This is a genomic window from Rhodococcus marinonascens NBRC 14363, from assembly GCF_001894885.1.
Lineage (GTDB): Bacteria > Actinomycetota > Actinomycetes > Mycobacteriales > Mycobacteriaceae > Rhodococcus_F > Rhodococcus_F marinonascens.
Window position 1 is genome coordinate 1 of sequence record NZ_BCXB01000031.1, and the last position, 44,978, is coordinate 44,978.

The window sequence follows — 44,978 nt, forward strand, 5'->3', positions numbered from 1 at the left end:
CCATCAATCCCACTCCAGCTCCGAGTGGCATGAGGACGGTGGCCAGTCCGGCAAAGAAAAGGGCAGTCCGCATCGCGAGGCGACCGATTCCGTCGAAAGCGTACGCAAAAAATGACGGCAATAACAGCGCCGAGCACGGGCTCACAAGCGAAAGCAGGCCACCGAAGAAGGCGCCGAGCAATCCGATGTTCGTCATTGCTGCGCGAGTCCCGCGGCCTGATCAATTACCTGTTCGAAATGCGCAAGTGGTTGGGCCCCGAGGATGGGGTTGCCGTTGATGATGAATGCCGGAGTGCTCGAGATGCCGATCGTCTGCGCGTTGGACACGTCTCGTGAGATCGACTCGTTGAATTGAGTGCTCGCGGCATCGTGATCGAATCTTGGGAGGTCGGGCACACCAACGTGCGCGGCAAAATCGTGTAGTACTTCCTGGGTCAGGTCAGCACGACCACCGGTCGGTGACTGCGCATACACCGCCTTGTTGAACTCCCAGAACTTCCCCTGGGCCGCGGCGGCGCGACTTGCGCGGGCTGCCGCGATCGATTGTTCACCGAAGATCGGCAGGTCACGCCATTCTATTCGCAACACACCCTTGTTCACGTACTTCTCGATCAACGCCGGTTCGGTGTCGCGGCTGAACACCGCGCAGAACTGGCAGCGGTGGTCCGCATACTCGACCAGCACCACGGGGGCGTCCGTGGACCCCATCGACAGGGGGTCACCGCTGATGCGGCGTGACTGATCGCCAACCGGTCCCATGCTGGCTACATCCTGCTGCGCCGCCGCCTCAGATGTTCCTTCTCGAATCTTGCCGATCACAAGGAAGGCGCCGAGTACGACGGCCACCAGTATCAGGATGCCGACCAGCCAAAATTGTCTGCGGATTCCAGGGTCGTAGCGTGTTGATCCCAATGATGACCTCTCGAGCTGATTGGTGTGTACACGCCTCTGGCAGCTGACAGGGACAGTAGTGCCACTGCTAAGGGGTGAGTCCCTTGGGTGAGGACTGCCCCCAATCTCGGACCGCGCCGTCCACGGCAGACCCGCCATCCTCACCAGCAACCGCGCACCCAAAGACTGGTACATGTCAGTGACGGTCCAAGAGTAGGCCGATAGCGGCGGTCGAAAACTCGGCCACTGTTGCGTGGTCATTGTGCCTCGTTCTCGGCCGCGACCGTCATGGTCGCGTGACCACTGTCCACTTTTCGGGGGGAACCTCACTCGAGCAGCCGCAGCACCATCAGCGCGCCACTCACCGGCGTCGAAAGCGTCCGCACCCTCCCTACCAACAATGCCCTCCGCGTTGCCGCAGACAATTCGCCGGGTCTGCGGCAAATCCTTGGTACTGAGTCTGACGCGACTGCTACCCGACCCCCGTCACTTGGGGTCTGTACGCGGTTGTGCAACGAGAACCTCCTTCCCGCGCATCGCCTGATAAGGCTCACCTCAACGCGTTTCCGGATCGCTGTTGATTGAGCGAGCGCGGGCCTCGGCGAGATCGGCGCGGAGCTCTTCGACTCGCTCCCTGGTGGCGTCGGCTTGTGTGCGCGAGGCGGCGAGATCCGCCCTTGTGGTGGCTAGTTCGTCGCGGGTCTGGTCGGCGCGACTCCGCTCGGCCTGAATTGCGGCTCTGGCCTCGTCGAGGTCTGATGCAAGCCGTTCGATCGAGGCCGTGGAGGCTGCGGTGGCTCGGTCCGCTTCAGCGCGGACCCGGCCGACATCATCACCGAGTTCGGTGACGCGTTTCCGGAGGGATTCGACGAGTTCGTGCTGTTGCGCCAGCTTCTCGAGGTGCTCGGCCTCGGCCGTGCCTATCTGCTGCCGCCACCGGTCGAGCGTTTCGGCATGTTCCGCAGCGAGCGCGGTCGTCTCCCGCTGGTGCGCCACCTCCATTTCGTGCATCTGTACCTCCAGCGCCTGCATCTGCTCGGAATGGTCGCGGCGGGCCTCTGCGAGCTCCACCGCGGAGTCGTCCGCCGCCGCCTCGGCAGCCCGGGCGGCGGCATCGGCGTTGGCACGGTCGTCGATCGCGGTGTCGAGCTCGTCGCGGAGTTGTTCGATCTCGGCCGCGGCGTCGGCACGCACCTTGTCTGCGGCCACCTGGGCGCGGCGAAGATGAGCATCCAGAGCCGCCGGGTCGCCGAGCAGTTCGACCGAACCGGTGATCCGGTCGGCGACGGCAGACAGCCGCGCGATCGCACCTTCGGCTTCCTGTCTCAATAGGGGGAGGACCTGAGTCAGAGTCGCCGCCGCGGCGGCCGGATCGGCCGGCGCTTCGAGATCCGCCGTGGCCTCGCCCGACTCCTTCTTCTTCCGTTCCCGCCAGGCGCGGACACGGTCGGCATCGGACGCGTACTCCCGCGGGCGTCCAGGCTTGCTCTCGGTCATCTCAGCCCTCTCAAACTCAGTTTTGGTCGCAAAATCGTAACACAGAGTCGTTGCGTACAAGGACGTTACGAAACGAACTGTTATGGTTCGAAACGTAACGTAAGTGCGGCTGACCTGCGGGTTTGTTGATTCGGAGTACTGGCGTTCGCTCCAGGACCGCCAATTGACCGTCCTGTTTGACGATCGTTGAACAGGACACCGGGGGAGGGGCCGCAGCCGTATCGAAGGCGACGTGAGACCCGCGAAAGTCGTCCGGTTTAGGGTCCTGCATGATGATCTTGAATAGGCGGCCTATCCCGGACTATCGTCCTCTGGTGGCCGAAATCGTGATTGGGTATGCCAGGTGTAGCACCAGGGGTCAAGACCTGCGAGCGCAGCGCTCAGCGCTCGAACGTCTCGGAGTCCAACCTGACCGGATCTACATGGACAGGGGGTTCACCGGGCGCAACCGGGAACGCCCAGGCCTGCGCGAGGCCCTCGCCGCCTGCCGTGCGGGCGACATCCTGCTGGTCAGCAAGCTCGATCGGCTCGGGCGGTCGGCGGTGGACCTCCACACCATCGCGGCGGAGCTCGAAAAGAAGGGCACCCGCCTGAGCATCAATGGGGCGATCCATGACCCGGCGGATCCCACGGGGAAGCTGTTCTTCGGGATGCTTGCCCTGATGGCGGAATTCGAATCGGACCTGATCCGCGCTCGGACGAAGGAGTCGATGGCGATCGCCAAGGCCGCCGGCCGACTGAAGGGCAAGCAGCCGAAGCTCTCACCGGCCGCGAGCCGCAAACTGCTCGAGGATTACGAGTCCGGGCGCTGGACGACCAAGGAACTGATGGAGTTCAGCAATCTGTCCCGCTCGGCGATGTATGCCACCCTGGCACGGGCACGCAACGAGCGCTCCAGCTGACCGTTCGCAGCCGCCGGGTGTGCACGCGCTCCACGCGATGTCGGTGGGCGCGCAGCGGGAACTCCTGCGAGTGCGCTACCCGGGAAGATCGGGTTTCTAGGTGATGAGCGCTCGCCCGACCCCACACACCGCGACAGCCCAGAGCACACTTGTGAACGTTCCGATGATGAACTGTTCGGACGCGTGGGGTTCGCGGAGTTCGGGGTAGCGGGCCAGTCCCTTCACCGCCAGGACGACGGCGATGCCCTCCGGCCAACCGGCGAGTATCGCGGCTGCGACGGCGGCGCGCTCGAGCAGTCCGATGACCCGCCCCCCACGAAGGGGTCCGGCAGCGGGCGGGGTGTCGGATTCGGTGCCCGCATCGGGTTGTCGGCGGGCGATGCGGAACGCGGCAAGGACAAGGGGTCCCGCGCCGGTGGCGGCTGCCGAGACGGACAGGACGAGCGTGGCACCGAGGGCGAATCCGGTGACCGGCGTCGTTGGGGCCGCGGCGACCCCCGCGATTGCCAGGGCCAGCACGGCCGCTATCGGTGCCGCCCACAGCGACACCCACTGGGGACTTCGCGTCACACCGAGGGTCGGGGGTGTGAGTGCGGCGACGCCGAGTGCGATGAGCGCGAGTGTCGTCATATGTCAGCCCTGTTCAGGAGTCGTGCGGCCAGTCGTCGTCCCGCGATCTCGACGTGCCAGCCGGCGGTGGAGAGGCGTTGAGAGATGGCCTGTTTGCTGATGCCGAGTGCGCGAGCAGCCTCGGTCTGGGTGGAACCGCGCCGCATCTGCTCGATCGCTTCGTGTCCCTCGTCGGTGCGTCGTGCGACGAGGACCGCGACGAGGGTCAGCGCGGTGTCGGCGTCCGCTGCACTGTCGGGGTCGGCACCTTCCACCGCGACGCGCCCGGGTGCGCTCTTGGCGCGTTCGACGGCAGCCCGTGCGGATTCGAACGCTGGGCCCCGCCCGGCTCGGGTCTCGGTGGGGAGAGGTTCTTCGACGGGGCCGACTCCGATGCCGATGCTCCAATGCTCGCGTGCGACGAGTTCGAGGGCGAGATCGACGACGGTGGCCGGATCGGCGACGACGGCCTGCACTTCGTCGCCGGCCGTGCGTTGGAACGGGCGGACGAGGTCGTGGTCGTGAAGTTCGCCGATAAGTTTGTCGACTCGGTCGACGTCACGACGACTCCCGCGCTGATCGACCGTCAGTACGAACATATGTCAAGGCTAGAAACTGGATATCTAAATGTCAAGACTCAATGCTTGACAATTCGGATTCAAGGTTGCCGGGTTGCCAACTCCTCGACGGGGCGGAGTGACGGCCGCCGCGAGTCAACGATCAGCCCGACGATTCCGGCAACGATGCACACGCCGGACAGGACGAGAAACGCCGGCTTCGTCTCCCCGGTGAGGGCGTCGCCGAGGACGACGACGCCGATCGTCCCCGGCAGGATGCCCACTGCGGTGGCGAGAACGTACGGGACCAACCGGATGGACGAGACGCCGCAGCAGTAGTTCACCACGGAGAACGGGGCGAACGCGATCAAACGCAGAGAGCCGACGGCAAGCCAACCGCGACGGGCGATCCGCTCGTCCACCCGGCGGACGGTGGGATTGGAGATGCGCCGCCACACCACGTCCCGGCCGATGACGCGCACCAGGAGGAGTGCGAGAACCGCGCTGACCATCGACGCCACCACGGCGATCGTGATGCCCAGCCACGCACCGAACAACAATCCGGCACTCAAAGTGAACACCGTGCGGGGGATCGGGAAGACCGTGACGAGGGCATACACCGCGAAGAAGACCAGAGGAAAGGCCGAGCCGATCGACTGTGCCCAATCCCTGACCTGCAGAACGGAGGGGAGGGGCGTCAACAGCGCGACGACAACCAGTGCGACAGCCAGAATCGCCACGCCGATCGCCTTGCGGTCTTCGAGGCGTCTCTTCACAGAGCATGAGGCTACCCCCAACGACCTGTGAGGGTTCTTCGAGCGAGCGTCAGATCAGACGGCGTCCGGTTACCGTCGCCTCGGTACAGATTTGTCCACCGCTGGTGCCGGTCACCCGGATCACGGACACCGCGCGGCCGGATTTGATCACCGCCGCGGTGAAGGTGACGTCGGAATCCAGGCTGACGGGCCGGAAGTAGTTGATCCGCACCGACGCCGTGTCCATGTCCGGGCCGGCACCGCTCAGGGCAGCGTTCGCCGCAAGGCTCATCGCGCACGCCTGGACGCCGCCGTGCATATACCCGCGTTTGTTCGAGACCAGGGGATTGGGTGGAATCACGACCCGCACCTCCGGCCCGTTCTCGATCTGGCCACCGATCCACTCGAGCGGTGGGACTCCCAGTTCGGGAAAGTCGGGGAGCTGCGGTGCATTCGGTGAGGCAGCCCCGGAGTCATGACCGGGATCATCCACGAAGTTGCCCCACAGCGTGCCTGTGCCGATCAGTGTGCCCGTCGAGTCGTACACGTGTGCGGTGGAGGTGCCGCCGTCGGCGGTGAGTGCGAGCAGCCTGCCCTCCGCCCACAGGGCGGGCCCCTGCCATCGCCGGGGAGTAAAGATGTCGATCGACAACTCGGCGGTGACGATTCCGGCGCGGGTGCCGCGCCTGTCCCACAACGTGAATCCCAGCAGGTCGTCGAGGAGTACGCCGAGCACACCGCTGTAGGAGGTGTCGGCGGTGTGTGCGGCAATCGCGCCGATGTCCATGCTCATACGATTGACTGGTTTGCCACAGTCGTTGACACCCCTGGTTGGTACGCCGAGCCCGAACAACCGCTGTGTGACACTGTGATCGGTGACGGCCGGTTCCCGCGCGATACTCATGACCAGAGGTTATGCATCAAGTGGTGATCCTCACGATAAGAGGCACCGAAGTGCGGCTAGCATCACAGTCAAACAACATATTGATCGATCGCTGATCAGGGGTCATCCACAGGGAGAGGGAGCCGACACCGTGTCACTAGCTTCAGAGACTGAGGAAGCTGCGCGGGCGTACGCAGACTGGCAGCGTGCCGTGGCCTTCGTCCTCGCGAAGTCGCGTCGGATCGACGCCGCGGAACTGGGTCCGGACCCCCAGAAGCTCCTCGACACCGTTACGTACGACGGCGTCACCGTCGCGCCGCTCTACAGCCCGCGCGACGAGCATCCGGAGCAGCCGCTGCCGGGCACCTTCCCCTACGTCCGCGGCGCGGACGCCACTCGCGACGTCAACGCGGGCTGGCTGGTCAGCGGCCGATTCGGTGACAGCGACGGTGCCGATGCCGCGGACGTCAACCGGTCGGTCCTCGACTCGTTGGAAAACGGTGTCAGCGCGCTGTGGCTCGCTGTCGGCGGCGGTAATCTACCCGTCCGCTCGCTCCAATCGGCACTCGACGGTGTGCTCCTCGACCTCGCACCACTCACTCTCGACGCCGGAACCGATGTCGCACTGGCGGCTCGGGAACTGTTCGCATTGCTCGACGCGCGGGCGGGCGCGGGAGACAAGGGAACCGATCGCACCACGATCCGGGTTCAGTTGGGCGCGGCGCCCCTGACGAGCGCCTTCTCCGGCGCGGCCGATGTCGGGCTGGACGACGCGGTGTCGCTCGCAACCGCGTCGGCGTCACGGGACGAGAGCGTGCGCGCGATCACAGTGGACGGGACAGCGTTTCACAATTCCGGAGCATCCGACTCGGAGGAACTCGGTGCGTCGATCGCGGCCGGCCTCGAATACCTGCGTGCGCTGACCGAGAGTGGGCTGACCATCGGGCGGGCGCTCGAGCAGGTCGGCTTCCGGTTCTCCGCCACGGATGACCAGTTCCAGACCATAGCCAAGTTCCGTGCGGCGCGGCAGATCTGGGCACGTATCGCCCAGGTGTGCGGCGCTCCCGAGTTCGGTGGTGCTCCACAGCACGCCGTCACGTCGGCCGCAATGATGGCGCAACGTGATCCGTGGGTGAACATGCTGCGCACCACGCTCGCCGCATTCGGAGCCGGTGTGGGCGGCGCGGATGCCGTCACGGTTCTGCCGTTCGATGCTGCGTTGCCGGCCGGGACCCTTGGCCTGTCGAAGACCTTCGCCGCCCGTATCGCCCGCAACACCCAGCTGCTACTGCTCGAAGAATCGCATCTCGGTCGCGTGCTCGACCCGGCGGCAGGCTCCTGGTACGTCGAGGACCTCACCCGACAGGTGGCGGCAAAGGCGTGGAAGTTCTTTCAGGGGATCGAGGCGGCGGGCGGCTACCGGGCCGCGCTCGGGTCCGGCCTGATCGTCGAGCGTATCGCTTCCACACGAGCGCAACGTGATTCGGATATTGCCCATCGCCGGACCGCGGTCACTGGTGTCAACGAGTTCCCGAACCTCGGAGAGGCGCCGCTGCCGGTGGGCGCCGCCGAGGCTGACCGGGTGGCCCGGTACGCGGCGGCCTTCGAGGCGCTCCGCGATCGCTCGGACGCCTACCTGGCGGTGAACGGGGCTCGCCCCACCGTGATCCTGGCTCCGCTCGGACCGGTTGCGGAGCACAACGTCCGAACCACATTCAGCGCGAACCTCTTGGCGTCGGGTGGCATCGAAGCAGTCAATCCAGGCCCCCTGACTATCGGTGACGGCAGCATCGCCTCCGCAGCGACCGAATCCGGGGCGGGAGTCGCGGTGATCTGCGGTACCGACAAGCGATACGTCGACGAGGCCTTGACCGCAGTGGGGGAACTGCGCGCCGCGGGGATCGGCACGGTTCTGCTCGCCGGTCCCGAAACGGTCGTCGACGGCGCGGACGGCGCCGCCCGGCCCGACGGATTCGTTACAGCCCGTATCGACGCAGTCTCGATCCTGTCCGGTCTGCTCGACACCATCGAGCGCTCGAGTGACTCCTCGAGCGACGCAGGGAGCAAGAAGTGATTACTCGCGAGATCAAGCACGCGATCGGCAGCTTCGCCGAAGTGCCGCTGGAGGATCCGCAGTGTCCGCTACCGGCAGGTCCGTCCGCAGAAGAGACGGATGCGCTGATCGCGAACGCTGCGGCGGCGAATCACTACACACCCGAAGACGTGGTGTGGTCGACCCCCGAGGGCATCGACGTCAAACCGGTCTACACCAAGGCCGATCGGGATGCCGTCGAGGCCGAGGGCTACCCGGCCGGCAGTTTCCCTGGAGCAGCCCCCTTCCTCCGCGGCCCGTACCCCACCATGTACGTGAACCAGCCGTGGACGATCCGTCAGTACGCGGGTTTCTCGACGGCCGCCGAGTCCAACGCCTTCTACCGACGCAATCTCGCGGCCGGTCAGAAGGGGCTGTCAGTGGCGTTCGATCTCGCCACACACCGCGGCTACGACTCCGATCATCCGCGAGTGCAGGGTGATGTCGGCATGGCCGGGGTGGCGATCGACTCGATCCTCGACATGCGTCAGCTGTTCGATCACATTCCGCTCGACAGCGTCAGCGTCTCGATGACGATGAACGGTGCGGTGCTGCCGATCCTCGCGTTGTATGTGGTGGCGGCAGAGGAACAGGGTGTTGCACCCGAACAGTTGGCCGGAACCATTCAGAACGACATTCTGAAGGAGTTCATGGTCCGCAACACCTACATCTATCCACCGAAGCCGTCGATGCGGATCATTTCGGACATCTTCGCCTATACCAGCTCGAAGATGCCGAAGTTCAACTCCATCTCGATCTCCGGCTACCACATCCAGGAGGCTGGTGCGACCGCCGACCTCGAACTCGCGTACACCCTCGCGGACGGCGTGGAGTACATCCGCGCCGGACTCGACGCCGGAATGGAGATCGACAAGTTCGCACCGCGTTTGTCGTTTTTCTGGGCCGTCGGTATGAACTTCTTCATGGAGGTTGCGAAGCTGCGGGCGGGTCGCCTGCTGTGGAGCGAGTTGGTCGCGAAGTTCGAACCGAAGTCGGCGAAGTCGTTGTCGCTGCGTACCCACTCGCAGACGTCGGGGTGGTCGCTGACCGCTCAGGATGTCTACAACAATGTGGCGCGCACCTGCGTCGAGGCGATGGCGGCGACGCAGGGACACACCCAGTCGCTGCACACCAATGCCCTCGACGAAGCACTCGCCCTGCCGACGGATTTCTCCGCCCGCATTGCCCGCAACACCCAACTGCTGCTGCAGCAGGAATCGGGAACGGTGCGGCCGATCGACCCGTGGGGCGGCTCGCACTACGTCGAATGGCTCACCCACCAGTTGGCGAACCGGGCGCGCGCCCACATCGCCGAGGTCGAAGAGGCCGGCGGTATGGCGCAGGCGATCGGCGAGGGAATCCCGAAACTTCGTATCGAAGAGGCTGCCGCACGCACCCAGGCGCGCATCGACTCCGGCCGTCAGCCTCTGATCGGCGTCAACAAGTACGTGCCCGACGAAGCGGACCAGATCGAGGTCCTCAAGGTTGAGAACTCCAGGGTCCGTCAGGAGCAGCTGGACAAGCTCGAGCGGCTGCGCGCCGATCGGGACTCGCGCGCGGTCGACGAGGCGCTCGCCGAACTGAGCCGCGCCGCGGCTGCCACCGCGGGCGGGATGGAGAACAATCTGCTGGCCCTCGCCATCGAGGCAGCGCGCGCGAAGGCCACGGTCGGTGAGATCTCCGAGGCGCTCGAGAATGTGTACGGACGTCATCAGGCCGAAATTCGGACCATCAGTGGTGTGTACCGAGACGAAGCCGGAAAGGTCGCCAACATCAGTAGGGCAACGGAACTCGTCGAGAAGTTTGCGGAGGAGGAGGGCCGCCGCCCGCGTGTTCTCGTCGCCAAGATGGGGCAGGACGGCCACGATCGCGGGCAGAAGGTGATCGCCACGGCCTTCGCAGACATCGGATTCGACGTGGACGTCGGACCGCTGTTCCAGACCCCGGAAGAGGTCGCCACCCAGGCGGCCGACAACGACGTCCACGTGGTCGGGGTGTCGTCGTTGGCCGCGGGCCATCTCACCCTGGTGCCTGCACTCAGGGAAGCTCTCGCGGCAGTCGGACGTCCCGACATCATGGTCGTGGTCGGTGGTGTCATCCCGCCCGGCGACTTCGCCGAGCTGTACGAGGCGGGTGCGGCCGCGATCTTCCCGCCCGGAACGGTCATCGCCGATGCGGCGAGCGGTCTGCTCGAGAAGCTGGCTGCGCAACTCGGCCACGACCTCGACGCTTCAGACCTCGACGCTTCAGAGCACAGCGGTCAACCGGAATAGCATGGGGCGACAGCCGGTCGACATCGACGCCCTCGCCGAGGCAGTGCGTACCAACCAGCGCGCAGGGTTAGCGAAGGCCATCACCCTGATCGAGTCCACCCGGACCGATCACCGGGCAGCGGCGCAGCAGTTACTGCTCGAGTTGCTGCCGGAATCAGGGAAGGCGCACCGGGTCGGCATCACCGGTGTTCCCGGAGTCGGGAAGTCGACGTTCATCGATGCGCTGGGGATGTATCTGATCGGCCAGGGCCACCGGGTGGCGGTGCTCGCCGTCGATCCGTCGTCAACCCGCACCGGTGGGTCGATTCTGGGCGACAAGACGCGGATGGCACGTCTAGCTCTCGAGAAGGACGCCTACATTCGGCCGTCACCGACGTCGGGGACCCTCGGTGGTGTCGCGAAGGCCACACGCGAGACGATCGTGCTGCTCGAGGCCGCCGGGTTCGACGTCATACTCGTCGAGACGGTGGGCGTCGGGCAGTCCGAGGTGACGGTCGCGAACATGGTGGACTGCTTCTGCTTCCTCACACTCGCGCGAACCGGCGACCAGTTGCAGGGCATCAAGAAGGGTGTCCTCGAACTCGCCGACCTCGTCGCCGTCAACAAGGCGGACGGCAAGCACGAGCGGGAAGCGAGGGGCGCCGCCCGTGAACTGGCGGGGGCACTGCGACTGATCCATCCGCACGACGCACTCTGGAAACCGCCCGTCATCACGATGAGTGGTCTGGAAGGAATCGGTCTCGAGGAATTCTGGAGCATCGTATGCAAGCATCGTGAAGTACTCGGTGCCGCAGGGCAGTTCGAGGAGACCCGTCGACGCCAGCAAGTCGACTGGACCTGGACCATGGTCAACGACCAACTGCTGCGGCGGCTCGCGTCCAACGACCGCGTCAACGCCATTCGGGACGAGGTCGAGCAGCAGGTGCGGGAGGGCTCGCTGACGGCGGCGCTTGCCGCAGCCGCGATCCTCGAGGCCTTCGACGGCACGGACGATGTCACCGGCTGAGCTGGAAAATGGTCAACGGGTGATAGATGCCGCCCCCCGAATGCGAAACTGGCACCGTGACGTACGCGGAATGGGAATATCTCGCGACCTGGCGGTTCCCGGCTGAATACGACCGGTCCGAGACATCGTCCGATCCGATCGCCAATGCGCCCCAGGGTGTGGTCGAAGGGTGTCGTGCGGTGGGCCTTGATCTTCGGTGTCGCCGACACGGCCGCGATCTCGACATCGCGTCACTCTGGTGGACGGTGTCACTGCTCGAGTCCGGGGCTTGCCATATCGGCCTGGAACAGGTGCTTCGACCGCGCCGAAGGGCTCGTGGTGTCTCCGCGGCGCCGGAGTTCAGCGGCGTGGGCTTCAGCGGTCTACACACGGGTTATACGGCAGCGATGAATGCCGTCCTGATCGCAGAGCACGTCCAGGACGATCTGGCGGGATACGAATTCATTCAGTGGCCGGTCGAGGGGAGCCGTCTGCTGATGCCGGAAGTGCGGGATGGGCAAGCTCTCTGGTTCGACCCCGGGTCCGGACTCGTAGTTTCTCGAATCGGAGAGCTCTGCTCGCCGTCGCTTCCGGTCAGGTGACTGCGTCCCTCCGGGACACACACGGCGGTGCCAAGTTCAGCCGACCGATTTCGCGAAGCGCCCGACCCTGTCGATGAGATCGTCGAAGAAGACGACCGGGTCGGTGCTCACCGCGATGTCGACGTTGGGGTCGCGGTTCCAGTGACCCACCCAGTCCGCGACGGTGGTGCCCCGAGTGAGTCGGCCGTGCAGTTCGACGTCGACGGTGGCCGGGCGGGTCCGGGCCAAACCCGGGTTCAGCGCCACTGCCGCGGCGAACGGGTCGTGCATGTGCGCGAGGAAACCTTGATCGTGGGTGCGGTGGAAGTCCATGTAGAAGCGGATCGCATCGGACATGTGCCGGATCACCTGGTTGCTCGCGGTCGAACGGACCTCCGGCCCGTCGTCTGGGGAGATGATCTCGGCGGGAGTACTTCCCGCCTCCCGCGCCAGTCGCCGGACGTGGTGCGGCTTCATCTCGATCGTCTCGGTGACGTCCAGTCCGCACAGGACGGGTCGCCGGCCTTCCGGAAGTCCGGAGAACGCGTCGAATACCTCCTTGGCCGCCTCCGGATCCACCGACACGTTCCATTCCGCGGTGGGGGTGGTGTTGCCCGGGTGGTTGAACGCCCCGCCCATCACGACCAGTCGTCGCAAAAGTCTAGGCAGTTCGGGCTCTTCGCGGATCGCGAGTGCCAGGTTCGTCAGCGGACCGGTCACCAGTCCGGTGATTTCACCGGGGCGGGCACGGACGAGTTCGGCCCACATCGTGGCGGCGTTCCGACCCGACAGCACCCGCCCGGCATCGGGGAGGACGGCGTATCCGACGCCCTGCGGGCCGTGAGTGTCCTCGGTGGTGCGTAGCGGTGCGACGAGTGGGGCGTGTGCGCCGAGCGCCACCTCAATGTCGGGTGCGTCGCACACGCCCAGCCAGTTCAGGTTGTTCGCCGCAACCTGTGCGGAGGGCACGTTCCCCGAGGTACTCGCGATCCCGACGATCTCCGCCTCGGGACTGGCCAGCAAGTACAGCAGCGCGAGGGAATCGTCGATGCCGGTATCGACGTCGACGATCAGTCGCCGCGTACTCATCCGATCCTCACGGAGAAGCGCTGGCGGATGGGGAAGCCGTATATCGTCACAGGGCCATTGTCCACGGGCCATTGCCTGCCAGGGGACCGCGCCGCTCGGTCGCGGAAATGAGGGCTCGGCGCAGTACCGGTCCGCCGCTGGTACAGCAGCAATTCCTGAACGTATGGACGCCGGCAGCACCCCTCCTTCCGTAGGCTGTGAACATGACCAAATGGGCGGCGGGGGACATCATCGATCAGCAGGGCCGGACTTTTGTCGTGACGGGCGCGAACAGTGGCCTCGGAGCGGAAGCGACCAAGGCTTTGGTGAGAGCTGGCGCGAACGTGATCCTGGCGTGCCGGAATGTCGAGAAGGGGCGCGCGGTCGCGGAGCCGCTCGGAGAGCGCGCCGAGGTACGGCGCCTCGATCTCGCGGATCTGGCGTCGATCCGTGAGTTCTCCGAGTCGATCGATTCGATCGACGTGCTGGTGAACAACGCAGGAGTCATGGCAGTGCCGCTGCGCCGCACCGTCGACGGGTTCGAGATGCAGATCGGCACAAATCATCTGGGCCACTTCGCGCTGACGGCTCTACTCCTCGGCAAGGTCCGAGACAGGGTCGTAACGATGTCGAGCATTATGCACAGGATCGGCACGATCGATCTCGACGATCTCAATTGGAAACATCGCCGGTACAGGCGTTGGTCCGCGTACGGGCAGTCGAAACTGGCCAACCTGTTGTTCACATTCGAGTTGCAGCGGCGGCTCGCGGCCTCGGGTTCGAAGGTGAAGGCACTCGCATCGCACCCGGGATACGCGGCGACCAACCTGCAGTCCAACACAGGGACGATCCAGGGTCGGATCCTGTCCCTGGCCAACCCGGTCATAGCGCAGTCCGCAAGAATGGGTGCGCTGCCGATGCTGTACGCGGCTACAGTTCCGGATGCGATCGGCGGCAGCTACCTCGGCCCGTCGTGGATGTTCCAGACCCGCGGATACCCGAAAGTGGTGGGATCGAAACGGAAGGCCCACGACGAAACGGTTGCGCGACAACTGTGGTCGTTGTCGGAGCAGCTCACTGGTGTCAACTACAACTTCGGAGGATGACCTCGATGGCGATTGAGCGACTCAACCATGCCGTCCTGTACGTGTCCGACCTGCAGCGCAGCCTGGCGTTCTACCGGGATGTGCTCAGGTTCGCGGAGCTACCGGGCGGATTTCCCGGTGGGGTGTTCCTGCAGGCGCCGGACTCGGCGAACGACCACGATCTGGGTTTGTTCCAGAGCCCGAATCCGACCAGCCAGCTGACGACGGGCAACGTCGGTCTCTACCATCTGGCGTGGGAGATCGACACGCTCGCGGGCCTGGCCGAGATGCAGGACCGCCTGCTAACCGCAGGTGCGCTGACCGGGGCGAGCAACCACTCCTCCACCAAGGCGGTGTACGGGCGCGACCCGGACGCGATCGAGTTCGAGGTGTGCTGGCTGGTGCCCGACGAACTCGTGATCGACGAACTGGTTCCCGCGCAATCGCCCACGCGTCCGCTGGACATCGACGCGGAGATCGCCCGGTACGGTGCCGACACTCGAGGGGGACCGCGCAGCGACCGTCATCTGTGGGAGCGGGTACGCGCGGCGCACGCTCGCAGTTGACCTACGCTACGACGCCGGACCAGTGTCCTGGAAGGACTGACATACCAGTTGCGCCGTCACCGAGCCACACGCTCACTCCCAGGCGGGTCGGTTTTCGCCCCACCGCCGGGCAGGGAACGGGTAGTCGGCGTACTCACCGAGGGCGGGACGGGCGCTGAGCAGGTCGCCGTGCTCGACGAGGCAGGAAGCGCCGGGCACCGCCGCGGCAGCGGGCGTGTCGATGCGGTCCTCGGCACCGAGCAGACAGGCGCCGGTTCGAGCGAGAGACGCCTCGACGGTGCGGGCCCGGCCGTCGCGCCGTGCGGCGGTGAGTGCGTCGATGATTCCGGCGGCGAGCAGGTACCCGGTGGCGTGGTCGAGGGCCCGGCCGCGAGAGCGAACACCGGCAGACGCGCCCGCGAGGTAGTCCCCGGGATCCCCGCAGCCGATCCGGTCAGGGTCGGATGTGAAACCCGTCCCACGGTCGTAGTCGCGCAGCACCCGCCCGAACACACTCATCGGAACCCCGCTTCGTCTCGGTCCATCGTCGACCCGAGATTACCGGTGAGACAAAAGACTCCGGCACCGTTCCATCAGGGCGGTGCGCAGCGGCGCGGCCCGCTCGGCGAGCTGTATCTGCCGGCGTACGTACTCGGCACGGCCAGTCGGCGTCTCGATCGGTACCGGCGAGTACCCGGACTCGGACAGGTCGTACGGGCTGGCCTGCATTGCGCCGAGCGCCACCTCGATGTCAGGGGCCCGGCACACGCCCAGCCAGTTCAGATTGTTCGCCGCCACTTGTTCGGCGGGCACATTCCCCGCGGTGCCCGGCGATTCCCGCGATCTCGGCGTCGGGGCTGGCCAGCAGGTACAGCAGTGCCAGCGAGTCGTCGATGCCGGTGTCGACGTCCACGATCAGCCGGTGCGTACTCATCCGATCACCACCGATGGGCGGTGGTGGACGGGGAAGTTGACGGACCGGGCGACGAGCAGGTCCTCCGGATTTCAGCGGGTGGCGTCGCCGAGGAACGACGGGTCCGAACTGCCCGGCAGGCCCGGTTTCCCGGCCGCGGAGATCACATGGCCCCGGGCGCAACCGTACGTGCCGTTCGTCCCCGGACCGCGGTTGCCGGTCCAGGTGACCGTCAGGGTGTAGTCGTGAGTCGTCACACGACCATATTGTCCGAGGGAGGACAGTCGCCGCCGAACAGCAGGTACAGCGACGGTAGGTCCGTGCCTCCGCCCCGGGGCGGAGGAACAACGACAGGACCCGTCCTGCATCGCCCCGCCCCGGTACCTGCAGTTGTCAGCCCATCCGATCACTGACCGCGCCAATGCGGAGGAACCAAAATCCTCTGAGGCACACGCGTATCGGCACTGCCACGGGCAGCGTTGATCTGAGACTGAGTTACGTACAACGCCTCCGAAAGGTCTGCACCGTCCACCCTGGCATCACGAAGATCCGCTCCGAGCAGATCCACCGCGGTCAGATCGCTCCTCCGCAGATCCGCGGCTATCAGGTAGGCCCCCCGTAGGTCAGCCCCGCAGAGACTGCGCGAGCGCAAATTCTGTCCGATGAGGTCCGCGCCGGGTTTCAGGTTCCGGTCCAGATGGCCGCCGCTGGCACCGTAGGACGCCCTCAGTTCCTCGCTGATATCCATCAGGGTTCGTCGTACGGCGGAGTGTAGGGCGCCCGTATCCGCGGAGAGCAGTGCGTCCAAGTTGCCGCCGGTCAGTGCGTAAATGGCGGATGTGAGCTTCCGCGCTTCGTCCGCGGCGTCCGGGTCGAAAGTGCGTGTCCGTGCCTCGGCCAAGTACCAGAGCATCTCGTGCAACTGCCTCATGATCTTGAACGCCGAAAACATCTCCCGCTGGGTCTCCGGGCGCTCGGACCAGCTGACGCCGGAGAAGACCCGCTGAGATACGGCCTGACCTGCACCAAAACAGTCGAAGACCGTGCAGCCCCGGAAGCCCCGGGCACGCAGTCCTTCATGGATTCCGCAGGAGAAGTCCGTTTCGAGGTTCCGGCACGCTGAACCGGCCGGCTTGTCGATGGCGAAATCTTCCGAGCGAGAAAAGCCGAAGGCAGTGCAGCACAGCGCAAAACAGCTACCGCAGTCGGGGCGTAAAGCGTCCAGGTCGGACGCTGCGCGCGTGGCGGTCATTGCCCGAGCGTCCGGCTCGTCAGCTTGACGGGGAAGCGGATGCCGCGTCCCCGCGATATTGGTTGGCTGCGGCGCAGATGTGGATGTCGATTCGATGGTCAAGTGTGCTCCCCGTGATGATTTCAGTGATGGCCAGAGGAGGGAACCCGTCATTGGGTTCCCTGTCGAGGCACACGAAATCACCACCCCGCGCAGGAGTGACGCATGGTCATCGCGGAAGGGCTGGGTCACAAAGCAAAGATGTTTATCACTGCGCACAAACTACCATCCGGAGATGCGTCCTCGTTCAGCGCCACGACGACAAAAGACCGTGGGGCGGGGCAACAGGACGGGCGCCGGTCAGCGAACCCTCATGCCCTCCGAGCGCATTCAGATCCGCGTCCCGCTTCCGCACTTCCGGCGGACCTCAATAGTTCGGGCGGCAAAACGATCTCGGAACAGTTGCGGCCGTATATCGCCGCACTCATGGCCTCGCGGCGGTGAGCAACCGGCGAGACCGGTCGAGCAATGCTTCCCGGATCGGCGCAGCTCGGCTGGCCAGGGTCGACTGCTCCCGCACATACTCGGCCCGGCCGTGGGGGGTTTCGATCCGAATCGGCGCGTAACCGTATTCAGTGAGGTCGTACGGGCTGGCCCGCATGTCGAGTTCCCTTGCTGCCAAGGCCAACTCGAAGCAATCAACGGTCAGATCGGAGTCGATCATCGGCGCGAGTTTGTAGCAGAACTTGTAGAGATCCATGTTGGCGTGCAGACAGCCGGGTTGCTCCAGCGCGAGTTGGCGGTTCCGGGTCAACGGTTCGATGTTCCGCGGTTCGGCGGCGGGTGTGAAGAACCGGTACGCGTCGTAGTGGGTGCAGCGAAGCTGCAGCGACTCCACGACGGAATCGGTGCCATCGCGGCCGAGACGCAGAGGGATGCTGTCATGGCGAACGTCCCCGGACCGATACATCATCGCCCACTCGTGCAGGCCGAAGCAGGACAGGTGGGCGGGACGCTGGGCGGTCGCCTCCAGCAGTCGTGCGGTGGAGGCGACCGTGTCCGCGCGGCGTGCCAGGAACTCCGGGTTGACGGTGACCCCGGCGGCGGTCCGGTGGTAGCCGCGGAGTCCGGCATAGTCCTCTGCGTCGGCGAGGGTCGTTCCCCACCCGGGATGCCAGCGCAGCAGCTGGTTCGGTCGGTAGCTGTAGTAGGTGAAGAGGAAGTCGACCACCGGGTGGGGCTCGCCGCGTTCTCTGCGCTGCAGGTGCGCTGCGATCAGCGACGAGACCCTCGCCCGGTGCAGGTCGCGTCGGGCAATCCATTCCGACGCGGCAAGGACGTCCATCACGATCAATTCGCGCGCTGTCCCGGATCGGCACCGTTGACCCGGTGAGTGCCGTCGCGCACGGTGCCCACGTATTCCTCGACCAGATCCTCGAGGGCGACGATGCCGACGATCCGCCCAGACGGGTCCGCCGCGGCCCCCAAGTGGGAACTCGTGCGCCGCAGACCCGCGAGAGCTTCCGCGAGCGGGGTGGTGGCCGCCATTCGCGGCAGTGGGCGGATGTCCGCACGCGGAATCACTGTGTCGGGTCCCGCATCCTCGTCCAGCACGTCGTCGAGCACATCCTTGAGGTGCAGGTAGCCGACCAGCGAACCATCCTCGGCACGCACCGGGTACCGGGAGTACCCGGTCTCGATGACGGCTTCCTCGATGGCGCCGAGCCGTGTTCCTCCGACCGAGAGCGGGATGGTCCGGACCTCGTCCAAGGGGATCATCACCTCGGCGACGATGCGGTCGGTCGATTCGAGGGCCTGGGTGAGCCGCCGGTGCTCCTCCGCGTCGATGAGTCCCTCGGAACGGGATTCGCCAATCATCTCGGACAGTTCCACCGTAGAGACGGTGACCTCGAGTTCGTCCTTCGGTTCGACTCGGAGCAACCTCAGTGTGAGGTTGGCGCAGAGGTTGTAGAACGCGATGAGCGGGCGGGCCAGCTTGAGGAATACCAGATGCATCGGCACCAGCAGCATGGCCGACCGTTCCGGGCCTGCGAGGGCGATGTTCTTGGGCACCATCTCACCGAGCAGGATGTGCAGCACCACGATCAGCGCCATCGCGATCGTGAAGGACACCGCGTGTAGAAGGCTGTCGGACAGTTGGAGCGCGCCAAGAGGGACTTCCAGGAGATCCGCGATGGCCGGTTCGGCCACCTTGCCGAGCAGGATCGAGCAGATCGTGATGCCCAACTGTGCGGCGGCGAGCATCAACGACAGATTCTCGCCCGCCACGATCACGGTACGGGCGCGCTTCTTGCCCTGCGCCTCGAGTGCCTCGAGGCGGTCGCGTCGGGCCGAAATCAACGCGAATTCGGCGCAGACGAAGAAGGCGTTGCCGGCGAGTAGCACAAAGGTGAAGAGCATCCCGAACAGATCAGCCATTATCGCCCTCCTTCCGGTCGGCGTCGCCGGTTTCGACGGGAACCGGTGTGAGCAGCACCCGGTCGATGCGTCGGCCATCCATGTGGGTCACCGTGGCCGTCCACCTGCCACCGGGGTCGTGCGCGGCACCGGACGTAGGGAGTTCCACCACGTCGCCATCCCCGGGGATGCGTCCGAGATGGGTGAGTACCAGACCGCCGAGGGTTTCGTAATCGCCCTCAGGCGCCGTGTACCCGGTGGTTTCGGAGACCTCGTCGACGCGGAGCAGGCCCGAGCAGGACCAGCCGTCGCCGATCCGCTGGACGTCGATCTGTGGTTCGTCGTGTTCGTCGCGCACGTCGCCGACAATTTCCTCGATCAGATCCTCCATTGTGACCAGTCCGGCCGTGCCACCGTATTCGTCGACGACGAAGGCCACCTGCATGCCGTCGGACCGGATCCGCTCCATCAGGGCATCACCGTCCAGGCTGGCGGGAACCACGGGGACGTTCTGTGCGAGCGAAATGAGACGGGTGGTGCGGCGACGTCCGCCGGGTACCGCGAAGGCGTGCTTGATGTGCACGATGCCGACGGAGTCGTCGAGGTCGCCGTCGACGACGGGGAACCGGGAGAACCCGGTGCGAGCGGCGGTGTCGATCAGATCGGCCACCGTGTCGGTGGTGGCCAGCGACTCGATCTTCACTCGCGGCGTCATCAGTTCCTCCGCGGTGCGTTCACCGAATCGGAGGGACCGGTTGACGAGCAGCGCTGTTCCCTTGTCGATGGCGCCACGTTGTGCGGAAGTACGGACGAGCGCACCGAGTTCCTGCGGGGATCGCGCCGACCGCAGTTCCTCGGCCGGCTCGATGCCCAGACGCCTCACCAATCTATTCGCGGTTCCGTTGAGTCCGTTGATAGCCCATTTGAAGATCAGCGAGAAACCGGCGTGTATTCCCGCCGTCGCTCGCGCCGTAGGAAGGGGGTGGGAGATGGCGAGGTTCTTCGGAACGAGTTCGCCGAAGACCATCGAGAACGAGGTTGCGAGAACCAGAGCGATCACCAATGATGTTGCTGCGGAAACAGATTCGCTGATACCGACAGCATCCAAAATTGGCCTGATGAACCGTGCCAGGACCGGTTCGGCCAAATAGCCGGTGACCAGCGTGGTGATCGTGATGCCGAGTTGCGCTCCCGACAGCTGAAAGGACAGCGTGCGGTGGGCATGCTGAACCTGGCGGGAGCGGAGGTCACCGTCGCGGGCGTGCGCCTCGACGGCGCTGCGCTCGAGGGCGGTGAGCGAGAATTCGGCCGCGACGAACAGTGCGGTGCCTGCCGTCAGGGCGAGAAAGCCGAGTAGCGCGAGAAGGCTGAGCGCGATGTCCATACGTCATCGCCGCCGAGCGGGGAAACGAGGGGCGCCGGGTTTGTCACCCGGCTCGGTAGAGGGCCCCTCCGAACCGGCGGAATCAGAATCCGATCCCTCTGATGTGTCGACTGATGGGACGTTTGCTACGTATGTGGGTGCCGCGGGCACCGGAGTCCTCTCGTTCGGACTCGGCTATCGGAGGCGTCCGATAGCCGAGAACTGGTGTGGTTAGGCGATCAATGATACCCCGGTGCCCGTCCGATGCTACGGAACGGGACACCCACCGGCACTTCTGGATGTGATCGTCACCAGCCGGCGGGAAGGGGGCGTCCCTCCGCGAATCCGGCTGCGGACTGGACGCCCAGAACCGCCTTGTCGTGCAGTTCCCCCAGCGTTCGCGCGCCCGCGTACGTACACGTGCTGCGCACGCCAGAGCAAATGTGGTCGAGGAGGTCCTCGACTCCGGGGCGTTCCGGATCCAAACGCATCCGGGAACTCGAAATACCCTCCTCGAAAAGCCCTTTCCTGGCCCGGTCGAAGGCGGTGTCGGTGGCAGTCCTGGCCGCCACCGCACGCTTGGAGGCCATGCCGAAACTCTCCTTGTAGGAGTTGCCCGACTGATCCACACGCAGGTCGCCGGGGGACTCGTAGGTGCCCGCAAACCACGACCCGATCATCACGTTCGACGCGCCCGCGGCGAGGGCGAGAGCCACGTCGCGTGGATGACGCACGCCTCCGTCGGCCCACACGTGCGCACCCATTGAGCTTGCCAGTGTGGCGCATTCCTCGACCGCCGAGAACTGTGGCCTACCCACCCCGGTCATCATTCGGGTGGTGCACATCGCGCCCGGTCCTACGCCCACCTTCACGATGTCCGCGCCGGCATCGATCAGATCGCGGGTTCCGGCCGCGGAGACGACGTTGCCGGCGACCAGGGGAACGCCGAGTTCGGCCTTCTTCAGGGCGCCGAGGGCGTCGATCATCTTCTGCTGGTGGCCATGCGCGGTGTCGACGACCAGCAGGTCGGCGCCGGCTTCGACGAGGGCGCGGGCCTTCGCAGCGACGTCGCCGTTGACGCCGACGGCGGCGGCCAGGCTCAACCGCCCGTTGCCGTCGACGGCGGGCTGATAGATACCGGCCCGGATGGCACCCGTGCGAGTGAGGACGCCGGCGAGGGTGCCGTCGGGGTTGACGATCACCGCCAGAGAGTCGTGCTTGCCCTCGAGGAGTTCGAACACCTCACGGGGGGAGGCAGAGACGGGGGCGGTGACGAAGTCGGTCGATGCCACGGCGCGTAGCCGCGCGAACCGGTCGACGTCCGTGCAGGAGGACTCGGTGACGATGCCGACCGGCCGGTCGTTCTCGACGACCACCACGGCGCCGTGTGCGCGCTTGTGCATCAAGGCCAGGGCATCGGACACGGCGGCGTCGGAGTCCAGCGTGACCGGGGTGTCCGCGACGAGATGCCTGCTCTTCACGAAGGACACGGTCTCCGCCACGGCCGCCGTCGGAAGGTCCTGGGGGAGAACCACCAGGCCGCCGCGGCGAGCCACCGTCTCCGCCATGCGCCTCCCCGCGACCGCGGTCATGTTGGCGACGACGATCGGGATGGTGGTTCGCGTCCCGTCAGATGTGGACAGGTCGACGTCGAAACGTGAGGTGACCTCTGTGCGGTTTGGCACCAGGAACACGTCGTCGTACGTCAGGTCATAAGGAGGGCGATGCCCGTCGAGGAACTGCACGTGTCAGGACGATACCGGGGATTCGGCGGTGGTGCCGGGCGTCCTCTGCGCTTGCGCCCTGGACAGTCCGATCGCGGCCACCAGCATCACCGCCACCGCACAGCCGACCACCGCCAGCCCTGGACCCGTGACCCGCAGGCGTTCATCGAGGACGGTCACGCCGAGGAACACGGCGGCGAGGGGTTCGGCGATGGTGAGCGCCGGCAGGGACGCCGAGAGAGGCCCCACCTGGAACCCGCGTTGCTGCAGGTAGACCCCCGAAATCCCGGCTACTACTAGGGCCCACGCTTGCCAGCTGCTCAGCACCGTCGACAGTCCGCGGGGCACGAGTTCGACGACGTACTTGGTGAATGCCACCGCGATGCCGTACAGGATGCCGCCCGCACCCCCGAGCAGTAGCGCCCGCCATCCGCTGTCGATTCTCGAGATCCCGGCGACGGTGGCGGCGACCACAACAACGACGAGGATGCCGAGGGACACCACCCATTGGCGGAACGGTGCGTCGATGTTGCCCTCGGTGGGGTCGCCGATGGCGAGGAAGGCCGCGAGGGCCACCGCCAGGGCGACGGCCAGCACCCACGTGGTGCGGGTGAGCCGGTATCCGGAGAACTTCGCCGACAGAGGCAGCGCGAACAGTAGGGCGGCCACGAGAAGTGGTTGCACCACGAGTACCGATCCGAGCACCAGTGCCACGACCTGCATCGCGTAGCCGCCACCGTCCCCGACGACACCGGCCCACCAGCGTGGACTGCGGACAAGGGTGGTCATCAACCCGGCGCCCTCGGGCACCGCGAACGCCGCGCTCTGCTGAGCCACCGAAGCGCACGCGAACAGCAACGCCGCGATCAGCGCGCACACGATGGACGCGACCGGCAGGGACATGCTGCTCAGTGTGCCCCGCGGTTGCGGTGCCCGTGCGGACTCGAGGCGGGCCCGGGCTTACGACCGCGTCGCGCACCAGAAGCAGTGTCCCGGGGTTCGCCGCCGCGGCGCGACGGGCGTCCCTTCGGGTCGTGTGCCTGTCTGCCCTTCTTCGGGGTGTCCTGCGCGGCTGCTCGTGTGTCGGGCGCAGGAACGGCTTTACCCGACGGACGGCGGGCGCCGGTGATCTCGGCCAGCAGCGCATCGCCGGGTCGGACGGGCACGCCTCCCACCGCGATTCCAGCCTTGCGGGTCAACTTTTCGACCTCGGCGCGCTCGTCTTCGGTCACGAGGGTGACCACTACGCCCGCCTCACCGGCGCGGGCGGTCCGTCCGGCGCGGTGGAGATAGTCCTTGGATTCGGTCGGGGGATCGACGTGAACGACGAGCGAGATGTCGTCCACGTGGATGCCCCGCGCAGCCACGTCGGTGGCCACCAGCACCGGAGTGGTCCCGTCGGCGAACGACTCGAGGGTGCGGGTGCGGTTGTTCTGCGCCTTGCCGCCGTGCAACGCCCCGGCCGCTATACCGGCGTCGTGTAACTGCTTCGCGAGCCTGTCGACCCCGTATTTGGTGCGCACGAACATGATGGTGCGCCCGTCCCTCGAACCAATATGTGCCACAACGGATCTCTTGTCCGCCCTGTCGACGAGCAGTAAGTGGTGTCGCATTGTCGATACCGAGGCCTCTGCAGGAGCCGTCGAATGCGTCACCGGATCGCGCAGGTACCGCTTGACGAGGGTGTCGACTTCGCCGTCGAGGGTGGCCGAGAACAGGAGTCGCTGCCCCCCGGTCGGGGTCTTGTCGAGTATCTGCGTGACCTGCGGCATGAAGCCCATGTCGGCCATGTGGTCGGCCTCGTCGAGGGTGGTGACGACGACGTCGTTCAAGGACACCGACCCCTGTGCCAGGTGGTCGGCGAGCCGGCCGGGAGTGGCGATCAGCAGATCGACGCCACGGGAGAGCGTCTCGACCTGCCGTTTGATCGGAACGCCGCCCACGACGCCGGCCACCCGCAACCCCATCGACAGCGCAGGCTCGTCCAGGGACCGCTCGATCTGCAGTGCCAGTTCACGGGTGGGAACCAGCACGATTCCGCGGGGGAAACCACGCCGACTCGCAGAGCCCTTGAGCCGCACCAACATCGGCAGTCCGAACGCCAGAGTCTTTCCGGACCCCGTCGGCGCCCTTCCGAGTACGTCCTTCCCGGCGAGGGCGTCCGGGATGGCGGCGGCCTGAATGGGAAACGGCGCGGTGATGCCGCCACGGTCGAGGGCGTGGGTCATCACCGCGGGGAGACCGAGTCCAAGGAATGTCTCACCCACTGGTGTGGGGGAGGGATTCTCGTGTTCGGACATATCGTGAAGGCTACCGCCTGCGCGGAGCCACCCGTGCGCGTCGGCCGTGACGCACATGGTGCGCGTCACGGCCTGGGCACGAGGTACCGGAGGTGGTGAGTGCCTAGTCTCAGGCCTGCACTTCGCTGCGGTCACCACTCCACAGTGTGTGGAACTTGCCCTCGACGTCGACCCGCTCGTACGTGTGGGCGCCGAAGAAGTCCCGCTGCCCCTGGGTCAGGGCCGCGGGCAGTCGCTCTGCGCGCAGGGCGTCGTAGTACGACAGCGAGGACGCGAATGCCGGCACCGGGATACCGAGCAGGGTGGCGGTGGACACCACACGGCGCCAGCTATCGATGGCCGTCTCGATCGCCTCCCGGAAGTACGGCGCCAGGATGAGGCTCGGCAGTTTCGGGTTCTCGTCGTACGCGTCCTTGATGCGGTTGAGGAAGCGTGCCCGGATGATGCAGCCGCCACGCCAGATGGTCGCGAGGTCGGCCGGGTGCAGATCCCAGTCGTACTCGGCACTGCCCGCCGCGATCTGGTCGAATCCCTGTGCGTAGGCCACAACCTTCGACGCGTACAGCGCCTGGCGGATGTCCTCGGTGAACTGCGCGGCGTCCGCCGGCTTGTCGGCGAGCCGACCGGATGCGAGGCCGACCGCGGCCTTGCGCTGTTCACGTGAACCGGACAGGGCGCGGGCGAACACGGCCTCGGCGATGCCGGTGACCGGTACCCCGAGGTCGAGCGCGGACTTGACGGTCCAGCGGCCCGTGCCCTTCTGCTCGGCGGCGTCAACGATCACGTCGACCAGCGCCTTGCCGGTCTTCGCGTCCTTCTGCTTCAGTACCTGTGCGGTGATCTCGACGAGGTAGCTCTCCAGATCCCCGGAATTCCACTCGGTGAACACCTCGGCGATCTTGTCGGCGTCGTAGCCGAGGGCGTCACGGAACAGGTTGTACGCCTCGCCGATCAGCTGCATGTCGGCGTACTCGATGCCGTTGTGGACCATCTTCACGAAGTGACCGGAACCGTCGGGGCCGATGTGCGTGCAGCACGGGGTGCCGTCGACCTGCGCGGCAATCGATTCGAGCAGCGGGCCGAGCGCCTCGTAGGACTCCTTGGGTCCACCCGGCATGATCGACGGTCCGTTCAGCGCGCCTTCCTCACCACCGGAAATACCGGCCCCGACGAAGTGCAGACCCCGCTCGCGGAGGGCGGCCTCGCGGCGGATCGTATCGGTGAACAGGGCATTGCCGCCGTCGATGATGATGTCGCCGGACTCCATCGCGGCGGCGAGCTCCTCGATGACGGCGTCGGTGGGATCGCCGGCCTTGACCATGATCAGCACGCGGCGCGGCTTCTGTAGGGCGCCCACGAACTCCTCGATGGTCTCCGTACGCACGAAGTCGCCGTCCTTGCCGTAATCGGCAAGGAGGGCATCGGTCTTCGCGACGCTGCGGTTGTGCAGAGCGACCGTGTGACCGTGCCGGGCGAGATTTCGGGCAATGTTCGAGCCCATGACGGCCAGTCCGGTGACGCCGATCTGGGCGCGGGCGCCCTCGGTGTTGTCGATAGTCATAGATACAGCATTCCTTCTCACTCGGCGGTGGCGAAATCGGCGGCTGGATAGACCTCCAGCAAGGTTATCGCCGAGGTCTTCGGGGTGCCGCGCCGATGCACGCCCTGCTGTCGGGGGGTCGGCGTCAGCGCAGATCATAGAGCTATTACCGGAGATACTGCCGCGCTCGATCTTCACTCCGATAACGAACACCCCGGGTGCCGCCGCAACGATCGGTGCCGAGATTGTGTATCCGATGCGGAATCATCAGGTCCGACGGCAATCCATGGAGACCGGCATTGACCATTGACAATATTTCCGGTCAAAGGTACACACTAGCGAATGAAGCGTGGGAGGCCCCTAACAGCTCCTGAGGGACAGAGGAACCACTGTGATTGATGGAACCACTGTGATCGATCAGACGGATGAGATGTTGTGGACGTGAATCAGGTACAGCCGGGCAGTTGGGCAAGAACGGTCGCGTCGCAATGGCTCACTTGCTGTTGGTGTCGAGGACGCTCGGCACCTATCCCGCGTCAGGAATCGAGCGGGAGTCCGCTGCCTCAACTTCCACGAGAGCCGGGATCACCTCGCTGTTCCATCGAGTAGGGAGAAATATGAATTGGCACAGCGGTTTCCGCGGTTTCCTCGAGGTCTGGCGTTGTACCCGCCGCCTTTTGTTCGTGTTGGCTGCCGTCGTCGCGATGGCGGTGGGAACCGTCGGAGTGGGAGCGGTGACTGCGGCGGCAGACACCGTCATCGGCACCGTCCTGGTCGGGGACGCCCCGGAGGGGGTGGCGGTGACCCCGGATGGGTCCCGCGCCTACGTCACCGACTCGAAGAGCAATAGGGTGTCGGTGATCGACACTGCGAGCAACATTGTGATCGCGACCGTCCCTGTCGGGACCACCCCCCAAGGGGTGGCTGTGACCCCCGACGGATCCCGCGTCTACGTCGCCAACGCTTTCAGCGGTCTTCTCGGTGAGGTGTCGGTCATCGACACCGCCGACAACACGGTGGTCACGACCGTCCCTGCCGGGATCATCCCCGAAGGGGTGGCGGTGACCCCCGACGGAAACTTCGTCTACGTCACCAACAATTTCAGCAATGAAGTGTATGTGATCGGCACCGCCGACAACATCGTGGCCACAACCTTCCCGGTCGGGGGCCGCCCCCAAGGGGTGGTGTTGACCCCGGACGGGTCCCGCGCCTACGTCACCAACTCGAAGGACAATTCGGTGTCGGTCATCGACACTGCCACCAATGCTGTGGTCGAAACGGTGCAGGTCGGGGCAAGCCCGCACGACGTGGCGGTGACCCCGAACGGGAAGTTCGCCTACGTCACCAACTCGAAGGGCAATTCGGTGTCGGTGATCGACACTGCCACCAATGCTGTGGTCGAAACGGTGCAGGTCGAGGCAAGCCCGTATGCCGTGGCGGCGACCCCGGACGGGTCCCGCGCCTACGTCACCAACTCGAAGGACAATTCGGTGTCGGTGATCGACACTGCCACCAATGCTGTGGTCGAAACGGTGCAGGTCGGGGCAAGCCCGCACGACGTGGCGGTGACCCCGGACGGGTCCCGCGCCTACGTCACCAACTATGACGACAACACAGTGTCAGTGATCGAAATAACCAAGGAGCCCGATGTCGAGACCACGACGAGACTGTCCCCGCCCACGTCTGCTGTGAAGGGCGTTGCAGTGGACCTCAATGCGATGGTCTCCTCGACCCCGTCCAGTGGCACAGTACAGTTCTTCGATGGCGTGATTCTCATCGGGGACCCGGTGCCGGTGACCAATGGTAGGGCGACACTGTCACATACCTTCACCGAGGCGGGCGATCACCCAATTACCGCGGTCTACAGCGGAACTGACGGCTTTCTCGGATCGACCAGTCAAGTCACTACCGTCGTCGTCACAGACGATGGCGGCGGCACCGGATCAGCCGGCGGCGTCTTCGGATCCTGATTTCTGCAACTCGCCCAGTACGCGGTTTCGGATTCCGGTGTATCGATCGCTGCGAACTCAGCGATGACGGCGTCGGTGGGATCGCCGGCCTTGACCATGATCAGCACGCGGCGCGGCTTCTGTAGGGCGCCCACGAACTCCTCGATGGTCTCCGTACGCACGAAGTCGCCGTCCTTGCCGTAATCGGCAAGGAGGGCATCGGTCTTCGCGACGCTGCGGTTGTGCAGAGCGACCGTGTGACCGTGCCGGGCGAGATTTCGGGCAATGTTCGAGCCCATGACGGCCAGTCCGGTGACGCCGATCTGGGCGCGGGCGCCCTCGGTGTTGTCGATAGTCATAGATACAGCATTCCTTCTCACTCGGCGGTGGCGAAATCGGCGGCTGGATAGACCTCCAGCAAGGTTATCGCCGAGGTCTTCGGGGTGCCGCGCCGATGCACGCCCTGCTGTCGGGGGGTCGGCGTCAGCGCAGATCATAGAGCTATTACCGGAGATACTGCCGCGCTCGATCTCCACTCCGATAACGAACACCCCGGGTGCCGCCGCAACGATCGGTGCCGAGATTGTGTATCCGATGCGGAATCATCAGGTCCGACGGCAATCCATGGAGACCGGCATTGACCATTGACAATATTTCCGGTCAAAGGTACACACTAGCGAATGAAGCGTGGGAGGCCCCTAACAGCTCCTGAGGGACAGAGGAACCACTGTGATTGATGGAACCACTGTGATCGATCAGACGGATGAGATGTTGTGGACGTCGATGGTGCGCAGCCGCAGCTGGGTAGTGCGGCAGGCATATTCGCGTTGTGGTCCGAACGACCACTTCTAGATCACTTTCAGCCGACGTCTGTTTCGTGGCGGTCCCCTTGCTGTTGGTGCGTCTTTGGGCTGGCACACGACACTTCCCGTGCGGCACGACTCGAGGTGAGGGACCGCCGACCCAGCTTCCACGAGATCCGGGACAACCTGGTTGTTCCTTTGCGGCAGGAGACAAATGTGAATCGGCAGAGTAGTTTTCGATGCAATTTCGGGACCCGGGGGAGCGCCGGGCGTCTCTTGTTCGGGTTGACAGCCACCGTCGCGATGGTGGTTGGTATGGCCGGAATGGGGGCCGCGACCGCGGCAGCAGATGCCGTCATCGCCACGGTCCCTGTCGGGAACACCCCGATCGGATTGTCGGTTGCCCCGGACGGGTCCCACGCCTACGTCACCAATGCTTATGGCAACAGTGTGTCGGTGATCGACACCGCCACCAACGCTGTGGTCGCGACCATCCCCGTCGAGGATGTCCCCCAAGGGGTGGCGGTGACCCCGGACGGGTCACACGCCTACGTCGTCAACACTTTCGGCGGACACGTATCGGTGATCGACACCGCCACTAACACCGTGGCCGCGACCGTCCCGGTCGGGAGTCTTCCGTATGGGGTGGCGGTGACCCCGGACGGGTCCCACGTCTACGTCACCAACACCTTTAGCAGTAACGTGTCGGTGATCGACACCGCCTCCAACGCTGTGGTCGCGACCGTATCGGTCGGGTTCTTGGCATATGGGGTGGTGGTCGTCCCGGACGGGTCCCACGCCTACGTCACCAACTCCTACAACGATACGGTGTCGGTGATCGACACCGCCTCCAACGCTGTGGTCGCGACCGTCCCGGTCGGGGTCGGTCCGTATGGGGTGGCGGTGACCCCGGACGGGTCCCACGTCTACGTCGTCAACACTTTTGATCAATTTGTGTCGGTGATCGACACCGCCTCCAACGCTGTGGTCGCGACCGTCCCAGTCGGGGTCGGCCCGATGGGTGTGGCCGTCACCCCGGATGGGTCCCACGCCCTGGTCACGAACAAGACGGACAATTCGGTGTCGGTGATCGACACTGCCGCCAACGCTGTGGTCGCGACCGTCCCGGTCGGGAATGGCCCGTACGAGGTGGCGGTCACCCCGGATGGGTCCCACGCCTACGTCACCAACTCTGATGACAATTCGGTGTCGGTGATCGACATCGCCGCGGCCGTCCCGGACGCGGAGACCACGACTGTGCTGACCCTGCCTGCGTCCGCGGTGAAAGGCGTTGCGGTGGATCTGACCGCGACGGTCTCCCCGACCCCCGACGGTGGCACCGTGCAGTTCTTGGATGACACGACCCCGATCGAGGACCCGGTGCTGGTAGCCGACGGTAAGGCAACGCTGTCACATGCATTCGCCGAGGCGGGCGATCACCGCATCACGGCGGTCTACAGCGGAACGCAGGGCCATCTCGGCTCGACCGCTGAGGTGGGCACGATCACGGTCACCGACGATGGCGGCGGCGTCCCAGGGCCTGGGCCTGGGCCTGGTAGTAGCGGATCGGCCGACAGCATCTTCGGATCCTGAGATAGCGGCTCCGTCGTGCCCGAGCAGGGCCTCGCCACCCTGGGCACATGCCTGCCCGACCACTTCCGGTAGGGGCGGGGCAGGTGCGGTGATCGTTGGAGAAAGACAGATATGAGGGCCCGGCCCTCGCATGTGCGATGGCCGGGCCCCCACTTCAGGCGTTTCGAAGGTCGGTTGTGCCGACTACCTGGAGGTCAGCTGTGACGCTCACGCTGGGGGCCGTCGAACCCGTCGTACGAACGACGGTCCGTGCGGCTGCGGAATCCACCTCCGGTCGACGCGGGACGCCGATCCGATGTGGAGGTGGGGCGATGGCCGTCGCGGCGGAAGCCGCCACCACGGCTGTCGCCCGAGTCACGGCGCGGAGCGCTGCGGTCGAAGCTGCGCTCTCCGGTGCCTCGATGACTGTCACCGCGGTCACCGTAGTCGCGGCGCGGCGCACTATCGCCCGCCGGGCGCACGTCACGGTCCCCACGGTAGCTGCCGCCACGGTTGTCACCGCTGCGCTGAGGACGATCGCCCCGGTAGCCGCCGGACCGGTTGTCGGACTGGTCGCGGCGGGGTCCGCGGCCCTCGGAGCCGCGGTTCTCGAAGCTGCGGTTGCCCGAGGGGCGGTCGCCGTAGCTGCGGGTGCCCCGGTAGCCTCCACCGCCGTCCCGGCCACCGTATCCGCCTTCGCGGCGGGGTCCGCGGTTGCCGAACTTGCGATCGCCGCCACGGTCGGGGAAGGTTTCGCGCACAGGTTCTCCGCTGGGCGCCTTGGCACCGGTGATGCTGGCCAGCTTCTCCGAACCGGGAGTGACGGGCACGGCGGCGGCGTCGACGCCTGCCATCCCGGTCAGGCGCTTGAACGTGCGCTTCTGGTTGGGGAGCACGATCGCGACGACCGTGCCCTTCTCGCCGGCCCGCGCGGTGCGGCCTGCGCGGTGGAGGTAGTCCTTGTGGTCGGCGGGCGGATCGACGTGCACGACCAGGTCGATCCCGTCGACGTGGATTCCGCGCGCGGCGACGTCGGTCGCGACGAGCACGGGGGTGCGGCCGTTCTTGAAGCGTTCGAGGACCCGGGTGCGCTGGTTCTGTGCCTTGCCGCCGTGCAGGGACTCGGCGGCGATGCCCACCGCGCGCAGGCGGTCGGTGATCCCCTCGCACCCGAGTTTGGTCCGGGCGAACATGATGGTACGGCCGTCACGGGCACCGATTTCGGCCAGTACATTGTCCTTCTGCCCACGGTCGACGAGCAGCACGTAATGCTCCATGGTGTCGACGCTGGCGCGACCGTCCTCGGTGGAGTGCTTAACGTGGTCGGGCAGGAATTGGCGGACCAGCGACTGCACCTCACGGTCCAGGGTGGCTGAGAACAGCAGTCGCTGTCCGTCGGCCGGCGTCTCGCCAAGGATGGATCGCACCTCTGGCAGGAAGCCCATGTCAGCCATCTGATCGGCCTCGTCGAGGGCGGTGATCTCGATGGAATCGAGGACGCAGGTGGCCTGACGCAGGTGATCGCTGAGACGCCCCGGGGTGGCGACGAGGATGTCGACGCCGCGACGCAGCTGGTCCACCTGCTTGGTGAACGGGGTGCCGCCGACGGCGGGCCGGACGGTCAGTCCGAGCGCGCCGGCGTAGGACGAGAGGGAGTCGACCACCTGGAACGCAAGTTCACGGGTGGGGACGAGCACCAGCGCCCGGGGACGCTTGGGTGCGGGCCGGTCTTCGTGGCGGGCGAGGCGGGCGAGCATCGGCAGGCCGAAGGCCAGGGTCTTTCCAGATCCGGTCTGTGCGCGGCCGAGGACGTTGGTGCCGGCGAGCGCATCTGGAACGGACTGCGCCTGAATCGGCGACGGGGTGGTGATGGAGTTGCGGGCGAGGGCCTCCACCAGTGGTGCGGGCAGGCCGATCTCGGCAAACGTCACGGTGGCCGTGTCGGCTTCAGTGGCGCTCTGATCTGGGGTTTCGACGTCAGCCTGCTCTTGTGGGGCAGACGAAATCTGGACAGCGTTAGTCACGCGGGTACCTCTCCGGGCATAGGGCGCGTCGCGGAGCGGGGGCTGTCATGCAGCACGCACAATGGGACGAGCCAGGGCACATGTCACCTGGTCAATCCATTCGCGCAAGTGCGGGGAATTGGGCTGTGTGCCGTTTCAGTGTTGATGGGCCGCCGGGGCGACCGTCAAGTAGTGTACTCGACTGGGCGCCCGGTGATCGAATCGGCTGGGCTGTGACCTGCGTGACTATGCGGCGTGGAACAACCGACTCAGTTCGGTGAGCCAGGGGACGGCGACGGCGATGGTCGGGACGACAAGGATGGCGACGGACGCCGAGTACGCGGCCAGGGCGACGGGCGCTCCCGCTTCCGTTGAGGACAGTCGCTGCACCCGCAGCAGCGTGTCGGGGCCACCCGCGGCCATCGCACCCTTCGGCGCAAGTGACCCCGAGCAGGCGACGAGCGCCCGCGCGAGCGCAGTCCGCCCGGTGGCGCGGACGGCGGAATCGTCGGCCAGCATCTCGACGAGCAACTGCACCGACCCGAGCGCCGACTTGCTGCGCACCACGTTCGGGAAGGCGGCGTTGACGGCGGTGAAGGCCTCGAGCACTAGGTCATGGCGGGCGCGCAGATGTGAACGTTCGTGGGTGAGGATCGCGGTGATCTCGACGTCTTCGAGCTTGGCGAACGTGCCTTGACTCAGCACGACCCGCTGCCGCAGGCCGGGTAGGCAATAGGCGATCGGCTCAGTGACGTCGAGGACCCTCAAATCAGGTGCGCGTGCGAGCGGAGACGTCGTGTCGCAGCGGTCGAGGAGATCGACGAGCGTGCGGTGCCTGGCGCGCCGACGTCTCGTTCGAACACCCACCTGCACCACGGCGAAGATCAGTTTCGCACCCACCATCAGCGTGAGAGCGAGCACCACCATGTAGAGGACCCACAGGGGCAGGCCGAGGGCGTCGATCTCCTCGACCGGCGCGGTGGTTGGGCGGCCGTCCGGACCGGGGACGAGGAGTTGGCTGGCGATCGCGAGCCCTGAACCGAAAGCGGACAGCACGGCGGCCAGGGCGATTGCCTGCCACAGCACGAGTGCTGCGCGAGGTGCTCGGTGTGGCCATCGGGCACGACTCAGCAGCGCAGGGACGGGCCCTGCGAGGACGAGTGCGAGTACTCCGAATACCAGCGCGGCGGTGGCGTGCATATCCTACTCATCATGCATGACGAAGGTCAGACCGCGCGCGCGGTTCCCGACTGGTCACCGCTGGCGGATCGTTCCTTGGTCTCGAGTGCGGCGAGAGCCTCGCGGAGTGCGTCGGCCTCGTCGGCACCGACCTGGCCCACGAAGTGAACAAGTGCGGCAGCGCGGCTGCTTGACTTGTCGGCCTGTTGCAGCGCGTCGACCATGAGGCTCGCGACGAGTTCTTCACGCTGGTGCACCGGCAGGTATCGGTGCGCACGATCGTCGCGCTGCTGAATGACGAGGTGCTTCTTGGCCAGTCGCTGCAGCACTGTCATGACAGTCGTGTACGCGAGGTCACGTCGCGTGGCCAGTTCCTCGTGCACCTGCCGCACCGTCTGCGGCTCTGATGTGGACCACAGGTGATCCATCACCGCGCGTTCGAGTTCCCCGAGACCAGCCATGTTCCAATTCTACGGCTACCACGTCCGGGATATGCGCCAATGGGGCGTAGTAGACCCTCGATACAGCGTGTGGTAATGGTCATAGTTTCGATACGCTTGACGAGTTTCGAGCAGCAGCGGCCGGGCCACCCACCGCGCCGTACACGTGGCGCGTCCCGATCGGTACCACCAGCGGACGATCGGACACCGGGTCGGCGATCACCGCGGCCTCGAGGCCGAACACATCGAGGAGCAGTTCGGCGGAGATGATGTCCTTCGGTGCACCCGCCGCGACGACCGTGCCGTCCCGCATCACGATCAGCCGGTCGCTGTATCGGATCGCGAGGTTGAGGTCGTGGAGCACCATGACCACGGTGCGGCCCATCTCCTCGTGCATCCGGTCCACGAGGTCCAGAACTTCGATCGAGTGCGCCAGGTCCAGGTAGGTCGTGGGCTCGTCGAGCAGGAGGATGTCGGTTCCCTGCGCGAGCGCCATCGAAATCCAGGCGCGCTGGCGCTGACCGCCGGACAACTGGTCGACCGGGCGATCCGCGAGGTCGGACACACCGGTCAACGCGAGCGCCTCGGCGACCTCGCCCTCGTCGTCGGACGACCACTGCCGGATCCACGACTGATGTGGATGCCGGCCGCGCGCGACCAGGTCGGCAACCGTCAGGCCCTCGGGTGCGAGCGGCGCCTGGGGGAGCACGCCCAGGGTGCGAGCAACGTCCTTGGTGCGCATCGACCCGATGGCCTTGCCGTCGAGCAGCACCGAACCGTTCCGCGGCTTCAGAAGCCTGCCCAGCGCGCGCAGCAGGGTCGACTTACCGCACCCATTGGGGCCGATCACGGTGGTGATCACCCCTGTCTCGACCTGTAGATCGAGGTTGTCGACGACAATGCGGTCGCCGTATCCGAGGCTCAGGCCTTCGGCGATCAGTCGAGCGTCAGGCTGCGCGGTCATGCTGAGACCTTCCGATTGTTGCGAACCAGCAGGTACATCAGGAATGGGCCACCGAGGGCCGAGGTGACGATGCCGACGGGAAGTTCGACCGGCAGGATCGTGCGGGCCACCACGTCGCTGCCCACCACGAGCACGGCACCCGTCAGCGCCGACGCGATCAGTGGGGGTCCGGCGGCGCGCACCAACCTCAGAGCGACCTGGGGTGCGGCGAGCGCGACGAAACCGATCGGACCCGCCGCCGCGGTCGCGATACCGGCCAGGGTCACGGACATCAGCAGAAGACGTGCCTGCGACCACTGCAGTCGGACACCCAGCGACACGGCGTTGTCGTCGCCGAGTCTGAGCGCCCCCATTGTGAATGAGCAGCCGACGGCGTACCCACCGATCAGTACGACGGCTACCGTCACCGGCCACACCTGGCTCCACGACGCACCATTGAGGGAGCCGTTGAGCCAGACCTGGGCACGGGAAGCGTCGTTGATGTCGGCCGAGATGAGCAACCACCCGGTGACCGCGATCAGCATGGCGTTGATCCCGATGCCGATCAGGATCAACCGGTAGCCCTCGACACCGCCACGCCACGCGAACAGGTAGATGATGGTGGCGGTGAGTAGTGCACCGCACAGCGCGGCCAGGGGTATACCCAAGGTTGCCAGAAGGCCGACGAAGGATCCACCGCCGCCGAGGACGATCAGTGCGACCGCGGCGGCGCTCGCACCCGAGGTGATGCCGAGGATGTCGGGGCTCGCCAAGGCGTTCCGAGCGATCGACTGTGTGATGGCACCGGCCAGGCCCAGGGCCATGCCGATGAACGCGCCGGTCAGCGCCCTCGGCAGGCGAAGGTCGATGACGATGAAGTTCTGGGCTCTTGTACCGCCACCAAACAGCACTCTCGTGACCTCGGGGATGGACATCGGGTAGTCGCCGCGGCCGATGTGCAGGCAGAGCAGGAGAAAAAGCGTCACCAGCAGCGCGACGTTCACGGCGATACCGAGAGGCCGGAGAACGAGGGAGATCGGCCCGAGTCGGAATGCCGGGCGGGCGGGGACCCGGGACGGCAACGTTGCGCCGGCGTCGCTGCGCAACTCGTCTTTGACACTCACAGCCTTGCCAACTTCCTGCGCCGAACCAACGCGATGAAGAACGGTGCGCCGAAGACTGCCAGCACGATGCCCACCTGCAGCTCGCCCGGTCGGACGACGACGCGGCCGAGGACGTCTGCGGTGACGAGCATGGTGCCGCCGAGGAGTCCTGCGTAGGGGACGAGCCAGCGGTAGTCGGAACCGGTGATCGCCCGCGCCACGTGCGGGACCACCAGGCCGATGAAGGCGATCGGCCCGCAGGCCGCGGTGGCCGCACCGATCAGCAGCGTGATGGCGAGGATGCCAAGGGCGCGACTGGCCGCAATGTTGGTACCGAGCGACCGGGCCACGTCCTCACCGAGGCTGAGGACGTTCAGTCCGGGTGTGCTGACCAGAGCGAGGATCAACCCGAAGATCAGGAACGGCAGCACTTGCCACAGCACGTCGAACCCACGTCCGGCCACCGAACCGACCACCCAGAAACGGAAGGAGTCCAGGCTGGCCTGGTCGATGATGATGACCGCGTTCGTCATCGCCTGCAGGAAGAACGCGACGGCGGCGCCGGCCAGTGCCAGACTCAGCGGACTTGCCCCACCGTTGCCGATCGACGACAGCCCGAACACGATCACACTCGCGGCGAACGTCCCGGCGAATGCGAACCACAGGTACTCACTGGGCGCGGTGAAGCCGAACAAATACATCGACAGCACAACGAGGAATGCGGCACCGGCACTGAGACCGAGAAGCCCCGCATCGGCAAGTGGATTGCGGGTGTGCCCCTGGATCAGGGCACCGGCCACACCGAGCGCGATGCCCACGATGAGTCCCAGCGCGGTGCGCGGAGCGCGCAGTGTGTGCACGATGATGTCGGCCTGGGATCCGTCCGCGTCGAACAGAGCGTGGAAGATCTCCGCGAAGGACAACGGGCGCGCCCCGATCGCGACGCTCGCGAGTAGAACCAGGACGAGCAAAATCACCAGGACACCCAGACCGACAAGTCTGCGACGACGGATCGCCGCGACCGATACGTCCTTCGCGAGGACGGTGAATCCTTCGTCCCTCGCCGTGCTCTCGCGGACAACCTCGGTTCCGGAACGCTGCAATACCCGCGCCAGCGCGCGCTTCGGTCCGATCGCATCGTGTGTGTGGGTGTCGCGGGTGACAAGGCCGACCCAGCCCTTGCCGGAACTCTGCCCGGTGTTGCCTTCACGGAAACCCTGGTTCCACACGGCGAGGGCCACCGCAATCGCGGCGGCGGTACAGCCGAAGACGATGCGGTCGGCCTGCCCGCCGCCGTTGGCGTCACTGAGCGCATCGAGGGTGTACCAGCCGAGGACAAGAGGGATCGCCACGATCCCGAGGTCGAGTAGCGCCGCGAGGGCGCGCAAATACAGCGAGGCGGGACCGCGCGGAACGTCACTTTTTCCGTACGGTTCGTCGGTCGACAGGTGCGGGATGTCACTGCCGAACTGTCTCGTCGTCACTGGTGGAAAAGCTCCTGACATGTCTGCGTGTAAAGCGAACTGGCGCCGATTCACCCACTTAGGTTACGGAACCCTATCCCTCGCCCCGCACCTAGTTGCATCATTAGGGCAGCCTTGCCTATAATCGCTGTGGGCGAGTCGAGTAGTCGGGCGACACGCCGAAGAACCGAACTACCGGACCGCACCGGAGTCCTGAGGGCTGCAGAGACTCCCGGTCCTTCCCACGGCGGGCCGCACGCTCTACGGTGTGCGGCCCGCCGATCGGTTTGCCGCACCCGCCGTAGCCGCCGCATCGAGCGTCGTGTAGGCAAGTAATCGGGTGCGCTGCCAGAGCGCACTGCGATCCGATGGGGAGTGTGATGGTGGGTTCCGGCGAACGGCAGGCCACGAATGGCGACGGTCAGATCGATGACGGTCAGATCGATACTGCCGAGGTATCCGAACAACTGAACAGGGGATTCGATGCCCTCATCGGACTCGAGTACACCGAATTGGGTCCCGACCGCGTGCAGGCGCAGTGGACCGTCACTCCCGACCATCGGCAACCGGCCGGAATCCAACACGGCGGCGTGTACTGTTCCGTCATCGAATCAGTCGCCAGCACGGCAGGGATGATGTGGCTCGGGGGTCGCGGACACGTCGTCGGGGTCAACAACAATACCGACTTCCTGCGTGCCGTACGCGAGGGAAGAATGACCGCCGCGGCCACCCCTATCCACCGCGGACGCACCCAGCAACTGTGGGAGGTCCGGATCACCGACGAACAGGACCGCCTGGTCTCCAAGGGGCAGGTCCGGCTTGCGAACATCACCGACACCGGCAGCCTCGGAAACTGAGCCGCCGATGTCACCGGTGACGAGATGTCACCCAGCGGCTTTGCGTTGTGGTTCGCTTGCGGAGGTCTCTCGCTCGCGCTCGTGCCGCTCCAACTGCTCCATCGCGTTTCGCGCGAAGACCCACTGCTCGGTGGACGCCATCTGAGCACGTCCGCGGCCGAGGAACGTGACCGTCCACGACAGAATGGTGGAGAGCCTGCTCCGGAATCCCACCAAGTACATGAGGTGGACCACCAGCCATGCCACCCAGCCGACGAATCCGCTGATCTCGAGCTTGCCGACCTTCGCGACTGCACTGAACCGCGAAATCGTGGCCATGCTGCCCTTGTCGAAATATCTGAACGGCGGGCGATCCTCCGGCTTCTGGCCCTGTAGTCCGGCTTTGATTTGCTTGGCCGCGTACTTGCCGCCTTGCATGGCGACCTGAGCGAGACCGGGCAAGTTGTCGAGCGACATCATGTCGCCGATTACGAAGACGTCTGGGTGTCCTGGCACCGACAGGTCGGGATTGACCATCAATCGACCAGCGCGGTCTACCTCGGCCTCGGACTGGTTGGCGATCTGCTTACCCAGCGGGCTCGCCTGCACGCCCGCCGACCACACCTTGCACTGTGACTCGATCCGACGTTCGGTACCGTCCTTGTCCTTCACGACGAGGCCGTCGACGTCGACATCGACGACCATGGCGCCGAGTTGAATATCGGTGCCGAGCTTCTCGAGCTGTTCGGCTGCTTTTCGGCTCAACTTGCCGCCGTAGACGGGCAGCACGTCGTTCGCGCCGTCAAGCAGAATCACGCGAGCGTCACGCGGGTCGATGTTGCGGAACGCCCCGGAGAGGGTTCGATGAGACAGTTCCGCGATCTGCCCTGCCAGTTCGACACCCGTGGGCCCGGCGCCGACCACCACGAAGGTCAGCAGACGCGCACGTTCCTCAGGATCGTCGGACAACTCGGCCTGCTCGAAGGCACCCAGAATGCGGCCTCGCAGTTCCAGCGCGTCGTCGACCGTCTTCATTCCGGGTGCGAACTCGGAGAAGTGGTCGTTACCGAAGTAGGACTGCCCGGCGCCCGCCGCGACGATCAGACTGTCGTACGGGGTAACCGTGATCCGCTCCAGGAACTGGGAGGTGACCGTCTTGGCTTCGAGGTCGATCTTCTGGACATCGCCGAGCAGAACCTGAGTATTCTTCTGTTTGCGCAGCACGAGCCGAGTGGCAGGAGCGATGTCGCCGACGGAAAGGATTCCGGTGGCGACCTGATACAACAACGGCTGGAACAGGTGGTGAGTCGTGCGCGCGATCATGGTGATCTCGACATCAGCCTTCTCGAGGGCTTGCGTGCCGAACAATCCACCGAAGCCGGATCCAATGACCACGACGCGGTGGCGGCGTGATTCAGCCGACTGGTTACTCATTCCAGGCTCCTCGAAATATAGGCGACCCCTGCCACGGTAGTCCCCCAATTCCGGGCGGCTCAGTAGGGCGGAATAGTCCCAGCTCGGACACCAGAGGACGATTGACTGGCTAGTAGGTTCGGAAGGTTCATCGACGACGCCGGGCAGGGGCCCTGCCGGTCTCCGGGCACACGTCGAGCATCGGCGTTCCGACCGGGGTCTTGCGGTCGGTGAGAAACAGCGGGCTGCGGGTACAGGTCTTCCACGTTCAACCACAGCACTTCATCGGCCCTTGCGGCGCGCTCTTAGCGCATCTTTCACTAGGGAAGACGAGCCGCTTCGCGCCCGGGCCAGGGGTCCGGTCGGCGCGGGTTCGCCGGTGGGCATCCATCCCCATGTCCTCAGCGAGACCCGGTAGATCTGCGCGGAGGACATGGGGATGGCGGTGCTTGTGAGGTACCGCTCCACCGCCGCGGTATACGACGAGAGGGAGCGGACCGGGGGCCACTCGGGCGTGCGGCGGGGGTGAGTGAGGCGCATGGTCGCGCCTCACTGTGCTGCGCCTCTCTGTGCACGGTGTGCGGGGGGCGCCGCGACGACGCGGCGGAAGAGGGCCTGTACGTCCATGGTGATGTCGGCACCGGAGTGGTGGTGGCAGGGGCCGGCGTAGGCGTGGGTGAGGAAGTCGGCGGTCAGTTCGGGGTCGGCCACGTCGAACTCACCGGCCGCGTTGCCTTCGGTGAGGATGGTGACGAGCAGGTCGCGAGCGGCGCTCATGGGTTCCTCACTGGCTGCGCCGCCGAGTTCGTGGAAGAGCTGGTGGTAGAGCTCGTGGTGGTCCTGTTCCGCGGCGATCCACGCGGCGACGAGTCCATCGAGCCGTTCGGTCCAGGTCAGCTCCGGCTGCTGGAGCAGGGCGGCGGGCCGTTGGAGCATGCGGTCCCACATCTCAGCTTGGAGGGCGGCCAGGAGTTCGTGCTTGGAGTCGAAGTAGAGGTAGACCGTGCCCTTGGCGACACCTGCCCGAGCGGCAACCTTGCTGATGGTCAGGGCCTCGTAGCCATCTTGAAGGAGCAGGCCGGCGACCGCGTCGAGGATCTGGCGGCGGCGGACGTCCGGGGGCTGGAAGCGTCCGGACGGCTGGGCGAGGGCCGAGCTCTCCGTGGGCACGGGCCCTCCTTACTGACGGGGGACTGACCGACTGCCGGTCAGAGCGTGGCCTCCAGGGTGCCATGCGGCCTGCGGGCGATCACGATCACTGCGTGGTCTTCGCCGCGCTCCTGCTCGTGGCCCGGGTGTTGGTGCACGGGCACCAGCGTTCGCTCAGCGCGGTCAATCTCGAGGCCGAGGCCGGTGAAGGCTTCGGTCAGCTCGTCGACAGTGACCAGATCGTCCTCCTTGCCCCAGTCGCAAGCTTCCTCGTCCCACTCTCCCAAGGCTAGGACGGCACCGGGAGCGAGTGCTGCGGCCAGGGTGGCGGTGCGTGCCGGGCCGCGGGGTGGCAGTGAGTAGGAGCTGAGAACGAAGTCGTAGGTGGTCTCGGGCTGCCAGGCGGCACTGTCTGCGACGGCGAGGTCGACGAGGTCCGACAGGTGGCGTTCGCTGGCAGTGGCGCGGGTGCTGACGATAGCGCGGGGTGCGATGTCTACGCCGGTGACACGCCAGCCGCGTGCAGCGAGGGCTAGGGCGTTGCCGCCGGCGCCGCAGCCCAGGTCCAGGGCCAGTCCTGGGGTGAGGCCGTCGACCGGGGCGAGCAGGAGTGGGTCTGGGTCGCCGGTGTCGCTGCCATCACCGCGGTAGATGTCGTCCCAGTCGAAGTCGAAGTCAGGGTTCGGGGCGGGCTGGGCGCCCGGCGTGTGGGGTATGGGCTGAGTCACGGTTCCTCCTGCGAGAATGAAGTCGATCGACTGACCGTCGGTCATTAGTATGACCGTGGGTCATACGCATTCGTCAAGCGCACCCGGAGACACCACATGAACCACACAGCGCCCTACGACACCCTGATCGCCGGGGCGGACCCGAGGGCTGACCGCGCAGCGCCGCCGCCCCTGACTACGCCGCCATGGACACCACTGGCTTTAGCCCCTGGTCCGCCGACAACATCGCCATCGCCCCCTATGGATCCGCCCTGCGGAATCGATCCAGAATCGTGGGAACTCCCACGGCGCGCGAAGCGGGCAGCACCTCTGGGCGGGAACTGCCCGCGTCACGTTGTGTAGCCGGCTATCTCGCCTCGTCGATCTTCTTCCTCGCCGAGGGCGATTCCGTCGACGTCGGTTGAATGAAGTCCGACTTGATCGAGAACACGAACAGTGCCGACAGCCCGCCTACCACGACAAGAATCGTGAGGACTACGACCACGTAGCCGAAACCGACACCAATTGCTGTCAGATCCATCCGACCTACCTCCTCAGTTGCGGCGCAACGCTACTTAGACTCTGGGACGGAGGATAGCGGCTTCGACTTGATCCCGACCGCGAAGGGCACCGACAACCATCTGATCGTCCGGCAGCACGCCGAGCCAGCAGACTGCCCGATCGAGGATCGGGCACCACGGCTCTGATGGGCCGGGGTGCGCCGATAGTGGTTCGCTCACGTCAAGTGGTCGAACTTGCCGATCACCCACGCGCAGTGGCGTGCGGCCGAATACTCGAGTGCTTCGAGTCCACCGCAGTCGATCATGTTGTCGAAGTTGCCGATGATGCGGTCGAACTCGAGATTCGACAACCGGTCCGTGATGCGTCTCACCACCGCCGCCGACAGGGGCAGCCGGTTCGGGTACGAGCGGAGAAAGGACACCGTACGGTGGTCCGGGTTCGGAAACACGCCATCCCCGGTGAGGAGCAAGCCCCGGCCATCGGCGCCGGCCCGCCAGTGCGCCACTGCGCTGCCCGGAAAATGGCCACCGATCTGATGCAGAGTCAGGCCGGGAGTGACCTCGTGGGTCCCGGACCAGAACACGACCGGGCCGTCGGATCGCGCCAGCCACGAACGGTCTGCGTCCGCCACCAGGATCGGTGCGTCGCCGAGCGCCCGCGACCACTGCGTCTGCACACCGAACATGTGCGGGTGGCTGGCTGCGACCGCGATGACCGGGCCATGCGATGTGACAGCATCTATCGCCGCTGCATCGACGAACCCGATCGGATCCCACAGCAGCGACCCTTGGGGTGTGCAGACCAGAAGGGACTGCTGGCCGATCGCGAACTTCGGTTCCACGTGCAGTCCGTACAACCCTCGCTCGACTTCGTGTATCTCGACACGGTGCCCCTGACCGGACAGTGACTCCACGGTCGTCCACACCTGGCCGCCCAGCGGAATGTACTGTCGTTCGTCCGCGCAGATCGCACAATCCTCGGGAAGCGGGGTGTGTGGGTCCTGTTCTACACCGCACGTGGCGCAAAGATGATATGACACCCCACGATCATGCACCTCAGGGCACGCCCAGTAGGCGTAATCCTGCCGCTGTCGCCGCGGCGGAGAGGACAACGACGACGAAAGGCGCTTTGCGCCAAGCAAGTATTCCCGCGACGAGCACTCCGGCGGGACGTGCCACGCCGGCTGGGCCGTGACCTTCCATGAGGGACGCGGTGCCTACGAGCGCAGTGAGGAGAACAACAGCTGAGGTCGCCATGAGCTTCTCCACCCAAGGCTTGGCTGCGATCCGGGGCCGGAGTATCGGTCCCGCGAAACGAAAAGCGAACGTCCCCGCGGCGAGGATTCCGACCGCTCCGATCAGGACAAGAAGATGATTCACTGCAGAACCTTCCGCCGAACACGAACCAGGAGTCCAAGGAGAGCCGCGAGGACCGGAAGTCCGGCGGGCAGGAGGGGTGTGGTGACCAAGGCGACGACTCCGCCGACGAGTGCGGGCACTCGGACGTCCCGATCGCGCAGTGCGGGAAGTACCAGCGCGAGCAGCACCGCGGGGAACATGGCGTCCAGTCCGAATACGCCGGTATCGCCTATCGCGTTTCCCGCCACTGCGCCCAGTAGTGCACCGAGTGGCCAGCAAATGGCGATCCCGACGCCACAGGCCCAATACGCGGCCCGTCTGCGGTCGCGATCCGTTTGGCCGAGGGCGAAGACTACCGACTCGTCGTTCATCACGTGACTGCCGAGGACACGGCGCCATCCTCGATCCAGGACGTCACCGACTGTCAGACCGAACGGTAGATGACGAGCGTTCACCAGGAGGCCGGCGAGCATTGCCGCAATTGAGCTTCCACCCGCAGCGACGATGCCCACGAACATGAACTCGGCGGAACCCGCGAGGACCAGCACAGACAAGGCGGTGGGCAACCAGGGTTCTAGACCCGCACCGACCGCGATCGCGCCGTACGAGATGCCGACGAGACCGTCGGCGAGGCACACCAGTGCGATGTTCCGCAGGAGGGTGGAATCGAGTGTTCGAAATATCGAACGCATGACGCATATACTGAACAGAATGGTTGTGTTCGTCAAATCGAACACTACGGTTGAAATAATGAACGCATATCGGATGGGGAGTCATGGAAGGTCAATCTCCGCTCGGATACATCGGACCCTCGCTTCGACGCGAGCGCGATCGGTCGGGCCTGTCCCTGACCGAGGTCGCGCGCCGCGCGGGAGTGGCAAAATCCACTCTGTCCCAGCTGGAGTCGGGCGGAGGGAATCCGAGCGTGGAGACGCTGTGGGCTCTTTGCGTCGCACTCGACGTGCCGATGTCGCAACTGCTGGATCCGCCCCGGCCACGAGTGCAGGTGATCCGCGCGAACGAGGGTCCGGAACTGACGTCTGAGCGGTCCGACTATCGTGCGACGCTGGTCGCGTCCTGCCCGCCGGCCGCGCGCCGAGACGTGTATCGGATCGCGGCAGAACCCGGACCTGGCCGCGAGTCCGAGCCGCACATGCCAGGACTGGTCGAGCACGTCATTCTCAGTGCCGGACGCGCACTCGTGGGCGTAGCCGGAGATCCTGTCAAACTGGCACCTGGGGACTACATCGCATATCCCGGCGATATGGCACATGTGTTCGTGGCACTCGAGCCTGGCACGCGGGCCGTCATGATATCTGAGTACAA

General features: G+C 65.8%; 41 protein-coding genes and 4 pseudogenes. 11 read left to right on the plus strand and 34 right to left on the minus strand.

Translation table 11 applies throughout. From position 1 onward, the window contains the following. The 3 genes and pseudogenes from RM2_RS24925 to RM2_RS18815 all read right to left on the minus strand — a co-directional run. Positions 1-196, minus strand: a pseudogene (locus RM2_RS24925) (cytochrome c biogenesis CcdA family protein); the annotation flags it as partial. Further along, positions 193-912 (minus strand): DsbA family protein, encoded by a 720-nt coding sequence (locus RM2_RS18810; RefSeq protein WP_072691066.1) that lies wholly within the window; start codon positions 910-912, stop codon positions 193-195. The gene RM2_RS18810 and the pseudogene RM2_RS24925, both read right to left, overlap by 4 nt. Positions 913-1,446: 534 nt before the next feature. Next, complete coding sequence (locus tag RM2_RS18815; RefSeq protein ID WP_072691067.1) at positions 1,447-2,388, minus strand: hypothetical protein; 942 nt, start codon at positions 2,386-2,388, stop codon at positions 1,447-1,449. Between the two features lie 314 nt (positions 2,389-2,702). Between RM2_RS18815 and RM2_RS18820 the strand changes: the two genes are divergently transcribed. Further along, positions 2,703-3,290, plus strand: a complete 588-nt coding sequence (locus RM2_RS18820) for a recombinase family protein (protein WP_139277831.1) — start codon at positions 2,703-2,705, stop codon at positions 3,288-3,290. 96 nt (positions 3,291-3,386) lie between these two features. Here RM2_RS18820 and RM2_RS18825 read toward each other — a convergent pair whose 3' ends face one another. Genes RM2_RS18825 through RM2_RS18840 form a run of 4 tightly spaced genes read right to left on the minus strand, consistent with a single transcriptional unit; the run spans position 3,387 to position 6,115 of the window. After that, positions 3,387-3,920, minus strand: a complete 534-nt coding sequence (locus tag RM2_RS18825; protein WP_072691068.1) for a hypothetical protein — start codon at positions 3,918-3,920, stop codon at positions 3,387-3,389. Next, entirely contained in the window at positions 3,917-4,498 is a 582-nt protein-coding gene (locus RM2_RS18830) for a hypothetical protein (RefSeq protein WP_072691069.1), read from the minus strand. Before RM2_RS18830 ends, RM2_RS18825 begins: the two co-directional genes overlap by 4 nt. A 59-nt stretch (positions 4,499-4,557) precedes the next feature. Next, the gene (locus tag RM2_RS18835; RefSeq protein ID WP_072691070.1) at positions 4,558-5,232 is read right to left on the minus strand and encodes a TVP38/TMEM64 family protein; all 675 of its coding nucleotides are present in this window, start codon (positions 5,230-5,232) and stop codon (positions 4,558-4,560) included. Positions 5,233-5,281: 49 nt separating this feature from the next. Next, positions 5,282-6,115 carry a PaaI family thioesterase gene (locus RM2_RS18840; protein WP_072691071.1) on the minus strand — a complete coding sequence of 278 codons (834 nt, stop codon included), beginning with the start codon at positions 6,113-6,115 and terminating at the stop codon, positions 5,282-5,284. Between the two features lie 130 nt (positions 6,116-6,245). On the opposite strand from RM2_RS18840, the gene RM2_RS18845 reads away from it, so the two are divergent. The 4 genes from RM2_RS18845 to RM2_RS18860 are packed head-to-tail and all read left to right on the plus strand — an operon-like array spanning position 6,246 to position 12,046. Next, the gene (locus RM2_RS18845; protein WP_072691072.1) at positions 6,246-8,168 is read left to right on the plus strand and encodes a methylmalonyl-CoA mutase family protein; all 1,923 of its coding nucleotides are present in this window, start codon (positions 6,246-6,248) and stop codon (positions 8,166-8,168) included. Beyond that, positions 8,165-10,459, plus strand: coding sequence for a methylmalonyl-CoA mutase (gene scpA / locus RM2_RS18850; RefSeq protein ID WP_072691073.1), 2,295 nt, complete (start codon positions 8,165-8,167; stop codon positions 10,457-10,459). The genes RM2_RS18845 and scpA overlap by 4 nt, the downstream gene beginning before the upstream one ends. Position 10,460: 1 nt before the next feature. Continuing rightward, the gene (gene meaB / locus RM2_RS18855; RefSeq protein ID WP_072691074.1) at positions 10,461-11,465 is read left to right on the plus strand and encodes a methylmalonyl Co-A mutase-associated GTPase MeaB; all 1,005 of its coding nucleotides are present in this window, start codon (positions 10,461-10,463) and stop codon (positions 11,463-11,465) included. A 56-nt stretch (positions 11,466-11,521) separates the two neighbouring features. Next, positions 11,522-12,046 (plus strand): hypothetical protein, encoded by a 525-nt coding sequence (locus RM2_RS18860; protein WP_169846762.1) that lies wholly within the window; start codon positions 11,522-11,524, stop codon positions 12,044-12,046. 36 nt (positions 12,047-12,082) lie between these two features. Here the strand turns inward: RM2_RS18860 and RM2_RS18865 are convergent, their stop codons facing one another. Then, on the minus strand, positions 12,083-13,114 hold the full coding sequence (locus tag RM2_RS18865) for a nucleoside hydrolase (protein WP_072691075.1): 1,032 nt from the start codon (positions 13,112-13,114) through the stop codon (positions 12,083-12,085). 203 nt (positions 13,115-13,317) lie between these two features. Between RM2_RS18865 and RM2_RS18870 the strand changes: the two genes are divergently transcribed. Both RM2_RS18870 and RM2_RS18875 read left to right on the plus strand, forming a co-directional pair. Continuing rightward, the gene (locus tag RM2_RS18870; protein ID WP_072691100.1) at positions 13,318-14,199 is read left to right on the plus strand and encodes an oxidoreductase; all 882 of its coding nucleotides are present in this window, start codon (positions 13,318-13,320) and stop codon (positions 14,197-14,199) included. Positions 14,200-14,204: 5 nt separating this feature from the next. After that, a complete protein-coding gene (locus tag RM2_RS18875; RefSeq protein ID WP_072691101.1) occupies positions 14,205-14,744 on the plus strand; it encodes a VOC family protein in 540 nt (179 codons plus the stop codon). Between the two features lie 72 nt (positions 14,745-14,816). Here RM2_RS18875 and RM2_RS18880 read toward each other — a convergent pair whose 3' ends face one another. The 12 genes and pseudogenes from RM2_RS18880 to gnd form a co-directional block, all read right to left on the minus strand. After that, positions 14,817-15,242, minus strand: coding sequence for a CoA transferase (locus RM2_RS18880; protein WP_072691076.1), 426 nt, complete (start codon positions 15,240-15,242; stop codon positions 14,817-14,819). Between the two features lie 39 nt (positions 15,243-15,281). Beyond that, positions 15,282-15,470 (minus strand): annotated as a pseudogene (locus RM2_RS25370) (3-methyladenine DNA glycosylase); the annotation flags it as partial. Beyond that, positions 15,453-15,657, minus strand: a pseudogene (locus tag RM2_RS25375) (nucleoside hydrolase); the annotation flags it as partial. The pseudogenes RM2_RS25375 and RM2_RS25370, both read right to left, overlap by 18 nt. A gap of 71 nt (positions 15,658-15,728) precedes the next feature. Beyond that, positions 15,729-15,893 (minus strand): hypothetical protein, encoded by a 165-nt coding sequence (locus RM2_RS23570; RefSeq protein ID WP_245814040.1) that lies wholly within the window; start codon positions 15,891-15,893, stop codon positions 15,729-15,731. A 149-nt stretch (positions 15,894-16,042) separates the two neighbouring features. Continuing rightward, the gene (locus tag RM2_RS18895; protein ID WP_072691078.1) at positions 16,043-16,888 is read right to left on the minus strand and encodes a pentapeptide repeat-containing protein; all 846 of its coding nucleotides are present in this window, start codon (positions 16,886-16,888) and stop codon (positions 16,043-16,045) included. A 463-nt stretch (positions 16,889-17,351) separates the two neighbouring features. Continuing rightward, positions 17,352-18,212 (minus strand): 3-methyladenine DNA glycosylase, encoded by an 861-nt coding sequence (locus tag RM2_RS18900; RefSeq protein WP_072691102.1) that lies wholly within the window; start codon positions 18,210-18,212, stop codon positions 17,352-17,354. A 5-nt stretch (positions 18,213-18,217) separates the two neighbouring features. Next, entirely contained in the window at positions 18,218-19,306 is a 1,089-nt protein-coding gene (locus RM2_RS18905; protein ID WP_072691079.1) for a hemolysin family protein, read from the minus strand. Then, positions 19,299-20,669 carry a hemolysin family protein gene (locus RM2_RS18910; protein ID WP_072691080.1) on the minus strand — a complete coding sequence of 457 codons (1,371 nt, stop codon included), beginning with the start codon at positions 20,667-20,669 and terminating at the stop codon, positions 19,299-19,301. Before RM2_RS18910 ends, RM2_RS18905 begins: the two co-directional genes overlap by 8 nt. A gap of 287 nt (positions 20,670-20,956) precedes the next feature. Beyond that, complete coding sequence (gene guaB1, locus RM2_RS18915; RefSeq protein ID WP_072691081.1) at positions 20,957-22,393, minus strand: GMP reductase; 1,437 nt, start codon at positions 22,391-22,393, stop codon at positions 20,957-20,959. A 3-nt stretch (positions 22,394-22,396) separates the two neighbouring features. Next, positions 22,397-23,275, minus strand: coding sequence for a DMT family transporter (locus tag RM2_RS18920; RefSeq protein ID WP_072691082.1), 879 nt, complete (start codon positions 23,273-23,275; stop codon positions 22,397-22,399). A 5-nt stretch (positions 23,276-23,280) separates the two neighbouring features. Further along, the gene (locus tag RM2_RS18925; RefSeq protein WP_072691103.1) at positions 23,281-24,672 is read right to left on the minus strand and encodes a DEAD/DEAH box helicase; all 1,392 of its coding nucleotides are present in this window, start codon (positions 24,670-24,672) and stop codon (positions 23,281-23,283) included. Positions 24,673-24,781: 109 nt separating this feature from the next. Then, positions 24,782-26,233, minus strand: coding sequence for an NADP-dependent phosphogluconate dehydrogenase (gene gnd / locus RM2_RS18930; RefSeq protein ID WP_072691083.1), 1,452 nt, complete (start codon positions 26,231-26,233; stop codon positions 24,782-24,784). A gap of 596 nt (positions 26,234-26,829) precedes the next feature. Here gnd and RM2_RS18935 point away from each other — a divergent pair. Then, positions 26,830-28,182: a YVTN family beta-propeller repeat protein gene (locus RM2_RS18935; RefSeq protein ID WP_072691084.1), complete on the plus strand. Its 1,353-nt coding sequence runs from the start codon at positions 26,830-26,832 to the stop codon at positions 28,180-28,182. 50 nt (positions 28,183-28,232) lie between these two features. Here the strand turns inward: RM2_RS18935 and RM2_RS18940 are convergent. Further along, positions 28,233-28,520, minus strand: a pseudogene (locus RM2_RS18940) (NAD(P)-binding domain-containing protein); the annotation flags it as partial. 660 nt (positions 28,521-29,180) lie between these two features. Between RM2_RS18940 and RM2_RS18945 the strand changes: the two are divergent. After that, on the plus strand, positions 29,181-30,557 hold the full coding sequence (locus RM2_RS18945; protein WP_169846763.1) for a YVTN family beta-propeller repeat protein: 1,377 nt from the start codon (positions 29,181-29,183) through the stop codon (positions 30,555-30,557). 194 nt (positions 30,558-30,751) lie between these two features. Here RM2_RS18945 and RM2_RS18950 read toward each other — a convergent pair whose 3' ends face one another. The 6 genes from RM2_RS18950 to RM2_RS18975 all read right to left on the minus strand — a co-directional run bounded on the left by RM2_RS18950 (position 30,752) and on the right by RM2_RS18975 (position 37,688). Beyond that, positions 30,752-32,560 carry a DEAD/DEAH box helicase gene (locus RM2_RS18950; RefSeq protein ID WP_072691086.1) on the minus strand — a complete coding sequence of 603 codons (1,809 nt, stop codon included), beginning with the start codon at positions 32,558-32,560 and terminating at the stop codon, positions 30,752-30,754. Positions 32,561-32,785: 225 nt separating this feature from the next. Continuing rightward, entirely contained in the window at positions 32,786-33,739 is a 954-nt protein-coding gene (locus tag RM2_RS18955; RefSeq protein ID WP_072691087.1) for a M56 family metallopeptidase, read from the minus strand. 26 nt (positions 33,740-33,765) lie between these two features. Further along, on the minus strand, positions 33,766-34,179 hold the full coding sequence (locus RM2_RS18960; protein ID WP_072691088.1) for a BlaI/MecI/CopY family transcriptional regulator: 414 nt from the start codon (positions 34,177-34,179) through the stop codon (positions 33,766-33,768). Between the two features lie 79 nt (positions 34,180-34,258). Next, complete coding sequence (locus tag RM2_RS18965; RefSeq protein ID WP_072691089.1) at positions 34,259-35,122, minus strand: ABC transporter ATP-binding protein; 864 nt, start codon at positions 35,120-35,122, stop codon at positions 34,259-34,261. Next, positions 35,119-36,225 carry a FecCD family ABC transporter permease gene (locus RM2_RS18970; protein ID WP_072691090.1) on the minus strand — a complete coding sequence of 369 codons (1,107 nt, stop codon included), beginning with the start codon at positions 36,223-36,225 and terminating at the stop codon, positions 35,119-35,121. Before RM2_RS18970 ends, RM2_RS18965 begins: the two co-directional genes overlap by 4 nt. Continuing rightward, positions 36,222-37,688 (minus strand): FecCD family ABC transporter permease, encoded by a 1,467-nt coding sequence (locus RM2_RS18975; RefSeq protein WP_245814041.1) that lies wholly within the window; start codon positions 37,686-37,688, stop codon positions 36,222-36,224. Before RM2_RS18975 ends, RM2_RS18970 begins: the two co-directional genes overlap by 4 nt. Positions 37,689-38,047: 359 nt before the next feature. Between RM2_RS18975 and RM2_RS18980 the strand changes: the two genes are divergently transcribed. Then, on the plus strand, positions 38,048-38,524 hold the full coding sequence (locus tag RM2_RS18980) for a PaaI family thioesterase (protein WP_072691091.1): 477 nt from the start codon (positions 38,048-38,050) through the stop codon (positions 38,522-38,524). A 27-nt stretch (positions 38,525-38,551) separates the two neighbouring features. On the opposite strand, the gene RM2_RS18985 is transcribed toward RM2_RS18980, so the two are convergent. From RM2_RS18985 to RM2_RS19020, 7 genes are all read right to left on the minus strand, one after another. Further along, positions 38,552-39,937: an NAD(P)/FAD-dependent oxidoreductase gene (locus RM2_RS18985; RefSeq protein ID WP_072691092.1), complete on the minus strand. Its 1,386-nt coding sequence runs from the start codon at positions 39,935-39,937 to the stop codon at positions 38,552-38,554. A 528-nt stretch (positions 39,938-40,465) separates the two neighbouring features. Further along, positions 40,466-41,086 (minus strand): TetR/AcrR family transcriptional regulator, encoded by a 621-nt coding sequence (locus RM2_RS18995; protein ID WP_072691093.1) that lies wholly within the window; start codon positions 41,084-41,086, stop codon positions 40,466-40,468. A gap of 38 nt (positions 41,087-41,124) precedes the next feature. After that, the gene (locus tag RM2_RS19000; RefSeq protein ID WP_072691094.1) at positions 41,125-41,838 is read right to left on the minus strand and encodes a methyltransferase domain-containing protein; all 714 of its coding nucleotides are present in this window, start codon (positions 41,836-41,838) and stop codon (positions 41,125-41,127) included. A 301-nt stretch (positions 41,839-42,139) separates the two neighbouring features. Then, a complete protein-coding gene (locus RM2_RS19005; RefSeq protein ID WP_072691095.1) occupies positions 42,140-42,313 on the minus strand; it encodes an adenylate cyclase in 174 nt (57 codons plus the stop codon). Between the two features lie 195 nt (positions 42,314-42,508). Then, a complete protein-coding gene (locus RM2_RS19010) occupies positions 42,509-43,333 on the minus strand; it encodes an MBL fold metallo-hydrolase (protein WP_072691105.1) in 825 nt (274 codons plus the stop codon). Positions 43,334-43,349: 16 nt separating this feature from the next. Next, positions 43,350-43,673 carry an AzlD domain-containing protein gene (locus tag RM2_RS19015; RefSeq protein ID WP_072691096.1) on the minus strand — a complete coding sequence of 108 codons (324 nt, stop codon included), beginning with the start codon at positions 43,671-43,673 and terminating at the stop codon, positions 43,350-43,352. Then, entirely contained in the window at positions 43,670-44,344 is a 675-nt protein-coding gene (locus RM2_RS19020; protein WP_072691106.1) for an AzlC family ABC transporter permease, read from the minus strand. The genes RM2_RS19015 and RM2_RS19020 overlap by 4 nt, the downstream gene beginning before the upstream one ends. An 83-nt stretch (positions 44,345-44,427) precedes the next feature. Between RM2_RS19020 and RM2_RS19025 the strand changes: the two genes are divergently transcribed. Further along, the coding region (locus RM2_RS19025) for a helix-turn-helix domain-containing protein (protein WP_072691097.1) at positions 44,428-44,978 on the plus strand (551 nt) is incomplete at its 3' end.

Bases quoted from the DNA above. Each gene is read 5' to 3' on its own strand.
- RM2_RS18815 (WP_072691067.1), bottom strand. From the start codon at position 2,388: ATGACCGAGAGCAAGCCTGGACGCCCGCGGGAGTACGCGTCCGATGCC.
- RM2_RS18825 (WP_072691068.1), bottom strand. From the start codon at position 3,920: ATGACGACACTCGCGCTCATCGCACTCGGCGTCGCCGCACTCACACCC.
- RM2_RS18830 (WP_072691069.1), bottom strand. From the start codon at position 4,498: ATGTTCGTACTGACGGTCGATCAGCGCGGGAGTCGTCGTGACGTCGAC.
- RM2_RS18840 (WP_072691071.1), bottom strand. From the start codon at position 6,115: ATGAGTATCGCGCGGGAACCGGCCGTCACCGATCACAGTGTCACACAG.
- meaB (WP_072691074.1), top strand. From the start codon at position 10,461: ATGGGGCGACAGCCGGTCGACATCGACGCCCTCGCCGAGGCAGTGCGT.
- RM2_RS18865 (WP_072691075.1), bottom strand. From the start codon at position 13,114: ATGAGTACGCGGCGACTGATCGTCGACGTCGATACCGGCATCGACGAT.
- RM2_RS18870 (WP_072691100.1), top strand. From the start codon at position 13,318: ATGACCAAATGGGCGGCGGGGGACATCATCGATCAGCAGGGCCGGACT.
- RM2_RS18875 (WP_072691101.1), top strand. From the start codon at position 14,205: ATGGCGATTGAGCGACTCAACCATGCCGTCCTGTACGTGTCCGACCTG.
- RM2_RS18880 (WP_072691076.1), bottom strand. From the start codon at position 15,242: ATGAGTGTGTTCGGGCGGGTGCTGCGCGACTACGACCGTGGGACGGGT.
- RM2_RS18895 (WP_072691078.1), bottom strand. From the start codon at position 16,888: ATGACCGCCACGCGCGCAGCGTCCGACCTGGACGCTTTACGCCCCGAC.
- RM2_RS18900 (WP_072691102.1), bottom strand. From the start codon at position 18,212: ATGGACGTCCTTGCCGCGTCGGAATGGATTGCCCGACGCGACCTGCAC.
- RM2_RS18905 (WP_072691079.1), bottom strand. From the start codon at position 19,306: ATGGCTGATCTGTTCGGGATGCTCTTCACCTTTGTGCTACTCGCCGGC.
- RM2_RS18910 (WP_072691080.1), bottom strand. From the start codon at position 20,669: ATGGACATCGCGCTCAGCCTTCTCGCGCTACTCGGCTTTCTCGCCCTG.
- RM2_RS18920 (WP_072691082.1), bottom strand. From the start codon at position 23,275: ATGTCCCTGCCGGTCGCGTCCATCGTGTGCGCGCTGATCGCGGCGTTG.
- RM2_RS18925 (WP_072691103.1), bottom strand. From the start codon at position 24,672: ATGTCCGAACACGAGAATCCCTCCCCCACACCAGTGGGTGAGACATTC.
- gnd (WP_072691083.1), bottom strand. From the start codon at position 26,233: ATGACTATCGACAACACCGAGGGCGCCCGCGCCCAGATCGGCGTCACC.
- RM2_RS18935 (WP_072691084.1), top strand. From the start codon at position 26,830: ATGAATTGGCACAGCGGTTTCCGCGGTTTCCTCGAGGTCTGGCGTTGT.
- RM2_RS18955 (WP_072691087.1), bottom strand. From the start codon at position 33,739: ATGCACGCCACCGCCGCGCTGGTATTCGGAGTACTCGCACTCGTCCTC.
- RM2_RS18960 (WP_072691088.1), bottom strand. From the start codon at position 34,179: ATGGCTGGTCTCGGGGAACTCGAACGCGCGGTGATGGATCACCTGTGG.
- RM2_RS18965 (WP_072691089.1), bottom strand. From the start codon at position 35,122: ATGACCGCGCAGCCTGACGCTCGACTGATCGCCGAAGGCCTGAGCCTC.
- RM2_RS18980 (WP_072691091.1), top strand. From the start codon at position 38,048: ATGGTGGGTTCCGGCGAACGGCAGGCCACGAATGGCGACGGTCAGATC.
- RM2_RS18985 (WP_072691092.1), bottom strand. From the start codon at position 39,937: ATGAGTAACCAGTCGGCTGAATCACGCCGCCACCGCGTCGTGGTCATT.
- RM2_RS19000 (WP_072691094.1), bottom strand. From the start codon at position 41,838: ATGACCGACGGTCAGTCGATCGACTTCATTCTCGCAGGAGGAACCGTG.
- RM2_RS19005 (WP_072691095.1), bottom strand. From the start codon at position 42,313: ATGGATCTGACAGCAATTGGTGTCGGTTTCGGCTACGTGGTCGTAGTC.
- RM2_RS19020 (WP_072691106.1), bottom strand. From the start codon at position 44,344: ATGCGTTCGATATTTCGAACACTCGATTCCACCCTCCTGCGGAACATC.